The 57,671-nt window shown below is 51.1% G+C and carries 54 protein-coding genes (1 of these 54 only partly in view); 26 read left to right on the top strand and 28 right to left on the bottom strand.

Annotated features, from left to right (window positions below):
• Positions 1-127 precede the first annotated feature (127 nt).
• Positions 128-1,117: a D-lactate dehydrogenase gene (gene ldhA, locus ACJHX7_RS17145; RefSeq protein WP_000762229.1), complete on the top strand. Its 990-nt coding sequence runs from the start codon at positions 128-130 to the stop codon at positions 1,115-1,117.
• Between the two features lie 110 nt (positions 1,118-1,227).
• Positions 1,228-1,650: a heat shock protein HslJ gene (gene hslJ, locus ACJHX7_RS17140; protein ID WP_001298828.1), complete on the top strand. Its 423-nt coding sequence runs from the start codon at positions 1,228-1,230 to the stop codon at positions 1,648-1,650.
• On the opposite strand, the gene ACJHX7_RS17135 is transcribed toward hslJ, so the two are convergent.
• Positions 1,647-1,913: a DUF333 domain-containing protein gene (locus ACJHX7_RS17135; RefSeq protein ID WP_001295715.1), complete on the bottom strand. Its 267-nt coding sequence runs from the start codon at positions 1,911-1,913 to the stop codon at positions 1,647-1,649. The genes hslJ and ACJHX7_RS17135 overlap by 4 nt on opposite strands.
• 273 nt (positions 1,914-2,186) lie before the next feature.
• Here ACJHX7_RS17135 and nifJ point away from each other — a divergent pair, with 273 nt between their 5' ends.
• The 4 genes from nifJ (at position 2,187) to ttcA (ending at position 8,897) form a co-directional block, all read left to right on the top strand.
• Positions 2,187-5,711, top strand: coding sequence for a pyruvate:ferredoxin (flavodoxin) oxidoreductase (gene nifJ / locus ACJHX7_RS17130; RefSeq protein ID WP_094030105.1), 3,525 nt, complete (start codon positions 2,187-2,189; stop codon positions 5,709-5,711).
• A 366-nt stretch (positions 5,712-6,077) separates the two neighbouring features.
• Positions 6,078-7,211, top strand: coding sequence for a porin OmpN (ompN, locus tag ACJHX7_RS17125; protein WP_000837933.1), 1,134 nt, complete (start codon positions 6,078-6,080; stop codon positions 7,209-7,211).
• Between the two features lie 140 nt (positions 7,212-7,351).
• The gene (uspF, locus tag ACJHX7_RS17120; protein WP_001295593.1) at positions 7,352-7,786 is read left to right on the top strand and encodes a universal stress protein UspF; all 435 of its coding nucleotides are present in this window, start codon (positions 7,352-7,354) and stop codon (positions 7,784-7,786) included.
• A 175-nt stretch (positions 7,787-7,961) separates the two neighbouring features.
• Positions 7,962-8,897: a tRNA 2-thiocytidine(32) synthetase TtcA gene (ttcA, locus tag ACJHX7_RS17115; protein ID WP_000081418.1), complete on the top strand. Its 936-nt coding sequence runs from the start codon at positions 7,962-7,964 to the stop codon at positions 8,895-8,897.
• 128 nt (positions 8,898-9,025) lie between these two features.
• Here ttcA and dbpA read toward each other — a convergent pair whose 3' ends face one another.
• The 4 genes from dbpA to ydaN form a co-directional block, all read right to left on the bottom strand.
• On the bottom strand, positions 9,026-10,399 hold the full coding sequence (gene dbpA / locus ACJHX7_RS17110; protein WP_094030107.1) for an ATP-dependent RNA helicase DbpA: 1,374 nt from the start codon (positions 10,397-10,399) through the stop codon (positions 9,026-9,028).
• A 29-nt stretch (positions 10,400-10,428) separates the two neighbouring features.
• Positions 10,429-10,602 (bottom strand): protein YnaL, encoded by a 174-nt coding sequence (gene ynaL, locus ACJHX7_RS17105; RefSeq protein ID WP_001296046.1) that lies wholly within the window; start codon positions 10,600-10,602, stop codon positions 10,429-10,431.
• A 274-nt stretch (positions 10,603-10,876) separates the two neighbouring features.
• A complete protein-coding gene (zntB, locus tag ACJHX7_RS17100) occupies positions 10,877-11,860 on the bottom strand; it encodes a zinc transporter ZntB (RefSeq protein ID WP_000387388.1) in 984 nt (327 codons plus the stop codon).
• 13 nt (positions 11,861-11,873) lie between these two features.
• Positions 11,874-11,921 (bottom strand): protein YnaN, encoded by a 48-nt coding sequence (ydaN, locus tag ACJHX7_RS17095; RefSeq protein WP_211180494.1) that lies wholly within the window; start codon positions 11,919-11,921, stop codon positions 11,874-11,876.
• Between the two features lie 193 nt (positions 11,922-12,114).
• Between ydaN and dgcM the strand changes: the two genes are divergently transcribed.
• A complete protein-coding gene (gene dgcM, locus ACJHX7_RS17090; protein ID WP_001361837.1) occupies positions 12,115-13,347 on the top strand; it encodes a diguanylate cyclase DgcM in 1,233 nt (410 codons plus the stop codon).
• 20 nt (positions 13,348-13,367) lie between these two features.
• Here dgcM and smrA read toward each other — a convergent pair whose 3' ends face one another.
• Positions 13,368-13,931, bottom strand: a complete 564-nt coding sequence (smrA, locus tag ACJHX7_RS17085) for a DNA endonuclease SmrA (RefSeq protein WP_032171189.1) — start codon at positions 13,929-13,931, stop codon at positions 13,368-13,370.
• 329 nt (positions 13,932-14,260) lie between these two features.
• Positions 14,261-15,169 (bottom strand): LysR family transcriptional regulator, encoded by a 909-nt coding sequence (locus tag ACJHX7_RS17080; RefSeq protein WP_000885457.1) that lies wholly within the window; start codon positions 15,167-15,169, stop codon positions 14,261-14,263.
• 175 nt (positions 15,170-15,344) lie between these two features.
• Between ACJHX7_RS17080 and abgA the strand changes: the two genes are divergently transcribed.
• From abgA to uspE, 6 genes are all read left to right on the top strand, one after another.
• Positions 15,345-16,655, top strand: a complete 1,311-nt coding sequence (gene abgA / locus ACJHX7_RS17075; RefSeq protein ID WP_094030108.1) for a p-aminobenzoyl-glutamate hydrolase subunit AbgA — start codon at positions 15,345-15,347, stop codon at positions 16,653-16,655.
• A complete protein-coding gene (gene abgB / locus ACJHX7_RS17070) occupies positions 16,655-18,100 on the top strand; it encodes a p-aminobenzoyl-glutamate hydrolase subunit AbgB (protein WP_094030109.1) in 1,446 nt (481 codons plus the stop codon). The genes abgA and abgB overlap by 1 nt, the downstream gene beginning before the upstream one ends.
• 36 nt (positions 18,101-18,136) lie before the next feature.
• Positions 18,137-19,663, top strand: a complete 1,527-nt coding sequence (abgT, locus tag ACJHX7_RS17065; protein WP_094030110.1) for a p-aminobenzoyl-glutamate transporter — start codon at positions 18,137-18,139, stop codon at positions 19,661-19,663.
• Positions 19,664-19,673: 10 nt separating this feature from the next.
• On the top strand, positions 19,674-20,189 hold the full coding sequence (gene ogt, locus ACJHX7_RS17060; protein WP_000945046.1) for a methylated-DNA--[protein]-cysteine S-methyltransferase: 516 nt from the start codon (positions 19,674-19,676) through the stop codon (positions 20,187-20,189).
• A gap of 194 nt (positions 20,190-20,383) precedes the next feature.
• Entirely contained in the window at positions 20,384-21,136 is a 753-nt protein-coding gene (gene fnr, locus ACJHX7_RS17055; protein WP_000611911.1) for a fumarate/nitrate reduction transcriptional regulator Fnr, read from the top strand.
• Positions 21,137-21,287: 151 nt separating this feature from the next.
• On the top strand, positions 21,288-22,238 hold the full coding sequence (gene uspE, locus ACJHX7_RS17050) for a universal stress protein UspE (protein ID WP_001262123.1): 951 nt from the start codon (positions 21,288-21,290) through the stop codon (positions 22,236-22,238).
• 49 nt (positions 22,239-22,287) lie between these two features.
• Here the strand turns inward: uspE and ACJHX7_RS17045 are convergent, their stop codons facing one another.
• Positions 22,288-22,545, bottom strand: a complete 258-nt coding sequence (locus ACJHX7_RS17045) for a DUF2534 family protein (protein ID WP_000605090.1) — start codon at positions 22,543-22,545, stop codon at positions 22,288-22,290.
• A 243-nt stretch (positions 22,546-22,788) separates the two neighbouring features.
• On the opposite strand from ACJHX7_RS17045, the gene ynaI reads away from it, so the two are divergent.
• Positions 22,789-23,820, top strand: a complete 1,032-nt coding sequence (gene ynaI / locus ACJHX7_RS17040) for a low conductance mechanosensitive channel YnaI (protein ID WP_000559889.1) — start codon at positions 22,789-22,791, stop codon at positions 23,818-23,820.
• 50 nt (positions 23,821-23,870) lie between these two features.
• Here ynaI and mppA read toward each other — a convergent pair whose 3' ends face one another.
• Positions 23,871-25,484 (bottom strand): murein tripeptide ABC transporter substrate-binding protein MppA, encoded by a 1,614-nt coding sequence (gene mppA / locus ACJHX7_RS17035; protein WP_000682996.1) that lies wholly within the window; start codon positions 25,482-25,484, stop codon positions 23,871-23,873.
• Between the two features lie 182 nt (positions 25,485-25,666).
• Between mppA and mpaA the strand changes: the two genes are divergently transcribed.
• Entirely contained in the window at positions 25,667-26,395 is a 729-nt protein-coding gene (mpaA, locus tag ACJHX7_RS17030) for a murein tripeptide amidase MpaA (protein WP_001296042.1), read from the top strand.
• On the opposite strand, the gene ycjG is transcribed toward mpaA, so the two are convergent.
• Positions 26,370-27,335: an L-Ala-D/L-Glu epimerase gene (gene ycjG / locus ACJHX7_RS17025; RefSeq protein ID WP_094030112.1), complete on the bottom strand. Its 966-nt coding sequence runs from the start codon at positions 27,333-27,335 to the stop codon at positions 26,370-26,372. The two genes, mpaA and ycjG, sit on opposite strands and share 26 nt — an antisense overlap.
• Before the next feature lie 118 nt (positions 27,336-27,453).
• Between ycjG and tpx the strand changes: the two genes are divergently transcribed.
• Positions 27,454-27,960 carry a thiol peroxidase gene (tpx, locus tag ACJHX7_RS17020; RefSeq protein ID WP_000084387.1) on the top strand — a complete coding sequence of 169 codons (507 nt, stop codon included), beginning with the start codon at positions 27,454-27,456 and terminating at the stop codon, positions 27,958-27,960.
• A 43-nt stretch (positions 27,961-28,003) separates the two neighbouring features.
• On the opposite strand, the gene tyrR is transcribed toward tpx, so the two are convergent.
• The 8 genes from tyrR to pspA form a co-directional block, all read right to left on the bottom strand.
• The gene (gene tyrR, locus ACJHX7_RS17015; protein WP_001296041.1) at positions 28,004-29,545 is read right to left on the bottom strand and encodes a transcriptional regulator TyrR; all 1,542 of its coding nucleotides are present in this window, start codon (positions 29,543-29,545) and stop codon (positions 28,004-28,006) included.
• A 147-nt stretch (positions 29,546-29,692) separates the two neighbouring features.
• On the bottom strand, positions 29,693-30,754 hold the full coding sequence (locus ACJHX7_RS17010; protein WP_094030113.1) for a YcjF family protein: 1,062 nt from the start codon (positions 30,752-30,754) through the stop codon (positions 29,693-29,695).
• Entirely contained in the window at positions 30,751-32,148 is a 1,398-nt protein-coding gene (locus ACJHX7_RS17005) for a YcjX family protein (protein ID WP_000825765.1), read from the bottom strand. Before ACJHX7_RS17005 ends, ACJHX7_RS17010 begins: the two co-directional genes overlap by 4 nt.
• A 118-nt stretch (positions 32,149-32,266) precedes the next feature.
• Complete coding sequence (gene pspE, locus ACJHX7_RS17000; RefSeq protein WP_000473108.1) at positions 32,267-32,581, bottom strand: thiosulfate sulfurtransferase PspE; 315 nt, start codon at positions 32,579-32,581, stop codon at positions 32,267-32,269.
• Between the two features lie 74 nt (positions 32,582-32,655).
• On the bottom strand, positions 32,656-32,877 hold the full coding sequence (gene pspD, locus ACJHX7_RS16995; RefSeq protein ID WP_001295585.1) for a phage shock protein PspD: 222 nt from the start codon (positions 32,875-32,877) through the stop codon (positions 32,656-32,658).
• Between the two features lie 8 nt (positions 32,878-32,885).
• Positions 32,886-33,245: an envelope stress response membrane protein PspC gene (pspC, locus tag ACJHX7_RS16990; RefSeq protein ID WP_000907387.1), complete on the bottom strand. Its 360-nt coding sequence runs from the start codon at positions 33,243-33,245 to the stop codon at positions 32,886-32,888.
• Complete coding sequence (gene pspB, locus ACJHX7_RS16985) at positions 33,245-33,469, bottom strand: envelope stress response membrane protein PspB (RefSeq protein WP_001274963.1); 225 nt, start codon at positions 33,467-33,469, stop codon at positions 33,245-33,247. Before pspB ends, pspC begins: the two co-directional genes overlap by 1 nt.
• 53 nt (positions 33,470-33,522) lie before the next feature.
• On the bottom strand, positions 33,523-34,191 hold the full coding sequence (gene pspA / locus ACJHX7_RS16980; protein ID WP_094030114.1) for a phage shock protein PspA: 669 nt from the start codon (positions 34,189-34,191) through the stop codon (positions 33,523-33,525).
• Between the two features lie 166 nt (positions 34,192-34,357).
• On the opposite strand from pspA, the gene pspF reads away from it, so the two are divergent.
• Complete coding sequence (gene pspF / locus ACJHX7_RS16975) at positions 34,358-35,335, top strand: phage shock protein operon transcriptional activator (RefSeq protein WP_000852835.1); 978 nt, start codon at positions 34,358-34,360, stop codon at positions 35,333-35,335.
• A gap of 130 nt (positions 35,336-35,465) precedes the next feature.
• On the opposite strand, the gene puuE is transcribed toward pspF, so the two are convergent.
• The 5 genes from puuE to puuD all read right to left on the bottom strand — a co-directional run bounded on the left by puuE (position 35,466) and on the right by puuD (position 41,036).
• Positions 35,466-36,731, bottom strand: a complete 1,266-nt coding sequence (gene puuE / locus ACJHX7_RS16970; protein WP_094030115.1) for a 4-aminobutyrate transaminase — start codon at positions 36,729-36,731, stop codon at positions 35,466-35,468.
• 37 nt (positions 36,732-36,768) lie between these two features.
• Positions 36,769-38,049 carry a gamma-glutamylputrescine oxidase gene (puuB, locus tag ACJHX7_RS16965; RefSeq protein ID WP_094030116.1) on the bottom strand — a complete coding sequence of 427 codons (1,281 nt, stop codon included), beginning with the start codon at positions 38,047-38,049 and terminating at the stop codon, positions 36,769-36,771.
• Position 38,050: 1 nt separating this feature from the next.
• Entirely contained in the window at positions 38,051-39,538 is a 1,488-nt protein-coding gene (gene puuC, locus ACJHX7_RS16960) for an aldehyde dehydrogenase PuuC (RefSeq protein WP_410231667.1), read from the bottom strand.
• 149 nt (positions 39,539-39,687) lie between these two features.
• On the bottom strand, positions 39,688-40,245 hold the full coding sequence (gene puuR / locus ACJHX7_RS16955) for an HTH-type transcriptional regulator PuuR (protein ID WP_001278727.1): 558 nt from the start codon (positions 40,243-40,245) through the stop codon (positions 39,688-39,690).
• A gap of 26 nt (positions 40,246-40,271) precedes the next feature.
• Entirely contained in the window at positions 40,272-41,036 is a 765-nt protein-coding gene (puuD, locus tag ACJHX7_RS16950) for a gamma-glutamyl-gamma-aminobutyrate hydrolase (protein ID WP_094030118.1), read from the bottom strand.
• Positions 41,037-41,247: 211 nt separating this feature from the next.
• Here puuD and puuA point away from each other — a divergent pair, with 211 nt between their 5' ends.
• The 9 genes from puuA (at position 41,248) to sapF (ending at position 50,328) form a co-directional block, all read left to right on the top strand.
• Positions 41,248-42,666: a glutamate-putrescine ligase gene (gene puuA / locus ACJHX7_RS16945; RefSeq protein WP_001296746.1), complete on the top strand. Its 1,419-nt coding sequence runs from the start codon at positions 41,248-41,250 to the stop codon at positions 42,664-42,666.
• A gap of 148 nt (positions 42,667-42,814) precedes the next feature.
• Positions 42,815-42,979, top strand: coding sequence for a protein YmjE (locus tag ACJHX7_RS16940; RefSeq protein WP_120795382.1), 165 nt, complete (start codon positions 42,815-42,817; stop codon positions 42,977-42,979).
• Positions 42,969-44,354: a putrescine/proton symporter PuuP gene (gene puuP / locus ACJHX7_RS16935; RefSeq protein WP_094030119.1), complete on the top strand. Its 1,386-nt coding sequence runs from the start codon at positions 42,969-42,971 to the stop codon at positions 44,352-44,354. The genes ACJHX7_RS16940 and puuP overlap by 11 nt, the downstream gene beginning before the upstream one ends.
• A 133-nt stretch (positions 44,355-44,487) precedes the next feature.
• Positions 44,488-44,733, top strand: coding sequence for a YmjA family protein (locus ACJHX7_RS16930; protein WP_001015102.1), 246 nt, complete (start codon positions 44,488-44,490; stop codon positions 44,731-44,733).
• A 312-nt stretch (positions 44,734-45,045) separates the two neighbouring features.
• Positions 45,046-46,689, top strand: a complete 1,644-nt coding sequence (gene sapA, locus ACJHX7_RS16925; RefSeq protein WP_001250202.1) for an ABC transporter substrate-binding protein SapA — start codon at positions 45,046-45,048, stop codon at positions 46,687-46,689.
• Positions 46,686-47,651, top strand: coding sequence for a putrescine export ABC transporter permease SapB (gene sapB, locus ACJHX7_RS16920; protein WP_000583281.1), 966 nt, complete (start codon positions 46,686-46,688; stop codon positions 47,649-47,651). Before sapA ends, sapB begins: the two co-directional genes overlap by 4 nt.
• Positions 47,638-48,528: a peptide ABC transporter permease SapC gene (gene sapC / locus ACJHX7_RS16915; RefSeq protein WP_001146163.1), complete on the top strand. Its 891-nt coding sequence runs from the start codon at positions 47,638-47,640 to the stop codon at positions 48,526-48,528. Before sapB ends, sapC begins: the two co-directional genes overlap by 14 nt.
• Complete coding sequence (gene sapD / locus ACJHX7_RS16910; RefSeq protein WP_001128858.1) at positions 48,528-49,520, top strand: peptide ABC transporter ATP-binding protein SapD; 993 nt, start codon at positions 48,528-48,530, stop codon at positions 49,518-49,520. Before sapC ends, sapD begins: the two co-directional genes overlap by 1 nt.
• A 1-nt stretch (position 49,521) precedes the next feature.
• Positions 49,522-50,328, top strand: a complete 807-nt coding sequence (sapF, locus tag ACJHX7_RS16905; protein WP_000573407.1) for a peptide ABC transporter ATP-binding protein SapF — start codon at positions 49,522-49,524, stop codon at positions 50,326-50,328.
• 47 nt (positions 50,329-50,375) lie between these two features.
• Here sapF and ACJHX7_RS16900 read toward each other — a convergent pair whose 3' ends face one another.
• From ACJHX7_RS16900 to ACJHX7_RS16880, 5 genes are all read right to left on the bottom strand, one after another.
• Positions 50,376-51,539, bottom strand: coding sequence for a multidrug effflux MFS transporter (locus ACJHX7_RS16900; RefSeq protein ID WP_000135018.1), 1,164 nt, complete (start codon positions 51,537-51,539; stop codon positions 50,376-50,378).
• An 8-nt stretch (positions 51,540-51,547) separates the two neighbouring features.
• Positions 51,548-52,921, bottom strand: coding sequence for an efflux transporter outer membrane subunit (locus ACJHX7_RS16895; protein ID WP_000946226.1), 1,374 nt, complete (start codon positions 52,919-52,921; stop codon positions 51,548-51,550).
• A 3-nt stretch (positions 52,922-52,924) separates the two neighbouring features.
• Entirely contained in the window at positions 52,925-56,032 is a 3,108-nt protein-coding gene (locus ACJHX7_RS16890) for an efflux RND transporter permease subunit (protein WP_000492814.1), read from the bottom strand.
• Complete coding sequence (locus tag ACJHX7_RS16885; RefSeq protein ID WP_410231666.1) at positions 56,032-57,153, bottom strand: efflux RND transporter periplasmic adaptor subunit; 1,122 nt, start codon at positions 57,151-57,153, stop codon at positions 56,032-56,034. Before ACJHX7_RS16885 ends, ACJHX7_RS16890 begins: the two co-directional genes overlap by 1 nt.
• 148 nt (positions 57,154-57,301) lie before the next feature.
• Positions 57,302-57,671, bottom strand: the 3' portion of a protein-coding gene (locus ACJHX7_RS16880; protein WP_000202113.1) for a TetR/AcrR family transcriptional regulator. 197 nt of this gene lie beyond the right edge of the window; 370 of the gene's 567 nt are visible here — the last part of the coding sequence; the start codon falls outside the window, past its right edge; it ends in the stop codon at positions 57,302-57,304.

Genomic DNA, 57,671 nt, shown 5'->3' with positions numbered 1-57,671 from the left:
TTGCGCCTACACTAAGCATAGTTGTTGATGAATTTTTCAATATCGCCATAGCTTTCAATTATATTTGAAATTTTGTAAAATGTTTTTAGTAGCTTAAATGTGATTCAACATCACTGGAGAAAGTCTTATGAAACTCGCCGTTTATAGCACAAAACAGTACGACAAGAAGTACCTGCAACAGGTGAACGAGTCCTTTGGCTTTGAGCTGGAATTTTTTGACTTTCTGCTGACGGAAAAAACCGCTAAAACTGCCAATGGCTGCGAAGCGGTATGTATTTTCGTAAACGATGACGGCAGCCGCCCGGTGCTGGAAGAGCTGAAAAAGCACGGCGTTAAATATATCGCCCTGCGCTGTGCCGGTTTCAATAACGTCGACCTTGACGCGGCAAAAGAACTGGGGCTGAAAGTAGTCCGTGTTCCAGCCTATGATCCAGAAGCCGTTGCTGAACATGCCATCGGTATGATGATGACGCTGAACCGCCGTATTCACCGCGCGTATCAGCGTACCCGTGACGCCAACTTCTCTCTGGAAGGTCTGACCGGCTTTACTATGTATGGCAAAACGGCAGGCGTTATCGGTACCGGCAAAATCGGTGTGGCGATGCTGCGCATTCTGAAAGGTTTTGGTATGCGTCTGCTGGCGTTCGATCCGTATCCAAGTGCGGCGGCGCTGGAACTCGGTGTGGAGTATGTCGATCTGCCAACCCTGTTCTCTGAATCAGACGTTATCTCTCTGCACTGCCCGCTGACACCGGAAAACTACCATCTGTTGAACGAAGCCGCCTTCGATCAGATGAAAAATGGCGTGATGATCGTCAATACCAGTCGCGGTGCATTGATTGATTCTCAGGCGGCAATTGAAGCGCTGAAAAATCAGAAAATTGGTTCGTTGGGTATGGACGTGTATGAAAACGAACGCGATCTGTTCTTTGAAGATAAATCCAACGACGTAATCCAGGATGACGTATTCCGTCGTCTGTCTGCCTGCCACAACGTGCTGTTTACCGGGCACCAGGCATTCCTGACAGCAGAAGCGCTGACCAGTATTTCTCAGACTACGCTGCAAAACTTAAGCAATCTGGAAAAAGGCGAAACCTGCCCGAACGAACTGGTTTAATCTTGCCGCTCCCCTGCATTCCAGGGGAGCTTATTCAGATAATCCCCAAAGACCTTTCATCCTCTATTCTTAAAATAGCCCTGAGTCAGAAACTGTAATTGAGAACCACAATGAAGAAAGTAGCCGCGTTTGTTGCGCTAAGCCTGCTGATGGCGGGATGTGTAAGTAATGACAAAATTGCTGTAACCCCAGAACAGCTACAGCATCATCGCTTTGTGCTGGAAAGCGTAAACGGTAAGCCCGTGACCAGCGATAAAAATCCGCCAGAAATCAGCTTTGGTGAAAAAATGATGATTTCCGGCAGCATGTGTAACCGCTTTAGCGGTGAAGGCAAACTGTCTAATGGTGAACTGACAGCCAAAGGGCTGGCAATGACCCGTATGATGTGCGCTAACCCGCAGCTTAATGAACTCGATAACACCATTAGCGAAATGCTGAAAGAAGGTGCACAAGTGGATCTGACCGCGAACCAGTTAACGCTGGCGACCGCGAAACAGACATTAACTTATAAGCTGGCGGATTTAATGAATTAATAGCTGCCACAGCTCCCGGCGGCAAGTGACTGTTCGCTACAGCGTTTGCCGTTGGGTAATGCACACATCCCAATCGCCGTACCATCCAGTTGGCGGGCAACAGAAAGCGAACCGCCGATCATTGCACAATTTGCTTCTCCACTACTGGACATCGACGCTTTTAAACCTGGCGCTACGTGCGCCGCAGTCGCCTGCTGAACAGGTTCACTACTACACGCCGACAACAATAAAGCGGCACACCCTACCCAAAACGCTGCTCGCATCTTTTCTTCCTCTGATCTTCAAGCCAAACGACACCGCCATAAATAATAGGCAGCACAGAGGGCGACGTCGAGAGCTGTCCTGCGCGTTGCCCCGCATTTTTACTTTTTTATGGCTATTTTTTTGCCCTCTGTTTGATCAAAACATTCATTACACTGATATGGGGGACACAAAAGCGAAAATGCAGCAGAAAGCCATTTGCTAAAATTGAAATATAACTACTGGGCGCGCAGCAATTTCGTGCGCCCCTCATTTGCGCAATGTAAGGGTGTCATATGATCACAATTGACGGTAATGGCGCGGTAGCTTCGGTGGCGTTTCGCACCAGTGAAGTTATCGCCATCTACCCTATTACCCCCAGTTCCACGATGGCAGAACAGGCTGATGCCTGGGCCGGAAACGGCTTGAAAAACGTCTGGGGAGACACACCACGCGTGGTTGAAATGCAGTCGGAAGCAGGTGCTATCGCTACCGTGCATGGTGCTTTGCAAACTGGCGCCCTCTCAACATCATTTACGTCATCGCAGGGTTTGCTGCTGATGATCCCGACGCTGTACAAACTGGCAGGCGAACTGACGCCATTTGTCCTGCATGTAGCGGCACGTACCGTTGCCACACATGCACTCTCTATTTTTGGCGATCATTCCGACGTTATGGCGGTGCGCCAGACGGGTTGCGCGATGTTGTGTGCGGCTAACGTCCAGGAAGCGCAAGACTTTGCTCTCATTTCGCACATCGCAACGCTGAAGAGCCGCGTGCCATTTATTCATTTCTTTGATGGTTTCCGCACGTCCCACGAAATCAATAAAATTGTCCCGCTGGCCGATGACACTATTCTTGATCTCATGCCGCAGGCCGAAATTGATGCTCATCGCGCCCGGGCGCTCAACCCGGAACATCCGGTGATCCGCGGTACGTCCGCCAATCCTGACACTTATTTCCAATCTCGCGAAGCCACCAACCCCTGGTACAACGCGGTCTATGACCATGTTGAACAGGCGATGAATGATTTCGCTGCCGCGACAGGTCGTCAGTATCAGCCGTTTGAGTATTATGGGCATCCGCAAGCGGAACGGGTGATTATCCTGATGGGCTCAGCCATTGGCACCTGTGAAGAAGTGGTTGATGAATTGCTAACCCGTGGCGAAAAAGTCGGCGTGCTGAAAGTTCGCCTGTACCGTCCCTTCTCCGCCAAACACTTGCTACAAGCTCTGCCGGGATCCGTATGCAGCGTGGCGGTACTGGACAGAACCAAAGAACCCGGTGCCCAGGCAGAACCGCTCTATCTGGATGTGATGACCGCACTGGCAGAAGCCTTTAATAATGGCGAGCGCGAAACCCTGCCCCGTGTCATTGGTGGGCGCTATGGTCTTTCATCCAAAGAATTTGGCCCGGACTGTGTACTGGCGGTATTTGCCGAGCTCAACGCGGCTAAACCGAAAGCGCGCTTTACGGTTGGTATTTACGATGATGTGACCAATCTGTCACTGCCGTTGCCGGAAAACACCCTGCCAAACTCGGCGAAACTTGAAGCCTTGTTTTATGGCCTTGGTAGTGATGGCAGCGTTTCCGCGACCAAAAACAATATCAAGATTATCGGTAATTCCACGCCGTGGTACGCACAGGGCTATTTTGTTTACGACTCCAAAAAGGCGGGCGGCCTGACGGTTTCTCACCTTCGCGTGAGCGAGCAGCCGATTCGTTCCGCTTATCTGATTTCCCAGGCTGATTTTGTTGGCTGCCACCAGTTGCAGTTTATCGATAAATATCAGATGGCTGAACGTTTAAAACCTGGCGGCATTTTCCTGCTCAACACGCCGTACAGCGCAGATGAAGTATGGTCGCGCTTGCCGCAGGAAGTTCAGGCCGTGTTAAACCAGAAAAAAGCGCGCTTCTATGTGATTAACGCGGCGAAAATCGCCCGCGAATGTGGCCTGGCGGCCCGTATTAATACCGTCATGCAGATGGCTTTTTTCCATCTTACGCAAATTCTGCCTGGCGATAGCGCCCTCGCAGAATTGCAGGGTGCGATTGCCAAAAGTTACAGTAGCAAAGGTCAGGATCTGGTGGAACGCAACTGGCAGGCTCTGGCGCTGGCACGTGAATCCGTAGAAGAAGTTCCGCTGCAACCAGTAAATCCGCACAGCGCCAATCGACCGCCAGTGGTTTCCGATGCCGCCCCTGATTTCGTGAAAACCGTAACCGCGGCGATGCTCGCCGGGCTTGGTGATGCCCTCCCCGTTTCGGCGCTGCCGCCAGACGGCACCTGGCCGATGGGCACCACGCGCTGGGAAAAACGCAATATCGCCGAAGAGATCCCCATCTGGAAAGAGGAACTCTGTACCCAATGTAACCACTGCGTCGCTGCTTGCCCACACTCAGCTATTCGCGCAAAAGTGGTACCGCCTGAAGCGATGGAAAACGCCCCTGCCAGCCTGCATTCGCTGGATGTGAAATCGCGTGATATGCGCGGGCAGAAATATGTCTTGCAGGTGGCTCCGGAAGATTGCACCGGTTGTAACCTGTGCGTCGAAGTTTGCCCGGCGAAAGACCGTCAGAATCCAGAGATTAAAGCCATCAATATGATGTCGCGGCTGGAACATGTCGAAGAAGAGAAAATCAATTACGATTTCTTCCTCAACCTGCCAGAAATCGACCGTAGCAAACTGGAACGTATTGATATTCGTACATCGCAACTGATTACACCGCTGTTTGAATATTCAGGTGCTTGCTCTGGTTGTGGCGAGACGCCGTATATTAAATTGCTGACTCAGCTCTATGGCGACCGGATGTTGATCGCTAACGCTACGGGTTGTTCTTCAATTTATGGCGGTAACCTGCCCTCTACACCGTATACTACCGATGCCAACGGTCGTGGACCGGCATGGGCGAACTCGCTGTTTGAAGATAACGCCGAATTTGGCCTTGGTTTCCGCCTGACGGTCGATCAACACCGTGTCCGCGTGCTGCGTCTGCTGGATCAATTTGCCGATAAAATTCCGACGGAATTACTGAATGCGTTGAAATCAGACGCCACGCCAGAGGTTCGTCGTGAACAGGTTGCAGCTTTACGCCAGCAACTCAACGATGTTGCCGAAGCACATGAACTGCTACGTGACGCAGATGCACTGGTGGAAAAATCAATCTGGCTGATTGGTGGCGATGGCTGGGCTTACGATATCGGCTTTGGCGGTCTGGATCATGTATTGAGTTTGACGGAAAACGTCAACATTCTGGTGCTGGATACGCAATGCTATTCCAACACCGGTGGTCAGGCATCGAAAGCGACACCGCTGGGTGCAGTAACTAAGTTTGGCGAGCATGGCAAACGTAAAGCGCGTAAAGATCTTGGCGTCAGTATGATGATGTACGGTCATGTTTATGTGGCGCAGATTTCTCTCGGCGCGCAGCTGAACCAGACGGTGAAAGCGATTCAGGAAGCGGAAGCGTATCCGGGACCATCGCTGATCATTGCTTATAGCCCGTGTGAAGAGCATGGTTACGATCTGGCTCTCAGCCACGACCAGATGCGCCAACTCACTGCTACCGGCTTCTGGCCGCTATATCGCTTTGATCCGCGTCGTGCCGATGAAGGCAAACTGCCGCTGGCGCTGGATTCACGCCCGCCGTCAGAAGCACTGGAAGAAACGTTACTTCATGAGCAACGTTTCCGTCGTCTGAATTCGCAGCAGCCAGAAGTGGCAGAACAGTTATGGAAAGATGCTGCAGCTGATTTGCAAAAACGCTATGACTTCCTGGCACAAATGGCCGGAAAAGCGGAAAAAAGCAACACCGATTAAATGCTCTGGATAAGGATTATCCAATTCTAAAAAAAAGCCCGGACGACTGTTCGGGCTTGTCTTTTTATATGTTGGAAAATCAGTGGCAATGCAATGGCCCAACAGAAAATAAAATCTGTGACAATAAAGGCATATAACCCGCGAAGAATAACGCATCACTATTTAAATGTATAATTTTTATTTTGTATATGTCGCCAACAATATATTCACCAAACTTATCATCATTTCCGTAGAATTATTTGATTAAGGTTTTACTTAAGGCGTAACAAATGATATTTATCGGCTAACGGAACTTCTCCTTTAGGATGTTTTCACTCCCCAAAATGGGGATGAAAAGGCAAATAAAATAACTAAAGGATTTATTCAATGAAAAGCAAAGTACTGGCACTTTTAATTCCTGCCCTGCTCGCCGCAGGTGCTGCACATGCAGCCGAAGTTTATAATAAAGACGGCAACAAATTAGATCTGTATGGCAAAGTTGATGGCCTGCATTATTTTTCTGATAATTCAGCGAAAGATGGCGACCAGAGCTATGCGCGTCTGGGTTTTAAAGGCGAAACCCAAATTAACGATCAACTCACTGGCTACGGTCAATGGGAATACAATATTCAGGCAAACAACACTGAATCTTCAACAAACCAGTCATGGACCCGTCTGGCATTTGCCGGACTGAAATTTGCAGATTACGGTTCTTTCGATTACGGACGTAATTATGGCGTAATGTACGACATCGAAGGCTGGACCGATATGCTGCCTGAATTTGGCGGTGACTCTTATACCAATGCAGACAACTTTATGACTGGTCGTGCCAACGGCGTCGCGACTTATCGTAATACTGATTTCTTCGGTCTGGTAAATGGTCTGAACTTCGCAGTGCAGTATCAAGGTAACAACGAAGGTGCCAGTAATGGTCAGGAAGGCACCAACAACGGACGTGATGTTCGCCATGAAAACGGTGACGGCTGGGGTCTTTCCACAACATATGATTTAGGCATGGGCTTTAGCGCTGGTGCGGCATACACCTCATCTGACCGCACCAATGACCAGGTTAACCATACTGCGGCAGGTGGTGATAAAGCAGACGCGTGGACTGCTGGGCTAAAATACGATGCTAACAATATTTACCTGGCAACCATGTATTCAGAAACGCGTAACATGACCCCGTTTGGCGACAGCGATTATGCAGTTGCGAACAAAACCCAGAACTTTGAAGTTACTGCACAGTACCAGTTTGATTTTGGTCTGCGTCCGGCAGTCTCTTTCCTGATGTCTAAAGGCCGTGACCTTCACGCTGCCGGTGGTGCAGACAACCCGGCAGGTGTTGATGATAAAGATCTGGTTAAATACGCCGATGTTGGCGCGACTTACTATTTCAACAAAAATATGTCCACCTACGTTGACTATAAAATCAACCTGTTGGATGAAGATGACAGCTTCTACGCTGCCAACGGCATCTCTACCGATGATATTGTCGCTTTAGGTCTGGTTTATCAGTTCTAAATCCTCCTGCCCGCTGTTATGGCGGGCTTTTTCTGCTTATTCTTCCTCCTTTGATCTAAATTAAAAATGTGAACTCCGTCATTACACAAAAAGTGTCATCTGGCGTTACACTTTATGCGGATACTAAAACAGGAGGTTTTATGAACAGAACGATTCTTGTCCCTATCGATATTTCCGATTCAGAATTAACTCAACGCGTGATTAGCCACGTTGAGGCAGAGGCAAAGATTGATGATGCAGAGGTTCATTTCCTGACGGTAATACCTTCACTGCCCTACTATGCTTCTCTGGGTTTAGCGTATTCCGCAGAATTACCGGCAATGGATGACCTGAAAGCGGAAGCCAAATCGCAACTGGAAGAGATCATTAAAAAATTTAAACTGCCAACCGACAGAGTGCATGTCCATGTTGAGGAAGGCTCGCCCAAAGACCGCATTCTGGAATTGGCGAAGAAGATCCCCGCTCATATGATCATCATTGCTTCCCATCGACCGGATATCACCACTTATCTGCTCGGTTCTAACGCCGCAGCTGTCGTGCGTCACGCAGAGTGCTCCGTGCTGGTTGTGCGCTGACACTAACGCCCGCACATTGCTGCGGGCTTTTTGATTCATTTCGCAAATGTGCTGACATTTTCCCCTCTAATCCGTACCATACACGCCACAGTTTTTATATCAGATTTCTTATGCTGGGCGTTCCGGCATGACGCATACTCTTCTGATGCCATATAACGAATTGAGTCGCTTTTAAATGTCGCAAAATCAAGAAATTAGTAAGAAAGAACAATACAACCTGAACAAATTACAAAAACGTCTGCGTCGTAATGTGGGCGAAGCCATTGCTGACTTCAATATGATTGAAGAAGGCGATCGCATCATGGTTTGCCTCTCAGGGGGTAAAGACAGCTATACCATGCTGGAGATTCTGCGCAATTTGCAGCAAAGCGCGCCAATCAATTTTTCGCTGGTGGCTGTCAACCTCGATCAAAAACAACCGGGCTTCCCGGAACACGTTCTGCCCGAGTATCTTGAAAAGCTGGGCGTTGAGTACAAGATTGTGGAAGAGAACACTTACGGTATCGTGAAAGAGAAGATTCCGGAGGGCAAAACCACTTGCTCACTGTGTTCTCGTCTTCGTCGCGGTATCCTTTATCGCACCGCAACGGAACTGGGAGCGACGAAGATCGCGCTTGGTCACCATCGTGACGATATCCTGCAAACGCTGTTCTTAAATATGTTCTACGGCGGCAAGATGAAAGGTATGCCTCCGAAACTGATGAGCGATGATGGCAAACATATCGTGATTCGTCCGCTGGCCTACTGCCGCGAGAAAGATATTCAGCGCTTTGCCGATGCAAAAGCGTTCCCGATTATTCCGTGCAACCTGTGCGGTTCACAGCCTAACCTGCAACGTCAGGTGATTGCTGACATGTTGCGTGACTGGGATAAACGTTATCCGGGGCGTATCGAGACGATGTTCAGCGCGATGCAGAATGTGGTGCCATCGCATCTGTGCGATACCAACCTGTTCGATTTCAAAGGCATTACCCACGGTTCTGAAGTGGTTAACGGGGGTGATCTGGCGTTTGATCGCGAAGAGATCCCTCTACAACCGGCGGGCTGGCAGCCTGAAGAAGATGAAAATCAGTTGGATGAGTTACGACTGAATGTGGTTGAAGTGAAATAACCCGGATAGCGCCCGATGCGCAAGCTTATCGGGCTACTCTTATGGAGGCCGGAGAAGACGCGGCCAGCGTCGCATCCGGCAATCCCGAAGAAGATATTGACTCTTGCACCCTGCGATTCAACATTTCATTATTTTAATAACCGCACCCGGCACGTTTTTCCTTTAATCTTCCCGCCCTGTAACTGTTTCCATGCTTTATGAGCAACAGCCTGACGCACCGCGACATAGACATGCGCCGGATGCACGGCGATTTTGCCAATATCTGCGCCATCAAGCCCGATGTCTCCTGTCAGCGCACCTAATACATCACCCGGGCGCATTTTGGCTTTTTTCCCGCCATCGATACATAACGTTGCCATTTCTGCTTCCAGCGGCACAATGGAACTATTAACTGGCGGCGTTTGCCAGTTAAGTTTTATCTGCAACATGTCAGAAATGATATTGGCCCGCTGTGCTTCTTCCGGGGCACAGAAACTGATCGCCAGACCGCTATTTCCTGCACGAGCTGTACGGCCGATGCGATGTACATGAACTTCAGGGTCCCACGCCAGTTCAAAGTTCACCACCAGCTCAAGCGATTTAATATCCAGACCACGCGCAGCAACATCAGTCGCAACCAGTACACGGGCGCTACCGTTAGCAAAACGTACCAGGGTCTGATCGCGATCACGTTGCTCCAGATCGCCGTGTAACGACAATGCACTTTGCCCTACTTCATTCAGCGCGTCGCAGACAGCCTGGCAATCTTTTTTGGTATTGCAAAACACCACGCAAGAGGATGGCTGATGCAAGCTTAATAACCGTTGCAACAACGGAATTTTGCCTTTGCTGGATGTCTCATAAAATTGTTGTTCAATAGGTGGCAGAGCATCTGTTGAGTCAATTTCAATCGCTAAAGGATCGCGTTGCACTCGTCCGCTGATTGCGGTGATGGCTTCCGGCCAGGTTGCCGAAAACAAAAGCGTCTGTCGAGATGCAGGCGCAAAACGGATGACATCATCAATGGCATCGCTAAATCCCATATCCAGCATGCGGTCGGCCTCATCCATCACCAAAGTATTCAGCGCATCCAGTGATACCGTGCCTTTTTGCAAGTGATCCAGCAAACGACCCGGCGTTGCCACGATAATATGCGGCGCATGTTGCAACGAATCACGCTGCATACCGAACGGTTGACCACCGCACAACGTCAAAATTTTGGTATTTGGCAGAAAACGCGCCAGCCGACGCAATTCACCTGCCACCTGATCCGCCAGTTCACGCGTAGGACACAGCACTAAAGCCTGGGTTTGAAATAGCGACGCATCAATTTGATGTAACAAGCCGAGGCCAAAAGCCGCCGTTTTGCCGCTGCCGGTTTTCGCCTGCACGCGAACATCTTTTCCGGCAAGGATCGCCGGAAGCGCGGCGGCCTGCACCGGCGTCATGGTTAAATAACCCAACTCATTAAGGTTTGTGAGTTGGGCGGGAGGCAAAACATTCAGGGTAGAAAAAGCGGTCACAATCTATTCTCGTGGTCATCGACGCAAAGTTAGCAGGCGCGTATCCTCGCAGATCTACGCTCACGATGCGACAATTTAATCGGTTCTTCATCGGGTGGTGGGTCAGGCATGGGTTGCGGGCGAGGGATCGGATCGGGCACTGGAACAGGATCGCCAGGAATCGGTTCAGGGACAGGAATTTGCAAATAAATAAGTGTCGTCATATTTCCCTCCGGTCATTGGGTGGACTCTTAAAGGGTAGACGCTGATAAATAACAGGCAAAAAAAAGCCGACTCATCAAAGTCGGCGTCGTACGAATCAATTGTGCTATGCAGTAATTCAAAAAAGGAAGTAAGACAATATGGAGCGCAACGCCCATCGCTTGACGTTGCATTCACCTGCAAGAGAGATATTGCCCTGAATGGGTAGAGAGTTTATTGACTTCGCTCAAACTTTGCGGCGTTTTTGTATACAGACAGCCGGGAAAATTGCTTTTGTTACAACCATTTACTACGATGCAACCATAAAGCAACACCACCAATAAGAACAACTAACAGAATACAAAAAATTGAAAATCCGAATTGCCATCCACCGCCAGGGATCCCACCAAGGTTGACGCCAAATAACCCTGTCAGAAACGTACTGGGTAAAAAGACCATTGCCATCAACGACATTGTATAAGTACGACGCGCTAAATTTTCCTGCATCACCTGAGCGATTTCATCCGCCATCACGCCAGTCCGTGCTATACAGGCGTCGATTTCGTCAAGGCCGCGCCCAAGGCGATCGGCAATATCCTGCATCCGACGGCGTTGGTCATCGCTCATCCACGGCAAACGTTCACTGGCAAGACGAGCATAAACATCACGTTGCGGTGCCATATAGCGACGCATCACAATTAATTGTTTGCGCAGCAGAGCCAGGAATCCACGCGGTGGAATTTGCTGATCAAGGAGATTATCTTCAAGGTCGATAATTTTATCGTGCAGCTGCTCGATAAATTCGCTGGAATGATCGGTCAACGCATCGCACACATCCACCAGCCATCCCCCGCAATCGGTCGGACCCGTGCCCTCTTCCAGATCGCTTACCACATCGTCCAGCGCCAGCACTTTGCGTTGTCGGGTCGAAACAATTAACCGCCCGTCCATATATACACGCATGGCGACCAGTTGATCGGGGCGTTCATCGGTGCTGCCGTTTATACAGCGCAATGTAATCAGCGTGCCTTCACCGAGACGGCTGACTCGGGGCCGTGTGCTCTCGCCCGCCAGCGCATCACGTACGTTATTGGGAAGCAGCGGTGTTGTCGCCAGCCATTGGGCGCTATCATGGTGTACATAATTAAGGTGGAGCCAGCAGGGATGCGCTTCATCAATCACATCTGTATTTTCCAGCGGTTTAACGCCGCCTCTACCATCCAGCATCCATGCAAATACTGCATCCGGGACATTAACGTCCGATCCCTTAATCGCTTCCACAGTGCCTCCATCATCAACGCATTATTTTGTAGTCTAGCCTTCTGGCCCTGTTACGCAACATCTCATCACCCCATTACCCTGAAATGATTAATAAAATTCTGTCTAAATTGAATACAAAAAGCAAAATGCTTTTCCATATACAAACCGTGTGAAGTGTTAAATAGCGTCTATCATTATCAGAATTATCTGATCACATGACGTGGCTTTTTTGCGATCGGATAGCAACAAAAATTGATAAAAATAACGGGATCTCAATGATTACGCACAACTTCAATACCCTGGACTTACTCACCAGTCCTGTCTGGATCGTTTCGCCCTTTGAGGAACAGTTAATTTATGCCAACAGCGCGGCGCGACTGTTGATGCAAGACCTCACGTTTAGTCAGCTACGAACCGGTCCCTATTCCGTCTCCTCACAAAAAGAACTGCCGAAATACCTCTCCGATCTGCAAAACCAACACGATATTATCGAAATCCTCACCGTTCAACGTAAAGAAGAGGAAACAGCATTAAGCTGTCGGCTTGTTTTGCGAGAGCTGACAGAAGCAGAACCGGTGATTATTTTCGAAGGTATCGAAGCGCCGGCAACGCTGGGTTTAAAAGCCAGTCGCTCGGCAAATTATCAGCGCAAAAAACAAGGTTTTTATGCGCGCTTTTTTCTGACTAACTCTGCACCAATGTTGTTGATTGACCCCTCACGAGATGGCCAAATCGTCGATGCTAACCTCGCCGCGCTCAATTTCTATGGCTATAACCATGAAACGATGTGCCAGAAACATACCTGGGAAATTAATATGCTCGGGCGTCGCGTCATGCCTATCATGCATGAAATCTCGCATTTACCCGGTGGTCATAAGCCTTTGAATTTTGTTCATAAACTGGCGGATGGTTCGACTCGTCATGTGCAGACCTATGCCGGTCCGATTGAAATTTATGGCGACAAGCTCATGTTATGTATTGTGCATGATATTACTGAGCAAAAACGGCTGGAGGAGCAGCTGGAACATGCTGCCCACCATGACGCGATGACCGGATTACTGAATCGGCGACAGTTTTATCACATTACCGAGCCAGGCCAAATGCAGCACCTCGCCATCGCTCAGGATTACAGCTTATTGCTCATCGACACCGATCGTTTTAAACACATTAACGATCTCTATGGGCATTCTAAAGGTGATGAGGTGTTATGCGCCCTCGCCCGCACCCTCGAAAGTTGCGCTCGCAAAGGCGATTTGGTGTTTCGTTGGGGAGGCGAAGAGTTTGTCTTATTGCTACCAAGAACCCCACTGGATACCGCGCTTTCGCTGGCTGAAACTATCCGCGTAAGCGTGGCAAAAGTGAGTATTTCGGGCTTACCACGCTTTACCGTCAGCATTGGTGTGGCGCATCACGAAGGAAATGAAAGCATCGATGAGCTGTTTAAACGCGTTGATGATGCTTTGTATCGGGCGAAAAATGATGGACGCAACCGCGTGCTGGCGGCATAAGCCGCGGATGCGTCTCGAGATCAACGACTGCGCTTAGCGTGGCGCTCCCAGTTTTCTTGCTTTGCCTGTGCCGTTTTACGTAGTGCGACGTAACACGCCCCGCTGCCGCCATGATGCGGTAGCGCGGTACAATATGCCTGGACATCATCAAATTCGGTCAACCAGCGCGCCACATAGCTGCGGACAATATTGGCATGCGATTTATCTTCCCGCCCTTTGCCATGAATAATCAGCACATTACGCAAACCATCCGCCAGGGCTTGTTGAATGAAACTGAACACCATTTTGCGGCACTCTTCCACCGGCTGGCGCAAAAGATTCAGGCTCGCCTGTTGCGGATATTTACCACTGCGCAGCTTATCCAGCACCCCATGTTGCAACCCTTCCCGCCGAAACTCCAGCGGCTGAGTTAGCGGGATGATGTCGAGAAATCCAGTGGTGAGGAAATTATCAAGTTGCAGCGTGTCGATACGCTGCGGCGCACGTTGGTTACGCATTGGATGCCAGTGGACATCTGTAGCACGTTTCAGCGGCTGGACATCTTCCATGGCGTCAAGAAACAGCGATTTGTCGTCAAGGTTCATGTTACATCCTCCCGCAATTAAGAGCGCGATATGATAACCAGACCGGGCTGGTCCAACAACGTATTACCCAAATTTCCAGTAATAAGTTCCAAATGTTGCCGATATTTTAAGCAAAATGCTTATGCATGATTATTCATTCACTATATTAATAATGTAACTTATATTTTCGTGAAATCTGTCACTGAAGAAAATTGGCAACTAAAGGTTAAAACCGTTATAACACAGTCACCGGCGCAGAGGAGACCATGCCGGATTTAAGACGCGGATGCACTGCTGTGTGTACTGTAGAGTCTGGCGGATGTCGACAGACTCTATTTTTTTATGCAGTTTTAACTTTGCAGATAGCCGCATTCTCGCCGAAATTGCGTGATTAATGACGCGGTCAGTGGTGTCTGGCGACTATCACGCCGCTGAATCAAATAATAGGTCGCTTTCGGTAAAATTTCGCTAACCGGCAACATCACCAGCCCCTGTCCGTGCAAGGGATCGCAGCCCATTTCTTCAGGTAGTATGCTGAGAAAATCGCTTTTTGCCACCAGACTGATACAGGCTGAGAACGTCTCGCAGACTACGCCGACCTGTGGCGTTTGCGCCTGATCGTCAAGCAATTCACTCAACTGTTTGTAGTAGCTGCCGTGTGGCGTCGGCATTGTCCAGCTGTAGTCCAGTAACTGTTTGATCGAACGGGCACCAATGGCGGGATGTCCCGGGCGGCAAAAGATCGCGAATTGCTTTTCCAGTAATTTCTCAAAAGTAAATTCGTGGTCGTAGGGTCCCTGATAATAGGTATTGATGGTGAAATCCAGTTCTCCCTGGCGCAATTCATTAATCATCGACACCAGTTGCCCTTCCATAATGCGTACTTTTACCTGCGGATGCTGCTGATGAAAACGAGATATGACAGCTGGCATCAGACTGCGGGAAATACTGGCCCCCATGCCGATATTAATTTGCCCTGCCAGTTGCCCTTGTCGTTGGCGAATATCCTCTTGCGCTGCGCGCAGCTCTTCAAGAATAAGACTGGCGTGCTGATAAAAACTTTCACCGGCATCAGTTAACGTCACGCCTTTACTACGGCGAAAAAAGAGTTGTGCCGCCAACCCTTCTTCCAGCTCCTGAATAGATTTACTCAGTGCCGGTTGCGACATATTCAACATTCGGCTCGCTCCGCGAATGCTGCCCTGACGAGCCACTTCAACAAAAGCCCGAATTTGATGAATTTTTACCTGAAAAGCCATGACGCCACCGATAACCGTTATTTATCAGACCAAAGAAACTGGCATCTACTTTAATGCAGATGATTGTGTCAGGGTAATTTATGAACGGTTAAAACTGTGAAAAATCAGTTAGTGATAAGTAAAAACTATCGCTACGTGAACCGGGTCACACTTTTTACTGATGACGGGAAAGGTTATGGAGTCTTTGAATCAATTTGTTAATTCGCTTGCCCCAAAATTATCGCACTGGCGACGTGATTTTCATCACTATGCAGAGTCTGGCTGGGTGGAATTCCGCACTGCCACCGTTGTTGCGGAAGAATTGCACCAGCTCGGTTATTCACTGGCGCTGGGCCGCGAAGTCGTTAATGAAAGTAGCCGGATGGGATTACCTGATGAATTCACTCTACAACGCGAATTCGAGCGCGCTCGTCAACAGGGGGCGCTAGAACAATGGATTGCGGCTTTTGAAGGCGGTTTCACTGGCATCGTCGCTACCCTGGATACCGGTCGCCCCGGTCCGGTGATGGCTTTCCGTGTCGATATGGACGCGCTGGATCTCAGTGAAGAGCAGGATGTCAGCCATCGCCCCTACCGCGACGGTTTTGCGTCATGTAACGCCGGAATGATGCATGCCTGTGGTCATGATGGACATACCGCCATTGGGCTTGGGCTGGCGCATACCCTTAAACAGTTCGAGTCCGGACTACATGGCGTCATCAAACTGATTTTTCAACCTGCAGAGGAAGGTACGCGTGGCGCGCGGGCGATGGTCGATGCAGGAGTAGTGGATGATGTTGATTATTTTACTGCCGTTCACATTGGCACTGGCGTACCTGCGGGCACCGTGGTGTGCGGCAGTGATAATTTTATGGCAACCACCAAATTTGACGCGCACTTCACCGGGACCGCCGCTCACGCAGGCGCAAAACCAGAAGACGGTCACAATGCCTTGTTGGCTGCAGCACAAGCAACTCTTGCACTGCATGCAATCGCCCCGCACAGCGAAGGCGCTTCCAGAGTAAACGTGGGCGTTATGCAGGCAGGAAGCGGTCGTAATGTTGTTCCCGCCTCAGCGTTGCTGAAAGTGGAAACACGCGGGGCCAGCGACGTCATTAATCAATATGTTTTTGACCGTGCACAACAAGCGATTCAGGGCGCAGCAACCATGTATGGTGTCGGCGTTGAAACTCGTCTGATGGGTGCAGCTACCGCCAGTTCTCCTTCGCCGCAATGGGTCGCATGGTTGCAAATCCAGGCGGCTCAGGTCGCGGGGGTCAATCAGGCCATTGAACGTGTTGAAGCGCCTGCGGGTTCCGAAGATGCCACATTAATGATGGCCCGCGTGCAGCGACATCAAGGGCAAGCCTCCTACATGGTATTTGGCACACAGCTGGCGGCAGGTCATCACAATGAAAAATTCGATTTTGACGAGCAGGTTCTCGCTATTGCCGTCGAAACGCTGGCGCGCACCGCGCTCAATTTTCCCTGGACGCGAGGTATCTGATGCAGGAAATCTATCGTTTTATCGACGATGCGATTGAAGCCGATCGCCAACGTTATACCGATATTGCCGATCAAATCTGGGATCATCCAGAAACACGTTTTGAAGAGTTCTGGTCAGCGGAGCATCTGGCTTCGGCGCTGGAGTCTGCAGGCTTCACCGTTACCCGCAACGTAGGCAATATCCCAAATGCCTTTATTGCTTCGTTTGGTCAAGGCAAACCGGTTATCGCCCTGCTGGGGGAATATGACGCCCTGGCAGGTTTAAGTCAGCAAGCAGGTTGCGCGCAACCTACATCCGCGACGCCCGGTGAAAATGGTCACGGTTGCGGACACAATTTGCTGGGAACCGCCGCCTTTGCCGCTGCAATAGCCGTCAAGAAATGGCTGGAACAATATGGGCAAGGCGGCACAGTGCGCTTTTATGGTTGTCCTGGCGAAGAAGGCGGCTCGGGTAAAACGTTCATGGTCCGCGAGGGGGTATTTGATGATGTGGATGCGGCACTCACCTGGCACCCGGAAGCCTTTGCCGGTATGTTCAATACCCGCACGCTGGCAAACATTCAGGCATCATGGCGCTTTAAAGGGATCGCAGCACATGCCGCGAATTCCCCTCATTTGGGACGCAGCGCCCTTGATGCCGTAACGTTGATGACCACTGGCACCAACTTCCTCAACGAACATATTATTGAAAAAGCGCGCGTACACTATGCCATCACAGATAGCGGCGGGATCTCGCCCAACGTGGTCCAGGCGCAGGCAGAAGTGCTTTATCTTATCCGCGCCCCCGAAATGACCGATGTGCAGCATATTTATGATCGGGTCGCCAAAATCGCCGAAGGTGCGGCATTGATGACCGAAACCACGGTTGAATGCCGCTTCGACAAAGCCTGTTCCAGTTATCTCCCGAATCGCACCTTAGAAAATGCCATGTACCGAGCCCTATCCCATTTTGGTACCCCGGAATGGAACTCCGAAGAACTGGCTTTTGCGAAACAAATTCAGGCTACGCTCACCCCCAACGATCGGCAAAACAGTCTGAATAATATCGCCGCAACCGGTGGCGAAAACGGCAAGGCTTTTGCACTACGTCATCGTGAAACGGTACTGGCGAATGAAGTCGCTCCATATGCCGCCACCGATAACGTGCTTGCGGCATCGACTGATGTCGGCGACGTCAGTTGGAAACTGCCTGTTGCCCAGTGTTTCAGCCCCTGCTTTGCCGTCGGTACCCCGCTACATACGTGGCAACTGGTTAGCCAGGGGCGAACATCTATTGCTCATAAAGGAATGCTGCTGGCGGCGAAAACTATGGCAGCAACCACACTTAATCTCTTCATTGATTCAGGGCTATTGCAAGAATGCCAACAAGAGCATCAGCAAGTTACGGACACGCAACCGTATCACTGCCCTATCCCGAAAAACGTGACACCGTCACCTTTAAAATAACAACAACAACGCAAACACAACAAACGAGGAATGCCCATGAGTATGTCATCCATACCGTCGTCCTCCCAATCCGGGAGGCTCTATGGCTGGGTCGAAAGAATTGGTAACAAGGTTCCCCATCCTTTTTTGCTCTTTATCTATTTGATTATCGTACTCATGGTGACGACGGCAATTTTGTCGGCCTTTGGCGTCAGTGCGAAAAACCCGACCGATGGTACGCCGGTGGTGGTGAAAAACCTGCTCAGTGTGGAAGGATTACACTGGTTTTTACCCAATGTTATTAAAAACTTTAGCGGTTTTGCTCCACTTGGTGCGATCCTGGCGCTGGTTTTAGGTGCCGGTCTGGCGGAGCGCGTAGGCTTACTGCCAGCGCTAATGGTTAAAATGGCATCGCATGTTAATGCCCGCTACGCCAGTTATATGGTGCTGTTTATTGCTTTTTTCAGCCACATTTCTTCCGATGCGGCGTTAGTGATCATGCCACCGATGGGTGCGCTAATTTTTCTGGCGGTGGGCAGGCATCCAGTTGCAGGTTTACTTGCCGCCATTGCAGGCGTAGGTTGCGGCTTTACGGCTAATTTACTGATTGTCACAACCGACGTGTTGCTGTCGGGGATCAGCACGGAGGCTGCGGCTGCGTTCAATCCGCAAATGCACGTCAGTGTAATTGATAACTGGTATTTTATGGCCAGCTCCGTAGTCGTACTGACGATTGTTGGCGGCCTGATAACCGACAAAATCATTGAGCCACGTTTAGGTCAATGGCAGGGAAACAGCGATGAGAAACTGCAGACATTGACCGAAAGTCAGCGTTTTGGTTTACGCATAGCAGGTGTCGTATCGCTACTTTTTATTGCTGCGATTGCGCTGATGGTGATCCCGGAAAACGGGATATTGCGCGATCCGATTAATCACACCGTGATGCCATCCCCCTTTATTAAAGGTATCGTGCCACTGATCATTCTTTTTTTCTTTGTGGTCTCGCTGGCTTATGGCATCGCTACCCGCACAATTCGACGTCAGGCGGATTTACCGCATTTAATGATTGAACCGATGAAAGAGATGGCGGGATTTATCGTGATGGTTTTTCCCCTCGCCCAGTTTGTCGCCATGTTTAACTGGAGCAACATGGGGAAATTCATCGCCGTGGGGCTGACCGATATACTGGAAAGTTCAGGGCTTAGCGGCATCCCGGCGTTTGTCGGTCTGGCGTTGCTTTCTTCTTTCTTATGCATGTTTATCGCCAGCGGTTCCGCAATCTGGTCGATTCTGGCCCCCATTTTCGTACCAATGTTTATGCTACTTGGCTTTCACCCGGCATTTGCGCAAATCCTCTTTCGTATTGCCGACTCATCCGTATTGCCTTTAGCGCCGGTATCTCCTTTTGTTCCACTGTTTCTTGGATTCCTGCAACGTTACAAACCAGACGCGAAACTGGGTACTTACTATTCGTTAGTTTTGCCCTATCCACTTATCTTTTTGGTGGTATGGCTGCTGATGTTGCTGGCGTGGTATCTTGTCGGTCTGCCGATAGGTCCGGGGATTTACCCACGTTTGTCTTAAGAGAGAACGGATGCTGAGATTACTTGAAGAAAAAATTGTCACGCCACTGGGTCCACTGTGGGTGATTTGCGATGAGCAATTTCGCCTGCGGGCGGTTGAATGGGAAGAGTACAGCGAACGCATGGTGCAGCTGCTGGACATCCATTACCGCAAAGAAGGCTATGAACGCATTTCTGCCACCAACCCAGGTGGTTTAAGTGACAAGCTTCGTGAATATTTTGCCGGTAATCTTAGCATTATTGATACGCTTCCCACTGCCACGGGGGGGACGCCATTTCAGCGCGAAGTCTGGAAAACACTACGTACTATCCCCTGCGGGCAGGTAATGCATTACGGCCAACTGGCTGAACAATTGGGCCGCCCCGGTGCGGCGCGTGCCGTAGGTGCGGCAAATGGATCGAATCCCATCAGCATTGTTGTGCCTTGTCATCGGGTCATTGGCAGAAACGGTACCATGACCGGATATGCAGGCGGAGTTCAGCGAAAAGAGTGGTTATTACGCCACGAAGGTTATCTTTTGCTGTAAACATTAAACAATTTGTGCCAGCTTGTTCACACTTTTATGTAAAGTTACCCTTAACAACTTAAGGGTTTTCAAATAGATAGACATATATTTACATCTAATATCGGAATTCTCTGCTGTTAAGGTTTGCTTAGACTTACTTGCTCCCTAAAAAGATGTTAAAATTGACAAATATCAATTACGGCTTGAGCAGACCTATGATCCCGGAAAAGCGAATTATACGGCGCATTCAGTCTGGCGGTTGTGCTATCCATTGCCAGGATTGCAGCATCAGCCAGCTTTGCATCCCGTTCACACTCAACGAACATGAGCTTGATCAGCTTGATAATATCATTGAGCGGAAGAAGCCTATTCAGAAAGGCCAGACGCTGTTTAAGGCTGGTGATGAACTTAAATCGCTTTATGCCATCCGCTCCGGTACGATTAAAAGTTATACCATCACTGAGCAAGGCGACGAGCAAATCACTGGTTTCCATTTAGCAGGCGACCTGGTGGGATTTGACGCTATCGGCAGCGGTCATCACCCGAGCTTCGCTCAGGCGCTGGAAACCTCGATGGTATGTGAAATCCCGTTCGAAACGCTGGACGATTTGTCCGGTAAAATGCCGAATCTGCGTCAGCAGATGATGCGTCTGATGAGCGGTGAAATCAAAGGCGATCAGGACATGATCCTGCTGTTGTCGAAGAAAAATGCCGAGGAACGTCTGGCTGCATTCATCTACAACCTGTCCCGTCGTTTTGCCCAACGCGGCTTCTCCCCTCGTGAATTCCGCCTGACGATGACTCGTGGTGATATCGGTAACTATCTGGGCCTGACGGTTGAAACCATCAGCCGTCTGCTGGGTCGCTTCCAGAAAAGCGGTATGCTGGCAGTCAAAGGTAAATACATCACTATCGAAAATAACGATGCGCTGGCCCAGCTTGCTGGTCACACGCGTAACGTTGCCTGATTCTTCCGCATAACTCACTATCCTTCTGTCATATCATTAAATTTTTCTGATTTATTGATCTGACAGAAGGTTCATCACTGTTTCATTCACCAGATATGGGTTAATCTTTTAATTACAAACTGCGTTGACAGTTGTTGTAAGGAGACCCTGTATGGCTATGTATCAGAACATGCTCGTTGTTATCGATCCTAACCAGGACGACCAACCAGCATTGCGGCGAGCTGTTTATTTACATCAACGGATTGGTGGCAAAATTAAAGCCTTTTTGCCGATCTATGACTTCTCATACGAAATGACCACCCTGCTCTCTCCGGACGAACGTACCGCTATGCGTCAGGGCGTCATCAGCCAGCGTACAGCCTGGATCCACGAGCAGGCAAAATATTATCTCAATGCTGGCGTTCCCATTGAAATTAAAGTGGTCTGGCATAACCGTCCTTTCGAAGCCATCATTCAGGAAGTGATCAGCGGCGGGCACGATTTGGTGCTAAAAATGGCGCACCAACATGACCGTCTGGAAGCGGTGATTTTTACGCCAACGGACTGGCATCTGTTACGCAAATGCCCAAGCCCCGTGTGGATGGTGAAAGACCAGCCGTGGCCGGAAGGGGGTAAGGCGCTGGTGGCGGTGAATCTCGCCAGTGAAGAGCCGTACCATAATGCGCTCAATGAAAAACTGGTCAAAGAGACGATCGAACTGGCGGAACAAGTCAACCATACCGAAGTTCATCTGGTTGGCGCTTATCCGGTAACGCCAATTAATATCGCGATTGAACTGCCGGAATTTGATCCGAGCGTTTATAACGATGCCATTCGTGGGCAACATTTGCTGGCAATGAAAGCCCTGCGGCAGAAATTCGGCATTAATGAAAACATGACGCACGTAGAAAAAGGTCTGCCCGAAGAGGTGATTCCTGATTTGGCGGAGCACTTACAGGCGGGGATTGTGGTTCTGGGCACGGTCGGACGCACCGGTATTTCAGCAGCATTCCTTGGCAACACGGCGGAACAGGTGATTGATCATCTTCGCTGCGACCTGCTGGTCATTAAACCTGACCAGTATCAGACACCCGTTGAACTGGATGACGAAGAAGACGATTAACGACTCTTCAATAACTGACAAGGCCCGAGTTATCGGGCCTATTTTTTACTTACTGCTCTTCGCCGCCAAGGAAATAAATTCCCAACGGGATTGCCAGCAACACAGTAAAGACCAGGCTATAAACAAAAATCATCGATGACTGAATCACATACATTGATGTCGTCCACTCAGACAGCGGAATATTGTACTGTTCTATAACGCCGCCGATGGTCGCGCGAGTCACAACCGACGCCGCAATAATGAAAACCGCCAACAAACCAAAGAGAAATTTCTTCCCTTTCGCTGACTTCAGTTTCGCCATAATCATGATGTAATCCTTGTGCAGACAAATTTCTTGTTACCTAAACGTAACAATACCATGACATTTCACTCTTGTCTGCTCTGAAAACCTCACCTCTTAGCTGGATTTACAATCAATGCATTGATTTGTTAGCTAATGTTGCTACTTACTTCCCTGACTATTGATGATCTGAATGAATTGTCGCGGTAAAATAGCCCCGCCAGGGGTTTCCGGCATGACGACAATTATCTGGAGGAGCCTGATAAAACAATGATCGCTGAACTGTTTACAAATAATGCGCTTAATCTGGTCATTATTTTCGGTAGCTGCGCAGCATTGATTCTGATGAGCTTTTGGTTTCGCCGTGGAAATCGTAAAAGAAAAGGATTTTTATTCCATGCGGTGCAATTTTTAATCTACACCATAATTATTAGTGCTGTTGGTAGCATCATTAACTATGTTATAGAAAACTATAAACTCAAATTTATCACCCCAGGCGTTATCGATTTTATCTGTACGTCCCTGATTGCGGTTATTCTGACGATTAAGCTATTTCTGCTGATTAATCAGTTTGAAAAACAGCAGATTAAAAAAGGTCGCGATATCACCAGTGCGCGGATCATGTCGCGCATTATCAAAATCACCATTATTGTGGTGCTTGTTCTGCTTTATGGCGAACATTTCGGCATGAGCCTTTCTGGCTTGTTGACCTTTGGTGGTATTGGTGGTCTGGCTGTCGGTATGGCCGGTAAAGATATTCTGAGTAACTTCTTTTCCGGGATTATGCTCTATTTCGACCGTCCTTTCAGTATTGGCGACTGGATCCGTTCACCGGACAGAAATATCGAAGGTACAGTAGCGGAAATTGGCTGGCGAATTACCAAAATTAAGACCTTTGATAATCGTCCATTGTACGTACCGAACTCGCTGTTTTCGTCGATCAGCGTAGAAAATCCTGGACGAATGACCAACCGGCGCATTACCACGACCATTGGTTTACGTTATGAGGATGCGGCAAAAGTGGGCGTTATTGTCGAAGCCGTACGTGAGATGCTGAAAAATCACCCGGCCATCGACCAGCGACAAACCTTACTGGTTTATTTCAACCAGTTTGCTGATTCGTCATTAAATATTATGGTTTATTGCTTTACCAAAACCACGGTATGGGCTGAGTGGCTTGCTGCACAGCAAGACGTTTATTTGAAGATTATCGATATTGTACAGTCACACGGTGCGGACTTTGCCTTCCCCAGCCAGACGCTGTATATGGATAACATTACACCGCCGGACCAGGGTCGCTAAATCAGACATCACTGGCGTTATCCACAAGGGTAACGCCAGTTCCCATCACATCAATGCTTCACAATATACATAGTCCGACTGTACGCCACATCTTCAGGGTTATTAATGGGATAACCTTTCAGCCACGGCTTGATTAATCGTCCATTGGTATATTGATAAATTGGTGCAATCGGTGCTTGCTCCATGAGGATTTTTTCTGCCGCGTTGTAATCGGCATTACGCGCTTTAACGGTATTTTCCGTCGATGCCTGGGCCAGAACTTTGTCATATGCCGGATTGTTAAAGCGTGAAATATTCCCGGAATGCGTTGACGTTAATAATGTCAGGAAAGTGGAGGGTTCATTATAATCACCTACCCACGAGGCGCGGATAACATCAAAATTGCCGGTGTTACGGCTATCGATATAGGTTTTCCATTCCTGGTTTTGCAATTTAACATCTACACCCAGGTTCTTTTTCCACATCGATGCTACAGCAATCGCAATTTTTTGATGGTTTTCTGAAGTGTTATACAAAAGCGTCAACTTCAGCGGTTTTTGCGGACCATAACCAGCTGCGCTCAACAAAGTTTTTGCCTGCGCATTCAGTTCTTCCTGACTCATTTGTTCAAACGGCGAAGGTTCCGGCGTAAATCCTGCAGTAACATCTGGTGTAAAATGCCACGCTGGCTTTTCGCCCGTCCCTAATACTTTTTCGGTCATCAGGCGGCGATCTATCGTCATACTTAATGCCAGACGAACTCGCTGATCTGCCGTCGGCCCTTTTTGCGTGTTAAACGCATAATAATAGGTCCCGAGCTGCGGCGGCGTATAAACCTGCCCCGGAATATCCTTCAACAGCTTCTGATACATATTTTTCGGGAAGGATTCGGTGATATCAATATCCCCCGCGAGATAACGCTTAGTGGCTGCGGATTCCTGATTAATTGGCAGGAAGGTCACTTTTTGCAGCACCGTTTTGGCGTTATCCCAATAATGGGTATTCGGTACCACGACCAGTTTTTCATTGACTACGCGCTCTTTAAGAACATAAGCGCCATTACCGATCAGATTTCCGGGTTTCGTCCACTCTTTACTGCTTTCTACGTTGGCTTTTTGCACCGGGAAGAAGGCAAAGTTAGCGGTTAAATTCACAAACCACGGCAATGGTTTATCAAGCTGGATTTTCAAAGTATGGGCATCAACTGCGGTGACGCCAAGCTGGTCAGGCGCGGCTTTACCATCAATAATCGCCTGTGCGTTGTTGATTCCCGCCAGCGCGGCAAACCATGCAAATGGCGATAGCGTTTTCGGGTCCACCAGACGTTGCCAGCTGTAGACAAAATCTTGCGCCGTTACCGGTGTGCCATCCGCCCATTTTGCGTTATCGCGCAGGGTAAAAGTCCAGATACGGTTGTCATTACTTTTCCACTGAGTCGCAACGCCGGGGACAATCTCCCCTTTCTCGTTCTGATTCACCAGTCCTTCAAACAGATCGCGAATGACCTGAATCTCCGGCAGGCCCACGGCTTTAGCGGGATCCAGCGACGCTGGCTCATCTTTAATGTGGCGCACCAGCTCCTGCTTCTCTGCCAGTACTGTGCCGCTCGGAACTTCAGCAGCATACGAAAGAGAAATGCTGCTGACCAACAGCGCACAACACGTGACTGAAACAGAGTGCTTCATAAGTTTCCCTCTAACCGACATTAAAATTGATGCGTAATTATTTGTTTCGCCTTAAAGAAATGCAAACAACTTCCGGCAAAAAAGTGATACAAGATCGATAACATAGCGTTGAAGAAAAGGATTTGATAATCCGCAAAATTTGCACAACACTGCCTGTAATACTTCCTGAACCAGAGACGATCATGACCGTAACTCGCCCACGCGCCGAACGCGGCGCATTTCCGCCCGGTACAGAACATTACGGACGTTCATTATTGGGCGCGCCGTTAATCTGGTTTCCGGCCCCTGCAGCCAGTCACGAAAGTGGTTTGATTCTGGCTGGCACTCACGGTGATGAAAACTCTTCGATCGTCACGCTCTCCTGTGCTCTGCGGACTTTGACACCGTCTTTGCGCCGCCATCATGTGGTGCTGTGTGTGAATCCTGACGGCTGCCAGTTAGGGTTACGGGCCAATGCTAATGGTGTGGATTTAAACCGAAACTTTCCGGCAGCGAACTGGAAGGAAGGTGAAACAGTTTATCGCTGGAACAGCGCCGCTGAAGAACGTGATGTCGTTTTACTGACAGGTGACAAACCTGGCTCCGAACCTGAAACCCAGGCGCTGTGCCAACTTATACACCGCATTCAACCTGCCTGGGTGGTCTCATTCCACGATCCGCTAGCCTGTATTGAAGATCCCAGACACAGCGAATTAGGTGAATGGCTGGCCCAGGCGTTTGAATTGCCTCTGGTAACCAGCGTCGGTTATGAAACGCCTGGCTCTTTCGGCAGTTGGTGTGCAGATCTCAACTTGCATTGCATCACCGCAGAGTTTCCACCCATCTCCTCCGACGAAGCCAGCGAAAAATATCTCTTTGCGATGGCAAACTTGCTGCGCTGGCATCCTAAAGATGCAATTCGCCCGTCGTGAACTGAAGCGCCGGTTCCACATCTACCGCCAGCCAGGTCGGTCCGTCAAGATCGGCGAAACTGACCTGCGGCACCAGCGGTAAAGCGGCGCTAATGGCCCGAGAGGTACACAACATGCAGCCCAGCATCAGACGAAAACCTTGTGCACGCGCTTCAGTCGCCAGCGCCAGCGCTTCCGTCAGACCACCGGTTTTATCAAGCTTAATGTTAACCATCTCATAGCGCCCTTTCAGCGCCTTCAGATTGCTACGAGTATGACAACTTTCATCAGCACAAATCGGTAACGGATGAATAAAATTCTCCAGAGCCGCATCGTCCTGCGCAGGAAGCGGTTGTTCAAGCATCGCAACGCCTAAATCTGCCAATAGCTGGCAACGCGCCGCCAACCCTTCTGCACGCCAGGATTCATTTGCATCAACGATCAGCGTCGCATCGGGCACAGCTGTGCGAATTGCCACCATCCGCTCACTGATAAGATGGTTATCCAGCTTCACTTTCAGTAATTTCGCGCCTGCCTGCCAGAGTGTTAATGCACTATTGGCCATCTGATCAGGCGTACCGATGACTATCGTCTGTGCCGTGGTGACTGTCTCGGAAAGCGTTATGCCGATCAAATCAGCCAGCGATTGCTGCTGTTTTCGCGCCGCCAGATCCCACAATGCACAATCCAGCGCATTACGTGCTGCGCCGGCAGGGAGGATTTTTTGTAACTCCTCCCGTGTCAGCCCTTTCTCTAATTGCGGTACGACGCTCATAATTTGCGCCATTACCGAGGCATCACTTTCTCCATAACGCGGATACGGCGTGCATTCACCGGTGCCTTTAATACCTTCTTCTTCCAGTTCAACCACCACCACGCGCGCTTCACAGCGACTTCCCCGAGCAATCACAAACGGGGTATGTAAGGGCCAGGCCTCCTCAAATACCTTAACGGTTCTCATCTTTACTCCTTGTTGTCGCGGTGGTCTGCGGATTAAGCGCAAATAGCGTTTGCTGTGTTATTGACAGTTAGCATAAACTAGGTGTGACGTTAACTATATGTAAACAGGAAAGATAATCATGTCACAAACCGTTCATTTCCAGGGCAACCCGGTTACAGTCGCCAATTCCATCCCGCAGGCGGGTAGCAAAGCGCAGACTTTTACTCTCGTGGCAAAAGATCTGTCTGACGTCACCCTCGGTCAGTTTGCGGGTAAACGCAAAGTGCTGAACATTTTCCCGAGTATTGATACCGGTGTTTGCGCCGCATCAGTACGTAAGTTTAACCAACTGGCAACCGAGATCGACAACACCGTTGTGCTGTGTATCTCTGCCGATCTGCCGTTCGCCCAGTCTCGTTTCTGCGGCGCAGAAGGTCTGAACAACGTTATCACCCTCTCCACTTTCCGTAACGCTGAATTCCTGCAAGCCTACGGTGTGGCAATTGCTGATGGCCCACTGAAAGGTCTGGCAGCGCGTGCCGTTGTGGTTATTGATGAAAATGACAATGTGATTTTCAGCCAGCTGGTGGATGAAATCACCACCGAGCCGGATTACGAAGCAGCTCTGGCTGTACTGAAAGCATAAGTTAATATGCCTGATGGTGTTGCACCATCAGGCATATTCACGCTTACTCTTCGTTCTTCTTCTGACTCAGACCATATTCCCGCAACTTATTGGCAATCGCGGTATGTGAAACGCCGAGACGTTTTGCCAGTTTGCGCGTGCTGGGATAATTGCGATAAAGCTGGGTTAATACCGAGCGTTCAAAACGGCTGGTAATTTCGTCCAGCGAACCTTCCATCGCATCTTCGCCCACGGCTACCGTTGCGGCGTCATAATCCGGCAACAAAATATCCTGAGGACGCAGCTCATAGCCGTCCAGTTGTGTCAGTGCGCGATAGATAGCGTTCTTTAACTGCCGCACATTTCCCGGCCACGCATAACGCGTAAGTACAGTATTCAGATCAGCGGCCAGTTTCGGACGCGGCACGCCCTGCTCGTCGGCAAAGCGGGCGACGAACAGCTCGGTTAACGGCATGATGTCCTGCGGACAGTCACGTAGCGGCGGCAGATTGAGCGTCAACACGTTCAGACGATAATAGAGATCTTCACGGAACACGCCTTTTTGCACCAGTTCGACCAGATTCTTCTGCGTAGCACAAATCACCCGCACATCGACATGCACCTCATGGTCTTCGCCAACCCGACGGAAGGTGCCATCATTAAGGAAACGCAGTAATTTCGCCTGCATCCGTGGTGACATCTCACCTATTTCATCCAACAGCACCGAACCACCGTTCGCCTGCTCAAAGAACCCTTTCTTCCCTTCCGGAGCATGACCAAACAGTTCACTCTCGACCGCATCTTCCGGTATAGACGCACAGTTCAGCGCCAGGTAAGGTTTGCTCGCTCTGGGGCTTGCCTGATGACAGGCATACGCAAAGAGATCTTTTCCGGTGCCGGTATCACCCGTAATCAGCAGCGGCGCGCTTAGCATCGCCAGTTTCTGCGCCTGTTCGACAACATGCTTCATTTTCGGGCTGACAGCGACAATTTGACTGAAGGCGCTGACATCCTGGGCGGCGACATTTTGCAACTGACGGCCCATACGAATCGTTGATCGCAACATCACCACCGCACCGGTCAGGACGTGTTGATCATTTTCATCCTGAAGATAAACAGGCGTAATCTCCATCAGGAAGTTCTGCCCATTAATAACGACATGCTCGTTATGGGAATCTTGCGGTTCGCTTTCCAGCCAGCGTAAAAAATTAAAGCCGTTAATCAATTGCGCGGCGGTATGGTTGCGCAGGCGATCCAATTTTTGCCCAAAAAGCTGACAGCTCGCCGGGTTCGCCATATCCACTTTGCTTTTCATATCGACAGAGAGCACAGGTTCAGGCAATGCCTCCAGTAACGCGCTCAACGCCAGATGCTCACGTTCGGAAGGCATCCACGGGACAGTACGCACATCGGTAACACCTGCAATACGGCGTATTTCGGCCATCAGACTGCTGAAACTCTCAAACTCCAGTTCAGCAAAATTGAGGTAGATTCGCCCAATGGGATCAATCTCAATACCGCGTAAATCAATGCCTCTTAGCACGAGTAGATCGAGTAATTCGCGGGTCAGACCGAGTCGGTCTTCACAAAAGACTTCCAGACGCATGGGAACCTTCACCTGAAAAAAGAACAATTAATATGATGATATGACACTATTTGAATAGCAGGAAGGTTTCTGTCAACAATCATTGACACAAAGACGGAAAAACGGGCACTTCGACGTAAAGATATCCGGTCAGCACCCGATATTGCATTATTTTTCGCTGGGCGTTTTGCCTTTTTGCAGAGTTTCTTTCACCTGACCGATAAGCTGACGACGGAAATCCCCGAGGCGTGGCTTGTCATCGTCAATCCACGGCAGCGGGCGGCAAAGCTCCATAGCTTTAATCCCCAGTCGTGCCGTCAGAAGTCCTGCACCAATCCCCTGAGCTGCGCGGGTAGACAAACGAGCAGCGAGATCTTGCGACATCCAGTCCATCCCCACTTCGCGCACCAGTTCGCTGGCTCCGGCGAAAGCGATATTCAGCAATACCAGCTTGAACAGGCGCAAACGGCTGTAATACCCCAGTTCAATGCCATACAGCGTGGCGATGCGATTAATCAAACGCAGATTGCGCCAGGCGATAAATGCCATATCCACCAGCGCCAGCGGGCTGACCGCAATCATCAATGTTGATTCCGCTGCCGAACGGCTGATTTCGCGCCGCGCCTGGGCATCTAAAACTGGCTGGACCAAATGCGCATACAAACTGACCACTTCACGGTCGTTTTGCGTTTCATGGATTGAGGCATACCAGCGCTGCAGCGCCGGATGTGACTGATCGATGCCCGCCTGCTGCGCCAGTTTTTCGCAGAATGCACGGCCTTTACCCGTGCCGTGGCTGTGCAATAAATCACGCGCTTCGTCGCGTTCATGGGCGCGCTGTCGCAAGCGCCATAAGCGCCGCCACTCTGTTACCACAGAACCTACGCCAGCGCCGATAATCAATGCCCCTGCAGCACATCCACCCAGCGCTACCCAGTCCTGGGTTTGCCAGGCATTCATTGTCCACTGTACACCCTGCCCGACAACGCTTGCGCCAAACAGAGCCAGCCCGCCCATCACCATTTTGCGCCACAGGCTGCGCTTAGGACGTAACGCTGCATCCATTACCGCTTCAACTTGCCCCTCTTCTTCCTGCGCTTCGTCGAGTGTGGCCGGGGCAAAATTTTGTGCCTGATTTTCGTCAAAGGTCTGCTGCGCCCTGAATTCAGGATTCTGATCGACCTCCAGTGGACCGTCGAAATCAATACGTGGTTTTAACGGTTCGGTCATCGCAATTTATCTCCTATTAAAAATTCCAGCGCAGCATCAAGGCGAATATGCGGCAGCGGTTTGTCAACATCCATCACCTGCGGACGAAACGCCTCAAACTGGAAGCCTTGCTTATCCCAGAACGCCTGACCGGGCAAACGAGCGGGAACTTCGCCAGGATAAACAGTGAGCGGTGCGCCATCGCTGAGTCGATTACCGCGCAGCGCCGGGATTTTCTCACCGTTAACATCAATAATGCCGCTGGTGGTCGCCTGAACTGACGCCAGCCCCAGGCAGTCCATGCTGATCCCTTCGAACGCGGCATTTTGCCAGGCATCCTGAATTAGTTGTTGCAGTAATGAAACCATATTGGCGTGCTGATCGATGGTCACATGGTCTGCTTTAGTCGCAGCAAACAATAGCTTATCGATAACCGGCGAAAACAAACGCCGGAACAGGGTTCGCTGCCCGTAGTGGAAACTTTGCATCAGCTGCGTCAGCGCCAGACGCATATCATTAAATGCCTGTGGCCCACTGTTGAGAGGCTGCAGGCAATCCACCAGCACAATCTGGCGGTCAAAGCGCAGAAAATGATTCTTATAGAACCCCTTCACCACCTTCTCGCAATAATAATTAAAGCGCTCGCGCAGCATTCCGGCATTGGTATGCTTTTCGGCCTGCGCCAGTTTGGACTCACCCCAGGCATCGACATCCGGCCACGGGAAGAATTGCAGCGCGGGCGCACCTGCCATATCTCCCGGCAAGACAAAGCGCCCAGGCTGAATAAAGTGCAGCCCCTGCTGTTTACAGTGGTGGAGATAATCGGTCCACGCGGCGGCAATGTCTGCCAGCCGGTTTTCGTCGGCAGGCGCTAGCGGGTCCAGCCCTTCGCACATCATTCGCCATTTCGCCGACCATTCGCCGCGCTGACCATTAAGTAAGCCCGTCATCTGGCGCGACCAGCTTAAATAGTCCTGCGCCAGCATCGGCAGGTCGAGCAACCATTCGCCGGGATAATCCACAATCTCCAGATACAGCGTGGAGGTATCCTTAAAGTGGCGTAGCAGCGAATCGTTCGATTTAAAACGTAGCGCCAGGCGAATTTCGCTGACGCCGCGCGTTGGCGTTGGCCAGGCGGGTGGATCGCCATATAACTGCGCCAGCCCTTCATCATAGGTGAAGCGCGGAATGCCAAAGTCACGCTGGGGAATGCGTTTTACGCCCAGCAGCCGTTCTTCACGCACCGCGCTTAACAGCGGCAACCTTGCTCCGGCGTGAATATTGAGCAACTGATTGACCATCGCAGTGATAAACGCCGTTTTGCCGCTGCGGCTAAGTCCGGTTACGGCGAGGCGCAGATGTCTGTCGACACCCCGATTCACCAGCGCATTAAGTTCATTTTTAAGTCGCTTCATTGCTGTCCTGTGCCAGAAAGCTGTAGAAAGGATTAGATACTGGAGATAATAATGTGGGTTAATTTTGATTTATCAAATGAATAAGCGGCGTTGTTTACACCGCTCAATAAGTAATTTGTTAACCTTTGACCTTCGGCATTGCGATGTCTTTCAGGCCGCCGGCGTTCTCAACGTGGGTATATCCCATCTCGCTAAGGATGTCTTTTGCCTGCCCTGACTGGCGTCCGGCATTGCAATACACTTTCACGGTGTCGTTTTTATCCGGAACGGCGGTGGCAATGCGCTCTTTCACTTCCTTCAGGGGAATATTGATGGCCCCCTGAACGTGCTCTTGCTGATACTGCTCAGGAACACGAACATCGATCCAGTGTTCAGCGGCGAAAACGGGCAGTGAAAACACCAGTGCCAGAGCAAGTAAGCCTTTTTTAAACATGTAAGCGTCCTTCTATGGATAAAAATTGCCATCCATAATACGCCTTAGCTTTAACAATTTTTGCGAAACTCCCCTCACCTTTTATAACGCTGCGCCAGTTTATTGGCAGCCCGACTTAACAGCGGTTCCAGCGCCACAGCCAGCAACATTTTCAGCGGTCGGCGAGCAACTGATTTTATCGCCCAGCCCGCCACACCCGCCGGGCCATAGCGCAGTGCGGTAAGAAGTACCAGCTTGCCTGCTAATTTGAAACCAGGCTTCACCTTTTGCCCGGCCTGTTGCCAGCGAGTATTCATAACTTTCCTCACAGTTGACGGAAACGGCTACGTAACGTGAAAGTATCGGAAGTGACATAACGTTCCATCTCGCGTAAACGCGTTTCACTTGCCGCCAGTTCACGGTCGACTTCATCCAGCAATTCACTGCTGGAAGGTAGCTGCTCACCAAAGGCCATGTTGTCCGGCATTGGATCAAGCGCAAATGACAAAATGATGTAAGCAACCAGGGTAAACAGCGCCAGACCGAAGAAAATCGACAGCACCACCAGGATACGCACCAGTTTTACTGGTACATCAAAATAGTTGGCAATCCCGGCGCAGACGCCACGGACCATGCCCTGCTGTGGAATACGCCATAATTTTTTATTGAGATTAATGCCCGCCATTAGCGATCCCTCCAGTTCGGATGTTCTGCATCAAGAATGGATTCCAGCGCCTGAATACGTTCGCGCATCCGTTTTGCTTCATCAGCCAGTTGCGCTAATCGCTGCTGCTCACTTTGCGACAATTCACTGCGACCAGAACGATTGCTGTAATGCAGCCATAACCAGATCGGTAAAACAAACAGCACAAAAATGGTTAACGGAATAGCCAGAAATAGCGCGCTCATAAGGACTCCTTAGACGATGAGCGGCGGCGCGTTCGGACGCCGCCTGGATGTTATTATTGATTGTCTTGCTTCATTTTGGCTTTTAATTGTGCCAGTTGCTCGCTGATTGCATCATCGGCTTTCAGTTCGGCAAACTGATCGTCCAGCGATTTTTGTTTACCGAAGCTGTGGCTTTCTGCTTCCGCTTCCATCTGGTCAATTCGACGTTCGAAAGATTCGAAACGAGCCATTGCTTCATCCAGTTTGCCACTGTCCAGCTGACGACGCACATCGCGCGACGAGTTTGCCGCCTGATGGCGTAACATCAATGCCTGCTGGCGAGCGCGTGTTTCGCTCAATTTGTTTTCCAGCTCGCCGATCTCTTTCTTCATACACACCAGCGTATCGTCCACCAGCGTCACTTCATGTTCCAGGCTCTTAATCAGATCGGTCAGTTTCTGTTTTTCAATTAACGCCGCACGCGCCAGATCCTCTCTCTCTTTCAGCAGTGCCAGTTCCGCTTTTTCCTGCCATTCAATTTCACGAGCCGACGCTTGTTCAATACGGCGAGTCAGCTGTTTCTTTTCTGCCAGCGCACGCGCCGAAGTAGAACGTACTTCAACCAATGTATCTTCCATCTCCTGGATCATCAGACGCACCAGTTTCTGTGGATCTTCCGCTTTCTCTAACAGAGCGTTGATGTTGGCATTCACGATGTCGGCAAAGCGAGAAAAAATACCCATAATGTTGTCCTCTTGATTTCTGCGTTCAGGATTGTCCTGCTGAACTGTTAATACAATTTGCGTGCCAATTTTTTATCTTTTTGATTTATAAAGATCTGATTGAAGAATCAACAGCAACATGCCAGGATGAATTAGCGAATTACACTAACAAGTGGCGAATTTCATCATGGCAGAATACAAAGATAATTTACTCGGTGAGGCGAACAGCTTTCTCGAAGTGCTGGAACAGGTTTCGCATCTCGCACCGCTGGACAAACCGGTGCTCATCATCGGCGAGCGCGGCACAGGTAAAGAGCTGATTGCCAGCCGTCTGCATTATCTCTCCTCCCGTTGGCAAGGGCCGTTTATTTCCCTTAACTGCGCGGCGTTAAATGAAAATCTGCTGGATTCCGAACTGTTTGGTCACGAAGCGGGGGCGTTTACCGGTGCGCAAAAACGTCATCCTGGGAGATTTGAACGTGCCGATGGCGGTACGCTATTTCTTGATGAACTCGCTACGGCACCGATGATGGTGCAGGAAAAATTATTGCGTGTGATTGAGTACGGTGAACTGGAGCGCGTTGGCGGTAGCCAGCCATTGCAGGTGAATGTGCGGTTGGTATGCGCGACGAATGCCGATCTCCCGGCGATGGTCAATGAAGGTACTTTTCGCGCTGACCTGCTCGACCGGCTGGCTTTCGATGTAGTGCAACTGCCGCCCCTGCGCGAGCGCGAAAGCGACATTATGCTGATGGCAGAACACTTTGCCATTCAGATGTGTCGGGAAATCAAGCTGCCTCTGTTCCCGGGTTTTACGGAGCGCGCCAGAGAAACATTGCTGAATTATCGCTGGCCGGGAAATATTCGTGAATTGAAAAACGTGGTGGAACGTTCAGTGTATCGCCACGGCACCAGCGATTATCCGCTTGATGACATCATTATTGATCCCTTTAAACGGCGTCCGCCTGAAGACGCTATCGCCGTTTCAGAAACCACCTCGCTTCCAACACTGCCGCTGGATTTACGTGAGTTTCAGATGCAGCAGGAAAAAGAGTTGCTGCAACTCAGTTTGCAACAAGGGAAATATAACCAGAAGCGCGCGGCTGAATTACTGGGGTTAACCTATCATCAGTTCCGCGCGTTGTTGAAAAAGCACCAGATTTAGCGAAGTTGGGCAATACAACTTGCCGGATGCGGCGTGAACGCCTTATCCGGCATACATAATCAATACGTCGTTTGCAGGCCTGATAAGCGCAGCGTATCAGACATTATTGCGTTGACCCTGCTTCTGCGTATTAATCTTTCAGCGCATCCTGCAAAATTTTCATTGCCGCATCGAATTGCGCATCCAGGATGGTCAGCGGATACAGGAAACGAATCACGTTGCCGTATGCGCCACAGGTCAGCAGAAGCAGCCCCTGCGCCAGCGCGCGTTGCTGGATTTTCTGTGCAATCGCCGCTGACGGCTCGCCCGTTTGCGGATCGTTAAACTCTGCCGCAATCATAGACCCCAGACCGCGTACCGCCGCGATGGCCGGAACGCTTTCTTTGGCATCAATCAACGTGTTTGTCAGGCGCTGGCCCAGTTGATTCGCGCGTTCACAGAGTGATTCTTTGTCAATAATGTTGAGCACAGCGTGCGCGGCAGCCACCGCCAGCGGGTTCCCGGCGTAAGTACCACCCAACCCGCCCGGCGCGGGCGCGTCCATAATATTCGCGTTACCGACCACGCCCGAAAGCGGCATGCCGCCCGCGAGACTTTTCGCCATCGTCATTAAGTCCGGCTTATCGGCGTAGTGATCCATGGCAAACAGTTTACCGGTACGCGCAAAGCCGCTTTGCACTTCATCGGCAATCATCACAATGCCGTGCTCGTCGCACAGGCGGCGAATGGCGGCAACCAGCTCTTTTGGTGCAACGTTGAAACCGCCTTCGCCCTGCACCGGTTCGAAAATAATCGCCGCCACCTGCTTCGCTTCAATGTCCGATTTAAACAAGCGTTCGATGGCGTCGAGAGAGTCCTGCGTTGAAACGCCATGTAAATCTGACGGATAAGGTACGTGATATACCGAACCGGGGAACGGGCCGAAGCCGATTTTGTACGGCGCGACCTTTCCGGTCAGCGCCATGGTCATATATGTACGACCGTGGAAGCCGCCGCTAAACGCAATCACGCCAGGGCGTCCGGTATGGGCGCGGGCGATTTTCACCGCGTTCTCCACCGCTTCCGCACCGGTGGTGAAGAACGCAGTTTTAGCCTGCCCGCTCACCGGGGCAAGGGCGTTGATTTTCTCCGCCAGGGTGACGTAGCTTTCGTACGGCACAATCTGATACGCCGTGTGGGTAAACTGTTGCAATTGCTGCTCCACCGCCGCGACCAGATCAGGGTGGCGATGCCCGGTATTCAGCACCGCAATGCCTGCGGCGAAATCGATGTATTCGTTGCCCTCTACGTCCTTCAGCATGGCGTTTTCTGCCGACTGGGCGAAGAAGTTACACATCACGCCAACCCCGCGTGGGGTAGCAGAAAGACGACGCTGATGGAATTCATTGTTGCTCATGTTTCACACCTTTTGACTCTTCACTGTTAATCGGAAATTAAACGCCCAGACGATCGCGCAGGCTGTAATAAGCCGCGCCCATCGCGGTAAATGGGACGCGCAGCGTGCGCCCGCCGGGGAACGGGTAATGCGGCAGATTGGCGAAGGCGTCGAAACGCTCGGCGTCACCGCGCAGCAGTTCAGCAATCAAACGCCCGGCGAGGTGGGTACAGGTGACGCCGTGGCCGCTGTAGCCCTGCATGTAGTAGATGTTGGTATCGAGGCGACCAAACTGCGGCATGCGTGACAGGGTCAGCAGGAAGTTGCCCGTCCAGCGGTAATCAATTTTCACGCCCTTCAGTTGCGGGAAGGTTTTCAGCAGTTTCGGCACCACAAGGCGCTCAACATCGTCCGGGTCGCGTGCGCCGTAGACCACGCCGCCGCCGTACAGCAGGCGGTTATCGGCAGTCAGGCGGTAGTAATCAAGAAGATAGTTACAGTCTTCCACACAGTAGTTTTTCGGGATCAGCGAACGGGCTAAATCTTCCGACAGCCGTTCGGTGGTGATCACCTGCGTGCCGCACGGCATGCTGCGTTTCGCTAGTTCCGGCTCTACTTTATCGCCCAGATACGCATTCCCGGCGACAATCACATATTTCGCCGTCACCTGACCATTGGCAGTCCGCACCACGGCTGGCGTGGTGTGCTGGATCTGCGTCACCGCAGAAAGCTCATACACGCGCCCTCCGTTCAGGCGGATGGCGTCCGCTTCGCCAATGGCGAGGTTTAGCGGGTGAATATGCCCACCGCTGTGATCCAGCAGCGCACCAGTGTAGCGATCGCTGGCGACCTCGCGGCGAATAGCGTTGGCGTCCAGCAGCTCCAGCTGTTTATTGCCGTAGCGTTCCCAGTTCTCTTTCTGCTCTTCGAGTGTGGCGAGCTGTTTATCATTCATCGCCACAAACAGGCCGCCGGGGCGGTAGTCGCAGTCAATCTGATAACGTTTGATACGTTCGCGGATGATCTCTCCGCCTTCAAACATCATGCTGCCGAGCATACGGGCGGTGTTCATGCCGTAGCTTTTTTCGATCACGTCGATGTCGCGGCTGTAGGAGTTCACAAGCTGCCCGCCATTGCGTCCGCTTGCGCCGAAGCCGATGCGTGAGGCTTCGAGAACCACTACATCAAAGCCCGCTTCCGCCAGATGCAGCGCGGAAGACAGCCCGGTATAGCCGCCACCGACCACGCAAACGTCGCAGGAAATCGACTCATTCAGCGTGTCGAATGGTGCGTATTTATTCGCACTGGCGGCGTAATAACTGCTGGTATGTTCGGTCATTTCAGGCCTCCAGGCTTATCCAGATAGTTTTCAGTTCGGTGAATTTTTCAAGGGCGTGCAGGGATTTGTCGCGCCCGTTGCCGCTCTGCTTATAGCCGCCAAACGGCACGGTCATATCGCCGTCGTTGTAGTTATTGACGAAGACGGAGCCGGCTTTCAGGCGGCGACTCATGCGGTGCGCGCGGGAGAGGTCGCGCGTCCATACCGCCGCGCCAAGTCCGTACTGGCTGTCGTTGGCAAGCTGTAGCGCCTGTTCTTCTGATGTGAAACGCGTGACCACCAGCACCGGACCGAAAATCTCTTCGCGGCTTAAGGACGCATTCGGGTCTACCTCCACAAAGATGGTCGGGCCGATGGCGGCAGCCAGCTCGGCGTTACGGCCATCCAGCAGCAGTTGCCCTTTGCTTTCGCCTTCCCGAATAAAGCTATGGATCGAGTCGGCGTGGGCGCAGTCGATTAAGGTGCCCATGGTGGTTGCGGGATCAAGTGGATGGCCCGGCTGCCAGTTTTGCGCCTGCTGTTTTAACAGGGCTAAGAATTCATCGGCGATGCTCTCTTCCAGCAACAGGCGCGTTCCGGCGATACACACCTGCCCCTGGTTGTAGAAAATGCCTGCGGCGGTGGCGCTTGCCGCCTGTTGCAAATTCGGGCAGTCGGCGAAAACGATGTTGGCGCTTTTGCCGCCCGCCTCCAACCAGACGCGTTTCATGTTGCTGTCGCCTGCATCTTTCAGCAGCTGTTTCCCGGTACGGGTTGAGCCAGTAAAGGCAATGGCATCGATATCGTTATGGCGCGAAAGCGCCTGCCCGGCTTCATGACCAAAACCCGTCACCACGTTCAACACACCATCCGGCAGCCCCGCTTCTTTCGCCAGCCCCGCGAGACGAATCGCACTGAGCGGTGATTTTTCAGACGGTTTTAGAATCACGCTGTTTCCCGCCGCCAGCGCCGGGCCGAGTTTCCAGCAAGTCAGCAGCAGCGGGAAATTCCACGGCACGATGGCGGCAATCACGCCGACCGGTTCACGCACGATCATCGCCAGCTCATGGCTACTGGTGGTCGCCACTTCGCCATACACTTTGTCGATCGCTTCGGCGTACCAGCGAATGGCGCGCGCCGCGCCGGGAATATCATCACGCAGGCTGTGACGAATCGGTTTGCCGGTGTCGAGAGTTTCCAGCAGTGCCAGCTCTTCGGCGTTGGCTTCCATTAAATCGGCGAGTTTATTCAGTACCGCTTTACGTTTTGCCGGAGAAGAGAGTGACCAGTCGCCGCGTTCAAATACGCCGCGTGCTGCGCTCACCGCACGGTCGATATCGACGCTCTTGCCGCGCGCAATATTCGCCAGCGGTGCCTGGGTGACCGGATCAACGGTTTCAAAGGTTTCATTTTCCGCCGCAGCAGTATATTCACCGTTAATAAATAAGCGGGTTTCAATGGCGAGACTTAACGCTTTATCCTGCCAGTAAGCCAGATGATGAAAATTCATTATGACTCCTGTTTCACGTCTATCAGATATATGCAGTTTGTGAACGTCAGGGCGCAGAGATCCCCGGGCCGTATGCCCGTTTATTTCTGGCGACATTCTTTATAGATTGCCGGGCGCATTGCGCTTACCCGGCTTACAGAACAAAAAGATTAAAACGTGGTGGGCGTATGGGCGCTGATAATTCGGCAAATACCTGCCGACGTATTACTGAAACTGTGCGGGATGCCGGTATTAATGGCATAACTTTGCCCCGCGACGAGGTGGTAATCCTGACCATTAATCGTCAGAACAATTTCACCTTCCAGTACAGTGCCTATTTCCTCACCCTGATGCTTAATTCTTTCCCCAGTGGTTGTGCCCGGCTGGTAAGTTTCAAAGATCATCGCCAGCGTGCGATTCGGGTTACCGTTATGAACCAGCTTCATTGACACACCCTGACTGCCCATCTCAATTAAGTCGTCCTGATTAATGACGACCTGCGGCTCATCAGGTTTTTCCGGCTCGGAAAAGAATTCCGAGAGTGACAGACCATACACCTTCAGCAGCTTTTGCAGCGTACTGATGGCAGGGCTGACTTTATCTTGTTCTATCGTACTGATAGCACTGTGAGTCAGCCCGGAGAGTTCGGCGGCACGACGTTGTGAAAGCCCCTGCTGCTGGCGGATTTCCGACAAGCGTTTTCCTGGCGCCAGTCCCTCATCACTCATATTTGCATTTCCTTAAACTGTAGTGGTCAGAGTCGCTGTTTTTCAGCGATATGGTGCTGACAAGCGGTGATAAAGCCCTCGAACAATATACGCGAAAGCGCGTACTCGCTACTGTTCCATTCCGGGTGCCACTGTACGCCCAGCGCAAAAGGATGATTGATGACGCTAACCGCCTCAACTAAGCCATCCGGCGAGCGAGCTTCAACACGCAACCGTGGGCTAACGACCTTCGCCCCTTGTCCATGCAGAGAGTTTACCCAAAAGTTGCTACATTCAGGTAACAACGCAGACAGCAATCCCCCCTCTTCAACCTGAACTTCATGCGACGGTGCATATTGCTGCTCCACCGGCAGTTCGGGATCTTCCCGATGTTCCAGCAATTCAGGCTGTACGCACAGCTTGCGATGCAACGAACCACCTGTTGCCACCACCAGTTCCTGTAAACCCCGGCAGATGGCGAAAATGGGGATGCGCCTTTCGAGTGCGGCATTAATTAACGCCATGCTCAGAAGATCACGCCCGGGATCGGCGTCAGGCTCATCGCCGTTTTCACCATATAGGTGCGGCTGCACATTGCTGGGACTACCAGGAAGATAAATACCATCGAGTTTCGGCAAAAGTTGTTCAAGTAACGACGGTTCCGCCAGCGCATGTGGTAGCGCTATTGGCAAACCGCCTGCGTGGATGATGGCATTCAGGTACTTTTCTTGCAGAGTCTGGGTCGCATGACCCTTAAGCCTGTTCCTGCACATTACGACACCGATAACCGGATTGTTCATTATATTTTCCATGCTCAATCTCATAAAGTGGACTAAATTATCGCCATTACTGCGCTTTAAATGACCTTTATGTTCAATATTTTTTCAATCTAGCAGCGAGTTTTCATTTTTGCAAACTCAATTTAACATTTGACAAACATTTAGTTTGCATACAGATTCGAATGGTGGTCATTATATTTTACGCTTTGATAACGAGCGGAAAACAAACCAAAGGCGAAGAATCATGGAAACCAATATCGTTGAAGTAGAGAACTTTGTTCAGCAGTCAGAAGAGAGGCGGGGTAGCGCCTTTACGCAGGAAGTGAAACGCTACCTGGAGCGCTACCCGAATACGCAATATGTTGATGTTTTACTTACCGATTTGAATGGTTGCTTCCGTGGAAAACGTATTCCTGTTTCAAGCCTGAAGAAGCTCGAGAAAGGGTGTTATTTCCCGGCCTCGGTATTTGCAATGGATATTCTGGGCAACGTAGTTGAAGAAGCGGGTCTGGGTCAGGAAATGGGCGAACCGGATCGTACCTGTGTTCCTGTTCTCGGTTCCTTAACCCCTTCTGCCGCCGATCCAGAGTTTATCGGTCAGATGCTCCTGACCATGGTCGATGAAGATGGCGCTCCCTTTGACGTTGAGCCGCGGAACGTTCTTAACCGCCTGTGGCAGCAGCTGCGCCAGCGCGGATTGTTCCCGGTCGTAGCGGTAGAGCTGGAGTTCTATTTACTGGATCGCCAGCGCGACGCTGAAGGGTATCTGCAACCGCCCTGCGCGCCCGGCACCGATGACCGCAATACACAAAGCCAGGTTTACTCCGTTGATAATCTCAACCACTTCGCCGACGTGCTCAATGATATTGATGAACTGGCGCAGTTACAGCTGATTCCGGCTGATGGCGCGGTCGCTGAGGCCTCGCCGGGTCAGTTTGAAATCAATCTTTACCATACCGATAACGTGCTGGAAGCTTGCGATGATGCGCTGGCACTAAAACGCCTGGTGCGTCTGATGGCAGAAAAGCATAAGATGCACGCCACTTTTATGGCGAAGCCGTATGAAGAGCACGCGGGCAGCGGGATGCATATCCATATCAGTATGCAAAATAACCGTGGCGAGAACGTGCTTTCTGACGCGGAAGGCGAAGATTCGCCGCTGCTGAAAAAGATGCTTGCCGGGATGATTGACCTGATGCCGTCATCAATGGCGTTGCTGGCACCAAACGTGAACTCGTATCGCCGCTTCCAGCCAGGTATGTATGTACCGACGCAGGCGTCGTGGGGCCATAACAACCGCACCGTCGCCCTGCGTATTCCCTGCGGCGATCGCCATAATCACCGCGTGGAATATCGCGTGGCGGGTGCCGATGCCAACCCGTATCTGGTGATGGCGGCGATTTTTGCCGGTATTTTGCATGGCCTTGATAACGAACTGCCATTACAGGAAGAAGTCGAAGGTAACGGGCTGGAACAGGAAGGCTTACCCTTCCCGATTCGCCAGAGCGATGCCCTGGGTGAGTTTATCGAGAATGATCACCTGCGCCGCTATTTAGGCGAACGCTTCTGCCATGTCTATCACGCCTGTAAAAATGATGAGCTGTTGCAGTTTGAGCGCCTCATCACAGAAACAGAAATTGAGTGGATGTTGAAAAACGCGTAATACCCCTTGCGGGGTTGTTTCATCGGCCTGAGCGGAGCCAGGCCTGACATTTGCTGGTAATCCAGACATTTCCCGGATGTCGCGTTATGGAGCGCAGGCGGCAACGGGCTTCCGTTAACGATTAAGACTGTGACGAGGAAATGAGATGATGCCGATGATTAAATCCCCGCATGGCGAGGGAGGCTGCGTATGCGCCCCTCCTGCGACTGACTGGACTCCGCCCCCTTTGCTTCCCTTGCTAAACAGGTTTGATTTCAGGTCGACACGACCGCAAACCTTATTACGCAGGGGAGGCAGCAATTATGGCTATTAATTCACCACTGACTATTGCTGCGCAACCTGGCAAAACCCGTCTGCGAAAATCACTGAAATTGTGGCAGGTGGTGATGATGGGTCTGGCCTATCTCACGCCGATGACCGTATTTGATACTTTTGGTATTGTCTCCGGCATTAGCGACGGTCACGTTCCGGCGTCCTATTTGCTGGCGCTGGCGGGCGTGCTGTTTACCGCTATCAGCTACGGCAAACTGGTTCGCCAGTTTCCGGAAGCCGGTTCGGCCTATACCTACGCGCAAAAGTCGATTAACCCGCACGTCGGATTTATGGTCGGCTGGTCATCGCTGCTGGATTATCTCTTTTTGCCGATGATCAACGTCTTGTTGGCGAAAATCTATCTCTCCGCCCTCTTCCCGGAAGTGCCGCCGTGGGTGTGGGTGGTAACCTTCGTCGCCATTTTAACCGCCGCGAATCTGAAGAGCGTCAACCTGGTTGCTAACTTCAATACCCTGTTTGTGTTGGTGCAAATCTCCATCATGGTGGTGTTTATCTTCCTGGTGGTTCAGGGACTGCATAAAGGAGAAGGCGTTGGCACCGTCTGGTCACTTCAGCCGTTTATCAGCGAGAACGCGCACCTGATCCCGATTATTACCGGGGCGACGATTGTCTGTTTTTCCTTCCTCGGTTTCGATGCGGTGACCACGCTTTCGGAAGAGACGCCGGACGCCGCACGCGTGATCCCGAAAGCCATCTTCCTGACGGCGGTATACGGCGGCGTTATCTTTATCGCTGCGTCGTTCTTTATGCAGCTGTTCTTTCCTGATATCAGCCGCTTTAAAGACCCGGACGCCGCACTGCCTGAAATTGCGCTGTACGTTGGCGGCAAGCTCTTCCAGTCGATTTTCCTCTGTACCACGTTTGTGAACACGTTAGCGTCTGGCCTGGCGTCACATGCCAGCGTGTCGCGTCTGCTGTATGTGATGGGGCGTGACAATGTGTTTCCGGAGCGCGTGTTTGGCTATGTGCACCCAAAATGGCGGACTCCGGCACTGAACGTCATTATGGTCGGGATTGTCGCGTTGTCGGCGCTGTTCTTTGATTTAGTCACCGCGACAGCATTGATTAACTTCGATGCTCTGGTGGCATTTACCTTCGTAAATCTGTCGGTGTTTAATCATTTCTGGCGGCGTAAAGGAATGAATAAAAGCTGGAAGGATCACTTCCACTATTTGCTGATGCCGCTGGTTGGCGCGCTGACGGTGGGTGTGCTGTGGGTTAACCTCGAGTCAACGTCACTGACACTCGGTCTGGTATGGGCTTCGTTAGGCGGCGCATATTTGTGGTATCTGATCCGCCGCTATCGCAAAGTGCCGTTGTATGATGGTGACAGAACGCCGGTGAGCGAAACGTAATAGTCGGATGCGCGGCGCATTATCCTGGCTGAGGGTAATGCACCGCGCCATTAACTATAAAAAGATGTATGACCCGGATCACGAGTGCTATCATCCGCCCTTATGCTTAGCGCATTAACCCCAGGGGCAAATAATGAACCACGATATCCCGCTAAAATATTTTGATATTGCCGATGAGTACGCGACCGAATGCGCAGAGCCTGTCGCAGACGCTGAACGCACACCGCTGGCCCTCTACTTCCAGTTACTGCTCACCCGTTTGATGAACAATGAAGAAATCAGCGAAGAAGCCCAACATGAAATGGCTGCTGAAGCGGGGATTAATCCCGTACGCATTGATGAGATCGCAGAGTTTTTGAATCAATGGGGTAATGAGTAATTATTTCATTGCAGACGATCGGTCAGTATCGTTGCCCGGATAAAGCGTTCGCGCCGCATCCGGCTAAAAATGACACGCACTGCAGCGTGCTTTAATGGGTTTCTCACGATCGTACCGCTCTGCTCCTCGCTAAGTTGTTCTGTGAGTTATAGTTATAGAGAAATCACGGGTACGAATGTTGAACAGATGGCGACGCCACCTGTTCAACGACCAACCACACGGCCCTCATTACGACCCCTGAACACAAACGGTAATGGCAAATGTCATTAAATATTAGTAAGATAGCCTCTTTACATAAAATCCCTTAATATTATGCGCCAGGTATTATCGTCTCTTTTGGTGATTGCTGGACTTGTGAGTGGTCAGGCAATCGCCGCGCCTGAATCCCCCCCGCATGCTGATATCCGCGACAGCGGTTTTGTCTATTGCGTCAGCGGGCAAGTCAACACCTTTAACCCATCCAAAGCGAGCAGTGGGTTAATTGTCGATACCCTTGCCGCCCAGTTTTATGATCGACTGCTGGATGTCGATCCCTATACCTATCGCCTGATGCCGGAACTTGCCGAAAGCTGGGAAGTACTCGACAACGGCGCGACCTATCGCTTCCACCTGCGTCGCGATGTTCCGTTTCAAAAAACCGACTGGTTTACTCCCACTCGTAAAATGAATGCCGACGATGTGGTGTTTACCTTCCAGCGAATTTTTGACCGCAACAACCCGTGGCATAACGTCAACGGCAGTAACTTCCCCTACTTCGACAGTCTGCAATTTGCCGATAACGTGAAAAGCGTCCGTAAACTGGATAATCATACCGTTGAGTTCCGACTCGCCCAGCCGGATGCTTCTTTTTTGTGGCACCTCGCGACCCATTATGCTTCGGTCATGTCGGCAGAATATGCAGGGAAGTTAGAGAAAGAAGATCGCCAGGAGCAACTCGACCGTCAACCGGTCGGCACCGGTCCGTATCAGTTGTCGGAATACCGCGCCGGGCAATATATTCGCTTACAACGTCATGATGACTTCTGGCGTGGTAAGCCGTTAATGCCGCAGGTGGTGGTGGATTTAGGCTCCGGCGGCACCGGACGTCTGTCGAAACTCCTGACCGGGGAATGCGACGTTCTGGCCTGGCCTGCCGCCAGTCAGCTATCCATTTTGCGTGACGACCCGCGCTTGCGTTTAACGCTGCGCCCGGGGATGAACGTCGCCTATCTGGCGTTTAACACCGCTAAACCGCCGCTAAATAATCCGGCGGTCCGCCATGCACTGGCACTGGCGATTAATAACCAGCGCCTGATGCAATCCATCTATTATGGTACGGCTGAAACGGCGGCCTCTATTTTACCGCGCGCCTCGTGGGCCTATGACAACGAGGCTAAAATTACTGAATACAATCCGGCAAAATCGCGCGAACAGTTGAAGGCGTTGGGGCTGGAAAACTTAACGCTGAAACTGTGGGTGCCCACACGTTCGCAGGCGTGGAACCCCAGTCCACTGAAAACCGCCGAACTGATTCAGGCGGATATGGCACAGGTTGGCGTAAAAGTGGTGATTGTGCCGGTAGAAGGTCGTTTTCAGGAGGCGCGGTTGATGGATATGAGCCATGATCTGACGTTATCCGGTTGGGCGACGGACAGTAACGACCCGGACAGTTTCTTCCGCCCGTTACTGAGCTGCGCGGCAATTCATTCACAGACCAACCTCGCCCACTGGTGCGATCCGAAATTCGACAGCGTGTTGCGTAAGGCGCTCTCCTCGCAGCAGCTGGCGGCGCGTATTGAAGCCTATGACGAAGCGCAAAGTATTCTGGCGCAGGAATTACCTATTCTGCCGCTGGCGTCGTCATTGCGTTTGCAGGCCTATCGGTACGATATCAAAGGTCTGGTACTTAGCCCGTTTGGTAACGCCTCCTTTGCTGGGGTGTATCGCGAGAAACAGGATGAGGTGAAAAAGCCATGATTATCTTCACCTTACGCCGCATTTTGTTATTGATTGTCACCTTGTTCCTGCTGACCTTCGTTGGCTTCAGCTTGAGCTATTTCACCCCACATGCGCCGTTACAAGGCGCGTCACTGTGGAATGCCTGGGTGTTCTGGTTTAACGGCCTGATCCACTGGGATTTTGGTGTTTCCAGCATTAACGGTCAACCGATTGCCGAACAGTTAAAAGAGGTCTTCCCGGCGACGATGGAGCTGTGCATCCTCGCCTTTGGTTTTGCGCTGATTGTTGGCATCCCCGTGGGAATGATTGCCGGGATTACGCGCCATAAGTGGCAGGATAACTTGATCAACGCCATCGCCTTACTGGGCTTTTCAATCCCGGTGTTCTGGCTGGCGCTTCTGCTGACGCTGTTTTGTTCACTCACGCTAGGTTGGTTGCCCGTTTCTGGGCGTTTCGATTTGCTCTACGAAGTGAAACCGATTACCGGTTTTGCGTTGATTGATGCCTGGCTTTCGGACTCACCGTGGCGGGATGAAATGGTCATGAGCGCAATCCGCCATATGATATTACCCGTGATCACCCTGTCGGTTGCGCCAACAACTGAAGTGATCCGACTAATGCGTATCAGCACTATCGAAGTGTATGACCAGAACTATGTTAAAGCAGCGGCGACCCGCGGTTTGTCGCGCTTTACTATTTTGCGTCGCCACGTTCTGCATAACGCGTTACCTCCGGTTATTCCTCGCCTGGGCTTACAGTTTTCTACCATGCTGACGCTGGCGATGATCACCGAAATGGTTTTTAGCTGGCCGGGTTTAGGGCGCTGGTTAATTAACGCCATCCGCCAGCAGGATTACGCAGCCATTTCCGCCGGAGTGATGGTGTGTGGCTCACTGGTCATTATTGTTAACGTGATTTCTGATATTTTGGGTGCCATGGCTAACCCTCTGAAACATAAGGAATGGTATGCCTTACGATAGCGTATACAGCGAAAAGCGCCCGCCGGGCACGCTGCGTACCGCCTGGCGCAAATTTTATAGTGACGCCTCTGCGATGGTCGGCCTGTACGGCTGCGCGGGGCTGGCTGTACTGTGTATTTTTGGCGGCTGGTTTGCGCCTTACGGCATCGACCAGCAATTTCTCGGTTACCAATTATTGCCGCCGTCATGGTCGCGCTATGGCGAAGTTTCTTTCTTCCTTGGGACTGACGACCTCGGACGCGATGTTTTAAGCCGTTTACTGAGCGGAGCTGCGCCAACCGTAGGCGGCGCATTTGTGGTGACGCTTGCCGCGACGATCTGTGGCCTGGTACTGGGCACCTTCGCCGGGGCGACGCACGGCCTCCGCTCAGCGGTGCTTAACCATATTCTGGATACCTTACTGGCGATCCCTTCCCTACTGCTGGCAATTATCGTTGTAGCGTTTGCCGGACCGAGTTTGTCTCACGCCATGTTTGCCGTCTGGCTGGCGCTGCTGCCTCGTATGGTACGTTCGATTTACAGCATGGTGCATGACGAACTGGAAAAAGAGTACGTTATCGCCGCCCGTCTGGATGGCGCATCAACGCTGAATATTCTCTGGTTTGCTGTGATGCCAAACATCACCGCCGGGCTGGTCACCGAGATCACCCGCGCACTGTCGATGGCAATTCTCGATATCGCCGCGCTGGGCTTTCTCGATCTCGGCGCACAACTCCCCTCGCCTGAATGGGGAGCGATGCTCGGTGATGCGCTGGAACTGATTTATGTCGCCCCGTGGACTGTCATGCTGCCAGGTGCGGCAATTATGATTAGCGTGCTGTTGGTTAACCTCCTTGGCGACGGTGTCCGTCGTGCAATTATTGCGGGGGTGGAATAATGCCATTACTCGATATTCGTAACCTGACCATTGAATTTAAAACCGGTGATGAGTGGGTTAAAGCCGTCGACCGCGTAAGTATGACCTTAACCGAAGGTGAAATCCGCGGTCTTGTTGGCGAATCAGGTTCCGGCAAAAGTTTGATTGCGAAAGCGATTTGTGGGGTGAATAAAGATAACTGGCGTGTCACAGCTGATCGTATGCGTTTTGATGATATCGATTTGCTGCGTCTCTCCGCACGCGAACGGCGCAAGCTGGTTGGTCACAACGTGTCGATGATTTTCCAGGAACCGCAGTCGTGTCTTGACCCTTCAGAACGTGTGGGTCGCCAGTTGATGCAAAACATCCCAGCCTGGACCTATAAAGGCCGTTGGTGGCAGCGTTTTGGCTGGCGCAAACGCCGTGCCATTGAACTGCTGCACCGCGTGGGGATTAAAGATCACAAAGATGCGATGCGCAGTTTTCCCTATGAGTTGACCGAAGGTGAATGTCAGAAAGTGATGATAGCCATTGCACTGGCGAATCAACCGCGTCTGCTGATTGCTGACGAACCGACAAACTCAATGGAGCCAACAACCCAGGCGCAAATCTTTCGCCTCCTGACGCGTCTCAACCAAAACAGCAATACCACTATTTTGCTTATCAGCCATGACTTACAAATGCTTAGCCAATGGGCGGATAAAATTAACGTGCTTTACTGCGGTCAAACGGTGGAAACCGCGCCAAGTAAGGAGTTGGTGACGATGCCACATCATCCTTATACCCAGGCGCTGATCCGCGCGATACCAGACTTCGGCAGCGCGATGCCGCATAAAAGTCGCCTCAATACGCTGCCCGGCGCTATCCCGCTGCTGGAACAGCTACCGATTGGGTGTCGTCTGGGGCCGCGTTGCCCGTATGCACAACGAGAATGCATTGTGACGCCACGTTTGACGGGGGCGAAAAATCATCTCTATGCCTGTCATTTCCCGCTGAACATGGAGAAAGAATGAGATGATCGAAACGCTGCTTGAAGTGCGTAATTTAAGTAAAACGTTCCGCTACCGGACCGGTTGGTTTCGTCGTCAGACCGTAGAAGCGGTAAAACCCTTGAGCTTTACGCTACGTGAAGGCCAGACACTGGCGATTATTGGCGAGAATGGTTCGGGTAAATCCACGCTGGCAAAAATGCTGGCGGGAATGATAGAACCGACCAGCGGCGAGTTATTGATTGACGATCATCCGCTGCATTTTGGCGATTATTCCTTCCGCAGTCAGCGTATTCGCATGATTTTTCAGGATCCTTCGACCTCGTTGAATCCCCGTCAACGTATCTCGCAAATTCTGGATTTTCCACTGCGCCTGAACACCGACCTGGAACCGGAACAGCGTCGCAAACAGATTATTGAAACGATGCGTATGGTTGGGCTGCTACCGGATCACGTCAGTTACTATCCGCATATGTTGGCACCCGGGCAAAAACAGCGTCTGGGGCTGGCGCGCGCGCTGATATTGCGCCCAAAAGTCATTATTGCCGATGAAGCCCTCGCCTCACTGGATATGTCGATGCGTTCGCAGTTGATTAATCTGATGCTGGAGTTACAGGAAAAACAGGGCATTTCGTATATTTATGTTACCCAGCATATCGGAATGATGAAGCACATTAGCGACCAGGTGCTGGTGATGCATCAGGGCGAGGTTGTCGAGCGAGGCAGCACCGCGGATGTGCTGGCATCGCCGCTGCATGAACTCACCAAACGGCTGATCGCCGGTCATTTTGGCGAGGCATTGACGGCGGATGCGTGGCGTAAGGACCGTTAGTGTTTTGCACCTCATCCTGACAGGCCCCCCTCAGGATGAGGTGTTCATTACTTTTGATTGTCGATTCTGGTGAGAGCAACCAGCAATGCCAGCGTATAACACACCGTAATTGCCAGACTCATTTTTAACAGTGTTTCTCCGCCAATTCCCGACAATGGCGCGGCTATACCGCCGAAGACAAACATGCTCATCCCCATCAACGCAGACGCCGTTCCAGATTCCTGCGTCCCTACTGCACTCATAGCCTCTGCCCCGCCAACAGTGCCGATGCCGCTACAAAATGCGATGGTGAAAAATAATGCCACCAGTGCCGGAATGGGCAATTGTATCCATGCGCATAAGACCGTGAGCAATGCACACAAAATTGCCGCTATCAGGCCACCTCGCAACAATGTCATCGCGTTAATCCGTCGCGCCAGGCGCGAGAAGATCCATGAAGCAATGATAAGTCCGATGCCGTTAAGGCCAAACACCAGGCTAAATTGCATTGGACTAAAGCCAAATTCCTTCTGCAACACGAACGACGAAGAGCCGATATATGCAAACAAACCGGCCAGCATAAAACTTTGAATCAGGCAAAAGCGCATAAAACGGCGGTTCTGCACCACGCTTCGTCCGGTTAATAGCAATGATGAGCCCCTTTTATTTTCTGGCAAGGTCTCATTAATAAATAACAGACAGCCCAGCAACAGTACGGTGCTAATTTCAGCCATTACCCAGAATAAAGTGCGCCAGTCAAAAGTGCTAACAATGTACCCGCCCAGCACTGGCGACAACACCGGTGCCAGGCCATTCACCGTCATTAACAGCGCAAAAAACTGGGTCAACGTTACTCCCTGATATTTGTCACGAGCAATAGAACGAGAGAGCACCGAACCACCCGCCCCCGCGATCCCTTGAATAAAACGCCAGACCACCAGCCAGTAAATATTGTTCGTTGTCGCGCACAAAATGGAAGAAACAATAAACAATAGCAACGACAAGATTAACGGACGTTTACGCCCTATTTTGTCGCTCAGAGGGCCAAATAACAGTTGTCCGACGCCAAGACCAATCAGTGATGCGGTCAGAGTTAATTGCGTTATGGTCGTGGTTGCCGCCAGTTGCTCAGACATCTCCGGCAAAGCCGGCAAATAAAGATCAGTACACATCGGGCCGATACCGGCTAAAAGACCAAGAATCAATGCCCATGAAAGAGAGACTCTAGCCATATTATTCCTTACTTGAGTGATGACATGCCGCCGCCCAGCGACTGCCAGAGCGTGATTCGGTTTGTAAAATCAGTCAGTTGCAGTGCCAGCAGCTCCTGCTGTGCGCTCCACAAGCTGCGCTGCGCCGTCAACACGGTCAGGTAATCACCAACACCCGCCTGATAGCGACGCAAGCCAACATCGACCGTTTGTTGTTCAGCTTTAACATACTGGCGCTGTGCATCCAGTTGCTCTTCAAGCGTGGTCCGCCGCGCCAGTGCGTTAGCGACATCTTTAAATGCGCTCTGAACGGTTTTTTCATAGGTGGCAATGAGTCCACGCTTTTGTGCTTCTGCGTAACGAAGCTGCGCCAGATTACTTCCGCCAGTAAACAGCGGTAATGTGACCGATGGCGCAAATGACCAGATCTGCATTCCGTGGCTGAACAACGACGACAACGCGTCACTGCCAACACCGGCACTGGCAGTAAGCGAAATCGTCGGGAAAAAGTTAGCCCGCGCCGCGCCAATATCTGCATTGGCGCTCTTCAAATTATGTTCCGCTTCCTGGATATCCGGGCGACGCAGCAGAACATCAGATGATACTCCCGCAGGAACCAGACTTATCATTTGTTCCGGCAGGCTTTCCAGTGTTCCCGGTAGCAGATTTTCCGCAAGCGTTGTACCTGCCAGTAAGTTCAGCGCATTTTTATCCTGCATCACTTGTGTCTGATAGCTGGCAACGCTGGCGCGCGCTTGCTGATAAACACTCATCGCCTCACTGACATCTGTCGCTGCCGCCGTGCCAACCTGTTGCTGGCGCTGGATAATTTTCAATGAGTTTTCTGCACTGGCCATCGTTTCTTTTGCCAAGGCCAGGTTGCTGTTATCAGCCGCCAGTGTCAGCCAGGCGGTGCTGATTTCAGCAATCAGCGTTAAACGAGTGTTCTGGGCTGTAAATTCACTGGCAAGCCAGGTTTCCCGCGCCGCCCGAGATAAACTCTGATTACGACCAAACAGATCTAACGTATAACTGGACACCGTGCCGTCAGCCTCGGCAGTTGTTCCCGTACCATTCGCCAGCGAACGACTGCGAGTCGAACTTAAGGCCGCATTCACCGTCGGAAATAACGACGCATTAGTTTGCCCATAGAGCGCCCGTGCTGAGTCAATATCAGCAATCGCTTTTTGCACATCGCGGTTACTGTTCAGTGCAATGGTTACTACCTGCTGCAATCGGGGATCGTGGATCACCTGCTGCCAGTCATGGCTGATTGCCTTTCCCTGGCCCTGTGCTCCCGGCAAGGTCGCCGGGATTGGGGATTCAGGCGTACTGTAGTGAGGATCGAGCGAGACACATCCCGCACTCAACAACACCAGAAAAATAAGAGAGCGACGCAACATAACTTACTCCTGACGGCGCGGTTTACCGGCAAACAAACGTTTCACCAGTACAAAAAACAGAGGAACGAAGAAAATGGCCAGTAATGTAGCGGTCAGCGTGCCGCCAATAATGCCCGTACCAATGGCGATGCGGCTGTTCGCCCCTGCGCCAGTTGCTATCGCCAGCGGCATTACCCCCGCAATAAACGCCAGCGAGGTCATGATGATTGGGCGTAAACGAGTCTGCGCCGCGCGTAATGCCGCACGACTCAAGGAATAGCCCTCTGCAACCGCCGCTTCAGCAAATTCCACAATCAGAATGGCGTTTTTCGATGACAAGCCGATAGTAGTTAATAGCGCTACCTGGAAGTAAACGTCGTTGTTTAAATCACGCATCCAGGCCGCCAGCGCCGCGCCAAGAAGCCCCAGAGGGATCACCAGAATGACCGAGAACGGGACTGACCAGCTTTCGTACAGTGCTGCAAGGCAGAGGAAAACCACCAGAATAGAAACTGCATACAGACTTAATGCCTGACCGCTGGCCAGTTTCTCCTGCAATGACAAACCACTCCAGGCCCATGTTGTTCCCGCAGGAAGACTGTTTGCCAGTTCCTCCATTTTTGTCATTGCATCGCCGGAACTAAAGCCAGTCGCGTTTTCGCCCTGAATTTCATAGGCTGCCGAGCCGTTGTAGCGCACCAGTCTTTCCGGTCCATACAGCCAGCGGGTGGTCGCAAAAGCAGAGAATGGTGTCATGGCGTTATCGCTACCGCGCACAAACCATTTACCTAAGTCTGACGGCGCGGAACGAAATTCGCTGTCGCCCTGAATGTAGACTTTTTTCACACGACCACGGTCAATAAAGTCATTCACATAAGTACCGCCCCACGCACTGGACAGGGTGTCGGTGACATCATTCAAACTCAACCCTAATGACACCGCTTTATTGCTATCAATATCTACCTGCAATTGCGGCATTTGTGGCAAATCATTGGCGCGTACAGAATGTAACTCCGGACTTTGATTCGCTTTTTCTATCAACTGATTACGCATTTGCAGCAGTGTTTCACGATCGGTTCCACCGTTAGCTAACAATTCAAACGTAAAACCATTGCTTTGCCCCAGCCCATCAACGGCTGGCGGCGTCATCGCAAATACCGTGGCATCACGAATTGTGCCCAGCTCTTTAGTTGCCCGTAGGGCGATAGCCTGGGCGGTGTTTTCTGCCCCTTTACGTTGAGACCAGTTTTTCAACGAAACAAACGCCATCCCGGTGTTCTGTCCGCTGCCGCTAAAACTGAAACCATCAACGGTAAAGATGACATCGGTATTTGCTTTCTCGTTAATCAGGAACCAGTCAACAATCTGGCGATTCACTTCTGCTGTACGAGCAGCGGTCGCCCCGGCCGGCAGCGTGTACTGCACCATGATTTCGCCCTGGTCTTCAGTGGGTAAGAAACTGCCCGGCAGTTTCCACATCATCAGGGCCATTCCACCACCCAGCACGACATAAAGCCCCATCGTTCGAGCAGCACGGCGCAGGACATAAATTACGCCTCGCTGATATTTATCTTCAGTACGACGGTAAAAGCGGTTAAATGCGCCGAAAAAGCCTTTTTTATGTGGCGGAACATGCTGGAGGACGGAACCGCACAGGGCGGGAGTCAAGGTCAATGCCACTACCACGGAAAGCAGCATTGCGGAGATAATGGTTATCGAAAACTGACGATAAATTACCCCCGTAGATCCCCCAAAGAAGGCCATCGGCAGGAATACGGCTGACAACACCAGCGCAATGGCAACCAGTGCGCCAGAAATCTCGCCCATTGATTTTTCCGTGGCTTCACGCGCGGGCAACCCTTCGTCACGCATAATGCGTTCGACGTTCTCTACCACCACAATGGCATCGTCCACCAGCAAGCCGATCGCCAGCACCATTGCAAACAACGTCAGGGTATTAATCGAATAGCCAAACAACGCAAGAACGCCGAATGTGCCCAGCAAAACGACGGGGACAGCTAACGCCGGAATCAGTGTGGCACGCAGGTTTTGCAGGAATAAATACATCACGCAAACCACCAATACGATGGCTTCAAACAGCGTCTGAATTACGTCCTCTACGGAGATTTTAATAAATTCAGTGCTGTCTTTCGGGTATGCGATGTCGTATCCCTGCGGCATGTTCCGCTGGAATTCGGCAATCTTATCCTTGACCAGCGTCGCCGTATTCAGCGCATTCGCACCGGGCGAAAGCATTACAGCAACCCCGGCAGACGGGTGACCGTTAAGTTTGCCGATAGCGGTATAATCTTCACTGCCCATCTCAACGCGAGCCACATCTTTTATACGAACAACTGCGCCGTCTGACTGGCTTTTCACGATAATATTTTTGAACTGATCCACCGTCTGCAAACGAGACTGCGCACGTACCGTTGCGGTCAGTTGCTGAGTATTCGGTGAAGGCAATGCCCCTATTTTCCCGGCAGTAACCTGCACGTTTTGCGCTTCAATAGCACTTTGCACGTCTGAAGGCATTAGCGAGTAAGACGCCAGTTTGGCCGGGTCAAGCCAGATGCGCATAGCGTATTCCGCGCCAAAGACTTGCAGACTCCCCACACCTTCAACACGCGCCAGCGGGTCCTGAACGTTACTAACCAACCAGTCGGCGATATCCGAACTGGAGGCTTTGTCAGTGGTGTCATACACGGCAGCAATCAGCAAAAAGTTGCTTTGTGATTTCTCCACCGTAACACCCGTTTGCTGCACTTCGCTGGGTAGGCGCGACTCCGCCTGCTGAATTTTATTCTGCACCTGAACCTGTGCAGTATCTGGATCGGTACCTTGTTCAAAGGTCACATTAATACTGACCGAACCATCAGAGCTACTGGTTGAGCTGAAATAGAGTAAATTATCAAGCCCAGTGAGTTGTTGCTCGATAACCTGAGTCACGCTGTTCTCCAGCGTTTCGGCAGAAGCACCAGTATAAGTGGCTGAAATTTTAATGGTCGGCGGTGCAACGTCAGGATATTGCGCGACGGGTAATGTGCGAATAGCCAGAATCCCCGCCAACATAATCAAAATGGCGATAACCCAGGCAAAGACCGGGCGGCGAACAAAAAAGCGCGAAAACATCAGGCGTTGCCTCCATTAGCCTGAACTTCAACAGCCTTGACGGTCTGCCCTGAAGTGACTTTGGCAGAACCTTCAACAATCAGTCGGTCGCCGTTGTGCAGGCCGTTCAGCACCAGCCATTTATCACCATACGTTTCTCCCGTTTCGAGCGTTCGCTGCTCTACTTTATTGTCTTTATTCACCACCAGCGCAGTTGCATTGCCTTTAGCATCGCGCGTGACGCCCTGTTGCGGCGCGAGAATAGCGTCTTCCATCACGCCTTCATCGACACGAGCGCGAACAAACATTCCCGGTAATAACTGCTGTTGTGGATTGGGAAAAATCGCCCGTAATGTCACCGAACCGGTAGACTCATCTACAGCGACTTCGGTGAGTTCCAGACGCCCTTTTTCGCTGTAGGTTGTGCCATCTTCCAGAATAAGTGAGACGCTCATGGTGTCACTGTTGGTCGCCAGTGACTGTTTACGCAGACGTAATAAATCGACACTAGAGCGAGTGAGGTCGACATACATTGTATCCAGACCACGAATAGTCGATAACGCTGTATCCTGCGACGCGGTCACCAGTGCGCCAGGGGTTACCGACGAAATACCAATACGCCCCGAAATCGGTGCGGTTACCGTGGTCCAGTCAAGATTAATGCGCGCAGTTTCCAGTGCGGCTTTTTTCGCCTCTACACTGGCTTTATCTTGTGCACAGGTAGACTGAGCATCATCAGCATCCTGTTGTGAAACACCGTTCTCTTTCACCAGTCGAGCATAACGCTGCGCTTTCTGGCAATCGGCTTTTACCAGTGCCTGTGCTTGTTGTAATGCTGCCCGGGCTTCATTCCATGCAGCCTGATAACTGGCCGCATCAATCTGGTAGAGCGGCTGTCCAGCCTTGACCAGATCACCTTCCTTAAATAAGCGTTTCTGGATAATTCCCCCAACCTGCGGACGTACTTCAGCACTGAGCGCAGCACTGGTGCGTCCGGTTAATTCACTGACTACCGAAACCGGTTGAGATTTGAGCGTAACAACGCCGACTTCTGTTTCTGACGGGGATGAATTGTTACTTTGCGTATTATCACAACCCGATAAGAGCAGCATTGCCACTACAGATGTTGCTATATACTTCATTATTTTCTCCAGGGTGAGAAATACCCTCCTCATTAAAATTAATGAGGATATGTCAGGGATATTCAGTTATAACGAACCCGCATCGCGAAATGAATTTCGCAATGAAATAAGGGGGATTAATATCCCCCGCTATTGGTTAATTCTGTTCTTATTTATTTATCAACATACTAACAATATCCTGATATATTTCCTGCAGATGTTGTGGATCGCTTTTTTGCGGTGTTAAACGACGATAAACCGTACCTTCCATCATGGTAGCAAACACTTCAACGCAGCAACGAATGTGCTCGTCGCTAAGATGGGGATGCATTCTTTTCATATGTGCACAACCGTTAGCGAACATTCTGGCGTCAGCTTCTTCAAGCATTGCCATCACCCGTGGGTTGCGTGTGGCTTCTGCAGCCACTTCCAGCATCAGCGCGTCGTCGTCCTCATTTAAGGATTTACGCAAGGCAAGAACTTCCGGAAAGTGATCGGTACGCGCGTCAATGTCCATTTGGGCAATACGAAAGTCGATG

It is taken from the genome of Escherichia sp. WS1451 (genome assembly GCF_046487365.1).
Taxonomy (GTDB): Bacteria; Pseudomonadota; Gammaproteobacteria; order Enterobacterales; family Enterobacteriaceae; genus Escherichia; species Escherichia coli.
This window is presented reverse-complemented; position numbering and strand designations above follow the sequence as displayed.

What these genes read in the sequence shown, in the direction of transcription:
- ldhA (WP_000762229.1), top strand. Translation starts at nt 128, where the DNA reads ATGAAACTCGCCGTTTATAGCACAAAACAGTACGACAAGAAGTACCTG.
- hslJ (WP_001298828.1), top strand. Translation starts at nt 1,228, where the DNA reads ATGAAGAAAGTAGCCGCGTTTGTTGCGCTAAGCCTGCTGATGGCGGGA.
- ACJHX7_RS17135 (WP_001295715.1), bottom strand. Translation starts at nt 1,913, where the DNA reads ATGCGAGCAGCGTTTTGGGTAGGGTGTGCCGCTTTATTGTTGTCGGCG.
- nifJ (WP_094030105.1), top strand. Translation starts at nt 2,187, where the DNA reads ATGATCACAATTGACGGTAATGGCGCGGTAGCTTCGGTGGCGTTTCGC.
- ompN (WP_000837933.1), top strand. Translation starts at nt 6,078, where the DNA reads ATGAAAAGCAAAGTACTGGCACTTTTAATTCCTGCCCTGCTCGCCGCA.
- uspF (WP_001295593.1), top strand. Translation starts at nt 7,352, where the DNA reads ATGAACAGAACGATTCTTGTCCCTATCGATATTTCCGATTCAGAATTA.
- ttcA (WP_000081418.1), top strand. Translation starts at nt 7,962, where the DNA reads ATGTCGCAAAATCAAGAAATTAGTAAGAAAGAACAATACAACCTGAAC.
- ynaL (WP_001296046.1), bottom strand. Translation starts at nt 10,602, where the DNA reads ATGACGACACTTATTTATTTGCAAATTCCTGTCCCTGAACCGATTCCT.
- dgcM (WP_001361837.1), top strand. Translation starts at nt 12,115, where the DNA reads ATGATTACGCACAACTTCAATACCCTGGACTTACTCACCAGTCCTGTC.
- smrA (WP_032171189.1), bottom strand. Translation starts at nt 13,931, where the DNA reads ATGAACCTTGACGACAAATCGCTGTTTCTTGACGCCATGGAAGATGTC.
- ACJHX7_RS17080 (WP_000885457.1), bottom strand. Translation starts at nt 15,169, where the DNA reads ATGGCTTTTCAGGTAAAAATTCATCAAATTCGGGCTTTTGTTGAAGTG.
- abgA (WP_094030108.1), top strand. Translation starts at nt 15,345, where the DNA reads ATGGAGTCTTTGAATCAATTTGTTAATTCGCTTGCCCCAAAATTATCG.
- abgB (WP_094030109.1), top strand. Translation starts at nt 16,655, where the DNA reads ATGCAGGAAATCTATCGTTTTATCGACGATGCGATTGAAGCCGATCGC.
- abgT (WP_094030110.1), top strand. Translation starts at nt 18,137, where the DNA reads ATGAGTATGTCATCCATACCGTCGTCCTCCCAATCCGGGAGGCTCTAT.
- ogt (WP_000945046.1), top strand. Translation starts at nt 19,674, where the DNA reads ATGCTGAGATTACTTGAAGAAAAAATTGTCACGCCACTGGGTCCACTG.
- fnr (WP_000611911.1), top strand. Translation starts at nt 20,384, where the DNA reads ATGATCCCGGAAAAGCGAATTATACGGCGCATTCAGTCTGGCGGTTGT.
- uspE (WP_001262123.1), top strand. Translation starts at nt 21,288, where the DNA reads ATGGCTATGTATCAGAACATGCTCGTTGTTATCGATCCTAACCAGGAC.
- ACJHX7_RS17045 (WP_000605090.1), bottom strand. Translation starts at nt 22,545, where the DNA reads ATGATTATGGCGAAACTGAAGTCAGCGAAAGGGAAGAAATTTCTCTTT.
- ynaI (WP_000559889.1), top strand. Translation starts at nt 22,789, where the DNA reads ATGATCGCTGAACTGTTTACAAATAATGCGCTTAATCTGGTCATTATT.
- mppA (WP_000682996.1), bottom strand. Translation starts at nt 25,484, where the DNA reads ATGAAGCACTCTGTTTCAGTCACGTGTTGTGCGCTGTTGGTCAGCAGC.
- mpaA (WP_001296042.1), top strand. Translation starts at nt 25,667, where the DNA reads ATGACCGTAACTCGCCCACGCGCCGAACGCGGCGCATTTCCGCCCGGT.
- ycjG (WP_094030112.1), bottom strand. Translation starts at nt 27,335, where the DNA reads ATGAGAACCGTTAAGGTATTTGAGGAGGCCTGGCCCTTACATACCCCG.
- tpx (WP_000084387.1), top strand. Translation starts at nt 27,454, where the DNA reads ATGTCACAAACCGTTCATTTCCAGGGCAACCCGGTTACAGTCGCCAAT.
- tyrR (WP_001296041.1), bottom strand. Translation starts at nt 29,545, where the DNA reads ATGCGTCTGGAAGTCTTTTGTGAAGACCGACTCGGTCTGACCCGCGAA.
- ACJHX7_RS17010 (WP_094030113.1), bottom strand. Translation starts at nt 30,754, where the DNA reads ATGACCGAACCGTTAAAACCACGTATTGATTTCGACGGTCCACTGGAG.
- ACJHX7_RS17005 (WP_000825765.1), bottom strand. Translation starts at nt 32,148, where the DNA reads ATGAAGCGACTTAAAAATGAACTTAATGCGCTGGTGAATCGGGGTGTC.
- pspE (WP_000473108.1), bottom strand. Translation starts at nt 32,581, where the DNA reads ATGTTTAAAAAAGGCTTACTTGCTCTGGCACTGGTGTTTTCACTGCCC.
- pspD (WP_001295585.1), bottom strand. Translation starts at nt 32,877, where the DNA reads ATGAATACTCGCTGGCAACAGGCCGGGCAAAAGGTGAAGCCTGGTTTC.
- pspC (WP_000907387.1), bottom strand. Translation starts at nt 33,245, where the DNA reads ATGGCGGGCATTAATCTCAATAAAAAATTATGGCGTATTCCACAGCAG.
- pspB (WP_001274963.1), bottom strand. Translation starts at nt 33,469, where the DNA reads ATGAGCGCGCTATTTCTGGCTATTCCGTTAACCATTTTTGTGCTGTTT.
- pspA (WP_094030114.1), bottom strand. Translation starts at nt 34,191, where the DNA reads ATGGGTATTTTTTCTCGCTTTGCCGACATCGTGAATGCCAACATCAAC.
- pspF (WP_000852835.1), top strand. Translation starts at nt 34,358, where the DNA reads ATGGCAGAATACAAAGATAATTTACTCGGTGAGGCGAACAGCTTTCTC.
- puuE (WP_094030115.1), bottom strand. Translation starts at nt 36,731, where the DNA reads ATGAGCAACAATGAATTCCATCAGCGTCGTCTTTCTGCTACCCCACGC.
- puuB (WP_094030116.1), bottom strand. Translation starts at nt 38,049, where the DNA reads ATGACCGAACATACCAGCAGTTATTACGCCGCCAGTGCGAATAAATAC.
- puuC (WP_410231667.1), bottom strand. Translation starts at nt 39,538, where the DNA reads ATGAATTTTCATCATCTGGCTTACTGGCAGGATAAAGCGTTAAGTCTC.
- puuR (WP_001278727.1), bottom strand. Translation starts at nt 40,245, where the DNA reads ATGAGTGATGAGGGACTGGCGCCAGGAAAACGCTTGTCGGAAATCCGC.
- puuD (WP_094030118.1), bottom strand. Translation starts at nt 41,036, where the DNA reads ATGGAAAATATAATGAACAATCCGGTTATCGGTGTCGTAATGTGCAGG.
- puuA (WP_001296746.1), top strand. Translation starts at nt 41,248, where the DNA reads ATGGAAACCAATATCGTTGAAGTAGAGAACTTTGTTCAGCAGTCAGAA.
- ACJHX7_RS16940 (WP_120795382.1), top strand. Translation starts at nt 42,815, where the DNA reads ATGCCGATGATTAAATCCCCGCATGGCGAGGGAGGCTGCGTATGCGCC.
- puuP (WP_094030119.1), top strand. Translation starts at nt 42,969, where the DNA reads ATGGCTATTAATTCACCACTGACTATTGCTGCGCAACCTGGCAAAACC.
- ACJHX7_RS16930 (WP_001015102.1), top strand. Translation starts at nt 44,488, where the DNA reads ATGAACCACGATATCCCGCTAAAATATTTTGATATTGCCGATGAGTAC.
- sapA (WP_001250202.1), top strand. Translation starts at nt 45,046, where the DNA reads ATGCGCCAGGTATTATCGTCTCTTTTGGTGATTGCTGGACTTGTGAGT.
- sapB (WP_000583281.1), top strand. Translation starts at nt 46,686, where the DNA reads ATGATTATCTTCACCTTACGCCGCATTTTGTTATTGATTGTCACCTTG.
- sapC (WP_001146163.1), top strand. Translation starts at nt 47,638, where the DNA reads ATGCCTTACGATAGCGTATACAGCGAAAAGCGCCCGCCGGGCACGCTG.
- sapD (WP_001128858.1), top strand. Translation starts at nt 48,528, where the DNA reads ATGCCATTACTCGATATTCGTAACCTGACCATTGAATTTAAAACCGGT.
- sapF (WP_000573407.1), top strand. Translation starts at nt 49,522, where the DNA reads ATGATCGAAACGCTGCTTGAAGTGCGTAATTTAAGTAAAACGTTCCGC.
- ACJHX7_RS16900 (WP_000135018.1), bottom strand. Translation starts at nt 51,539, where the DNA reads ATGGCTAGAGTCTCTCTTTCATGGGCATTGATTCTTGGTCTTTTAGCC.
- ACJHX7_RS16895 (WP_000946226.1), bottom strand. Translation starts at nt 52,921, where the DNA reads ATGTTGCGTCGCTCTCTTATTTTTCTGGTGTTGTTGAGTGCGGGATGT.
- ACJHX7_RS16890 (WP_000492814.1), bottom strand. Translation starts at nt 56,032, where the DNA reads ATGTTTTCGCGCTTTTTTGTTCGCCGCCCGGTCTTTGCCTGGGTTATC.
- ACJHX7_RS16885 (WP_410231666.1), bottom strand. Translation starts at nt 57,153, where the DNA reads ATGAAGTATATAGCAACATCTGTAGTGGCAATGCTGCTCTTATCGGGT.